Below are 57006 nucleotides of genomic sequence, written 5' to 3' on the forward strand. Positions count from 1 at the left end.
GTAGGCCTCCACCACGGAGCGGGCGATGGGGTGGCTGGAGTGGCTCTCGGCCGCGGCCGCCAGGGCCAGGAGCTCGTCCTCGGAGAAGCCGTTGTGGGGCACCACCCGGGTCACCCGGAACACCCCCTGGGTCAGGGTGCCGGTCTTGTCGAACACCAGGCTGCGCACCGAGCGGAAGCCTTCCAGGTAGTTGGCCCCCTTGAAGAGCACCCCCCGGCGCGACGCCGCGCCGATACCGCCGAAGAACCCCAGGGGGATCGAGATCACCAGCGCGCAGGGGCACGAGATCACCAGGAACACCAGGGCGCGGTAGATCCACTCGGCATAGGTCTCGGGGTGGCCGAACCACCCCGCCAGGGCCGGCACCTGGTACAGGAGCGGCGGGGTCACGGCCAGGAGCACCGCGCCGAGCACCACGGCCGGGGTGTACACCCGGGAGAACTTGGTGATGAACGCCTCGGTGGGGGCCTTGCGGGCCGCGGCGGTCTCCACCAGGTCGAGGATCTTCTTGACGGTGGACTCGCCGAAGGGCTTGGTGACCCGCACGGTGACGACGCCGCTACGGTTCACCATGCCCGAGAGGATCTCATCCCCCTCGCCCACCGAGCGGGGCCGGGACTCGCCGGTGAGGGCCGAGGCGTCCACCGTGGTCCGGCCCTCCTCGATCACACCGTCCAGGGGCACCTTCTCCCCGGGCTTGACCAGGATCCGGTCGCCCACCCGCACCTGCTCGGGCGGCACCCGGACCGTTTCCCCGTTGCGGCGCAGGTTGGCGTAGTCGGCCCGGATCTTCAGGAGCGCCGCGATGGACCGGCGCGAGTGGTTGAGCGCCCGGTCCTCGAAGTACTGGCCCACCTTGAAGAACAGCATCACGGCCACGGCCTCGGGGAACTCCCGGATCGCGAACGCCCCCAGGGTGGCCACGCTCATGAGGAAGCTCTCGCCGAACACGTCGCCCCGGAGCACCCCCCGCACGGCCTGGCGCACCACGTCCTGGCCCGCGATGGCGTAGGCCAGCACGTAGGGAAACAGCACGGCCCAGAACCGGGGGTCGCCCAGGGGAAGATCCGCCGCACCGGGCAGCGCGAACCGTTCCACCGCGAGCGCGAGGACGAAGACGAGGCCCGATGCCGCCACCACCTTGAGGATCGGCGAGACCCCCTGGGGCTCCTCCTCCAGGTGCTCGGCGTCGAGCCGCACCGGCCGGACCTCGGGCTCGATCCGGGTCACCACCTCCAGGGCCCTCTTCTGCAGGGCCGGATCCTCCGCCTCCACCACCAGGGTGGACGAGGCGAAGTGGAGCTCGGCCCGCACCCCTTCGAGCCGGTTCAACTCCCGCTCGATCTTTCCGGCGCACGAGGCGCAGGTGAGCCCCTCGAGACGGTACCGGGCGCCCTGCAGGGGCTCCTTGGGGTCCGGGGGAAGCGTCTGGGCTTCGCACGCCCCCGAGCTGCAGCAGGAGGCCTTTTGGGAAGCCCCTTTCTTCTCGGATCGAACCGCGGACTCGGCCATGGTCATCCCTCCTTCACGTGGCGCAGCCCCTCGGCGAACAGGGTACGCACGTGGTCGTCGTCGAGCCGGTAGTACACGAGCCTGCCCTCCCGCCGGGGTCGCACCAGGCGGTGGGCCCGGAGGATCCGGAGCTGGTGGCTCACGGCGCTCTGGCTCACGTCGAACAACTCGGCCAGGTCGCACACGCATAGCTCCCGCACCGAAAGGGCCAGGAGAATCCGCACCCGGGTCGGGTCGCCCAGCACTTTGAACGTCTCGGCCAGGGCCTCCACCGGCGCCCCGCCGACGGCCTTCCGGGCCTCCGCCACCGCCTCGGGGTGGACCAGGGTCTCGCTGCAGGTCTCCATGGCATCCCTCCGATCGAATGAACGATTGCTCATATATAAAGAAGTTAAAGAGAGGATGCAAGCCCTGGTTGAACGCAACTCGGTACTACGCCACCTGCCTTGCCGGCTCCACCGGGGCAGGGGGGCGCTCCCCCTCCGGGGAGAGGACCGTGGTGACCGAGATCGCCTCACAGGCGGTGCAGTCCAGGCACCGGATGCACTGGCCCGTGTTGGCGCCCTCGTACACCTTGATCTCCATGGGACACACCTCCAAGCACTTGTCGCAGTGGGTGCACTTGGCCGGCTCCCAACGCAGGCGCACCAGGCTCCACCGGTTGAACAGGCCGTACAAGGCGCCCAGGGGGCAGGTGGTCTGGCAGAACGGTCGCTTGGCGATCACGGACGACACGGTGAAAAAGATCAGGATCGAGATCTTGATCCAGAACAGATCGGTGATCATCCGGCGGATGTCTTCGCTGATGGTGACCCAGGGGATCCCCCCCGTGAGCGTGCCCATCGGGCACAGCTTGGAAAACCAGTTCTCCGAGGTGATCCACGGAATCACGAAGACCAGCATGACCAGCACGCTGTACCGGAACGGGCGCAGGTACTTGGGGATCGAGATCTTCACCGAGGGGAGCTTGTACAGCATCTCCTGGAAGTACCCGAACGGGCACAACGTGCCGCACGGCATCCGCCCCACGAGCCCGCCGACCGCCCCAAGGAACCCGAGCACGTAGTACGGGATCGCCCGGATCACCATGAAGTGTTGGAGCGCCCCGACCGGACAGGAAAACACGGCCGAAGGGCAGGCATAGCAGTTGAGCATGGGCACGCAAAACCCCTTGGCCGCGCCCTGGTAGACCGCCTTCACCCAATACCCCTTGATCCAGCCGTTGGCCCCCAGGCTCGCGCCCAGCTGGAAGTACCGCCGCATCCTCATCATGCCATCCTCCACAGCAAGCCTTGCTCAACCGACCCACTCGCCCCCACCCTTCTTTGACACCGGAACCAGAAGCACCGGCACGGGGGAGCGCAGAACCACCTTGTGCGCCGTGGTTCCCAGAACCATCTCTCCCACGGCGGTGTGGCCGTGGGAGCCCATCACGATGAGGTCCGCCCCGCAGCTGTGCGCCTCCTCCAGCACCACCTCTGCGGGTTGACCCTCGACCACCAGGGCGACCCAGTCCGAATCCCCCTCGGGCTGTCTCTTCGTCTCTTCCCGGCAGACCCGGTCCATGTGCGCTCGGATCTGAGCGGCCGCCTGGTTTCGGAGCCGCTGCCGGATCTCTCCCATCTGCTCCGCGGAGAGGTGAATGCTCAGCAGGGCCTTCGCAGAAGGCCCCAACGGACGAACGGCGTGCACCACCACCAGCCGGGCCCCGAAGCTCTCGGCAAGGCCCGCGGCCTGGCGGAACACCGTGTCGGTACCGGCCTCAAGGTCCACAGCGCAAAGGATGGTCCGAACGGTGGGCAGCATCTCGTTCCTCCTGATCTGCAGGACGTGGGAGTCAATACTCTTCGTAAGGGGGCATCTTCGCCAGCCGGGCCCAGCGACGCAGCTCGTCGTAGTCGACGTCCCTGGCCTCGTCGTACCCCCGGATCTGGGCTCGTTTGAGCACGAGGAGGGTCTCGTCGCCCACCCGCGCCGTGGTCTGCTCGTCGAGGGCCAGGAGGGCCTTCCGAACGCGGTCGGCCCAACGCCGGGGGACCTCTTTCGAAGCACCGAAGGTGCAGTAGGGCGCCAGGCCGCTCTGCCCAAGGATGACGAAGTCGTCGGGGGCGATCCTTCCGTCGGCGGCCATCTCCTCCAGGTCGATCAGGGGGGCGGTTCCCGCGTCGAAAGCGCCGTACAGCACGGAGTAGATGATCTTCTGGTGCTTCCAGCTCCCCCGGGGGATCGCGTAGTACCCCAGGTCCTTCTCCGGGTCCACGCCGGCCTCCAGCATCAAGGCGTACTGGGCGAGAAAACCGAACGGCGCCCACTGGGGGCCGAACACGAGCCGTTTGCCCCGGAGATCATTCAGGCTCCGGAGCCCGGAGTCCTTTCGGGCGATGATCACCCCCCGGGTCTTTGCGCCGAACGAGCCCCTCCGCTCCACAGCGATCGGCCGCACGCCGTACCGCTCCCGCAAGGTGATGTAGAGAAGGGAGTTCGTGTGGGTGAACTCGAACTCCCCCCGCGCGAACGCCTCTTCCACGTCGTAGGTGTTGAGGTACACGGGCTCGAACCGGGCGCCCGTGGCCTCCGAGAGGTATGCGGTCAGCGGGGCGAACCGCTCTCGGGTCTCCTCCACCGAGTTACAGATCATGTAACCGATCCGGAAGGTCTGGGAGGCGGAGCGCCCACCCACGGCGAGCAACGCCAGGCCGGCGAGAGCCCCCACAGCGGCCAGGAACACGACGGGACGGCGAGAGTCTCCCTTCACGGCTGCGGCTTCTCCTTGGATTCCAGCAAGGGCCGGGGTTCGACAAGCACCCTCCCCACCCCCTCTGAGTCTGCTCCGTCGAAGATGCGCTCCGGAATGGTCGCCGCTTCGGCCGCGGCCCAGCGATTGCCCGTGGCGTCCACGTCGGTGGTCTGGAGCTCACCCAGCTTGATGTCGTACTCCCGATCGTCGAAGAAATTTCCCTTGATTACCGGTCGGTTCACCGCCTCCCGGAAAAAGATCCCGGTGAGGTTTCCCTTGAACACGTTGTCTCGAAACACGGGAGAGGCCTTCCAGAGCCGCGCTCCGATCCGGTTGTGTTCGAACCGGTTCCGCCGGAGGGTCACGGGCCCCCCTTTGAACCGGACGCCGCCGTAGTTGCCGCGGAACACACATCCCTCCACGAGCGCAGGCGTGTTGTGGAGGTGAAGCCCCCACGGCCCCCTGGTGAACACCGCGTACCGGAACTCAGCGGAACGGGCCTCGCGTACGTCGATCATGTTCTCGAGCTCGTTCTCGCGCTCTCGAACCGAGATGAACCATACGGGCCGATCCGAGGTGCCCTCTACCCGGATACGCCCCTCCACCAGGATCCACGCCGCACCCGGTTCGATCTCCGCCGGTTCCGGCAGGTCGAAGAAGACGCGGGTGCCAGGTCGCACGATCAGGGTGGCCCCAGCCGGAACCACCACCGGCCCGGTGATCCGGAGGGCCCCCGACCAGACGAGCTGCCCGGCCGAGAGGGTCTGGGCCCCCACGGCCCGCGCCTCGGGGGGCACGGCCGGGCCCTCCCAGGCCCAGCCTCCTGTCGCCCCGATCAGGACGAGGAGCAGGACCCCCGGCGCCCAGCAGACGCCCCCCCGTCTCACGGCGTGCCCTCCCGGGGCAGGGTCCGCACCCTCAGCACCTGCATCTCGCCGCCGGCTAGTGTGACCACCACCCCGCCGCCCTCTGCAGGGGCGATGCCTGTGACCGCGTCGGGGCCGAACTCCCAAGCGTCGCGCTCGAACCCGGTCTGGGCGTCCAACAGGTAAAGCCTTCCGGCCCGGGTAGCCACGGCCACGAGACCGGGGCCGGCCGCCACGGGCCCGGCCACCACGGGGGCTCCGAGGCTCCGGCTCCAGAGCTCCCGGCCGGGCTCGCCCGCCATCGCCTGGATCCCATCCGACGGAGCCACCCGCAACCGCACGGCGTCGAGAACCAAATCGGCGCGCTGGCCGGTCGCTGCAGGCGGGTCGCCTCCGGGGTTCTCGGGCACGGCGGCAGCGGGCTCCCACCAGGGCCACTGCCTCGGCCCGGCCAGGCCGGCCTCGCCCGGCGCCTCCACCAGCTGGGCGTCCGGGCGATCCGCGGCAGAGCCCACCTCGCACGGCGGGGATCCACCCCAGTCGCTGGCCTCCACCTGGACCGTGCCGGTGAAAAAGTCGCCCAGCCGGAAGGGGTGATCGTTGGCTCGGAACGCGTTGCTCCGAAACACCGACCCCCGATCGCCTTCGAACAGAAACAGGCCGTTTCGGTTGTGATGGAACCGGTTGAGCTCCACCCGGTTCTGGCTCAGGCGCTGGTTCAGGCCTTTGCCGGGGTGGCCGTAGAAGAGTGAGTGCTCCACCGTGAGCACGTCCTGGCCCAGGCGGGTGCCGTCGATGTTTCGCCGCAGCACCGAGTCGGAGATCCGCCCCCGGGAGAAGTGCACGTGAAGCCCCCGGCTGCTTCCCTCCACCACGGTGTAGCGCAGGTCGATCTCCCCGAAGTCCACCCGCACGGCCCCCCACAACCCCGGCTCGGCCGGCTGGGCGTCCGAGGTGAACACCACGGGGGCCTCGGCGGTACCCCGGGCGACCAGCGCCCCTTGAACCCTCAGGACGGCGTCTCCCCACCCGTCTCCGTCGTCGTCCCGGAACGCGAACCGGACCACGGTGCCGGGCTCGATCATCAGGCGGGTCCCCCGGGGAATGATCACGTCATCGGTCACCCTCACCTGGCCCTGCCACACCACCGTCTCTTCGGTGGGCAGGGATGGAGAGACGGCGCACCCGGTCACCAGGACCAAAAGGGCGGCCGCCAGAGAGAGGGCGGCTGGAGCAGCCGCTCCCCCGACAGATCTCGAGGCCGTCGTTGTCGACATGGATTCTCCGGAGAGGTACGGATGTCACGGCGCCACGGGGCGCAACACGGCGGGCGTCCGCGGAGGGTACCTCCGCGGACGCAGAAGCGTCGTACCGACTCTTAGGAGATGGCTATGGGGATGGGTGGGAGGGGTCTAGCGAAGAGCACCGGAATCCCGCGGGACGAGGGCGGGGGAGCCGGGCGGGGGGCGAGAACAAGGGGAAGGGTCACCGAGATTCCCGGAAGGCCCGGCGCGCAACAGGAGCAGCTCGCAAAGGAGCACTCCCCCTTGGACTGCGCCTTCTCGGAAAACAGACACGTCCGGGCACACCCGGGGCGCACCGTCGGGACCTGGGCCGACCAGGCGCAGGTGGGGATCGTGGCCGCCTGCAGGGCAAACACGACCAGGACGAAGACCAAGGCCACGTGGGCCTGACAGGAATCTCGAAGCAGACGCATCCCGGCACCGGATTGAGTGTGCTTCTTACTTTAGACAGAGCCCCTATGCCCGGTCAAGGGAACGGCCGACCCCGGGTCCGCAGCCATACCGTGACCCGGGTGCCCCGGCCTCGGATGCTCTCCACCTGAATCCGACCGCCGTGCTGCTCCACGATCTGGTGCACCACGGCCAGCCCAAGGCCCGTGCCCGTGGGCCGGGTGGTGTAGAAGGGGTCGAACATGTGCTCTCGCTCCTCCGGCGTGAGTCCCCGGCCGGTGTCGTCCACGGCCACGGCCGCCTCGTCCCCTTCCTCCCACGCCGCGACCGACACCTCTCCCCCCGGCGGGGTGGCAGCGAGCGCGTTCTGGACGAGGTTCAGAAGCACCTGGGTCAGCAGGTCTGGGTCGGCGCGCACCGTGAGCTCGGCGGGCACGTCCACTCGAAGCGCGATCCCGGCCTGGGCCGCCTCGGCCTCGGCCAGGGCTCGCACCCGCTCGACCACGGATGCCACGCCCACGTCCCGGGGCTCCGGCTCCCGGGGCCGCGCGAACTGCAGGAGCGCCGAGATCAGCCGGTCGAGCCGATCGATCTCCTCCACCATGACGCGGGCGTACCCGGCCGATTGCTCGTCGTCCCCGCTGCGGGCCCCGAAGTACTGGGCGAACCCCCTCAGGGTGCCCAGGGGGTTTCGGATCTCGTGGGCCAGCCCCGCGGCCATCCGGCCCAAGGCGGCAAGTCGACGGGAGCGTTCGAGCTGCTCCTCCGCGGCCCGCAGCTCGCGTACGTCCCGGATCAGGAGCACCGTACCCGCCCGCCGTCCATGACGATCGGTCAGGGGGGCCGCGCTCACCCGCACCGGCACCACGGCGCCGTCGGCGGCCCGGCACTCGGCCGGCCGCTCCGACACGCCCTCCTCTGAGCCGATCCAGGTCTCCAGGGCCTCGCAGGCCCCGGAGCCCACGAGCTCACGGAGCGCCCGGCCTCGAGCCTCCTTCTCGCTGGTTCCGAACAGCTCTTCGGCCCGCCGGTTCAGGCCGACCACCCGCCCCTGGCGGTCCAGGGTGACCAGGGCGTCGGGAAGGCTCTGGATCACGTCCCGGGTGTGGCTCTCCAGGTCCGCCAGGGCCGCGCGCACCCCTCGGACCCGGTGGGAGAGGAGCACCAGGTACAGACCGGCCGCACCGGCCACCAGGAGCACGCCGCCCAGGATCAGGCCCTGGCGCAGGTCCTGGGCGCGGGCCTCGGCAAACTCCCGGGTGTGAAGCCCCACGAAGATCGCCTGCCGGCAGGCCGGCGCGTCGGCGACGACCCGGCCCCGACCGGCCGGCCCCATGGAGCACCAGCGTTCCCAGCGCCGACGCATGGGCGCCGCCCCCTGGCCCGCCAGGGGCTCGAACGGCCGGGCCACCTCGAAGATCTCCTCGCCGGACCGGCTGGACACGAGACGACTCACCGGGCCCGTGGCCTCCAGCACTTCCCGCACCCTCTGCAGGGGGGCCGGGCCGCCGTCGGGGAGGTCCCCGGCCGAGGCGACCACTCGACCCTGCTCGTCCACCAGCCACACGTAGGCCACCAAGGGGCTGCGGGCCGTCTCCTCCACGAGCACCCGGACCGGGCTCTGGGACGCGTCCGTCGTGCGGAGCGACGTGCGCGCCCCGGCCTCCATGGCCCGGATCAGGGTCAGACCCTCCTGGGCCAGGAACCGCTCCATGAGGTGGCGCTCTCGGTCCAGGTTGCGCGCCGTGGCCACGGCCAGCAGCACCCCCAGAATGGCCGTGGCGGCCAGCAGGGACGCGGCCGGAAACCCCGGCTCGTCCGCTCCGGGCACCCGGGCTCGTCGGGCGAAGACCATGGGCGTCACTCCGAGACTCGAACGGTAAGGCGATCGGGCCCACTCTACCACCGCCGGCAACCGACCCGAAACCGGCCCCCCCGGGCTTTGGCGCGGTTCGAGAGCCGCCTGGCCGCCTAGCGGGCCGAAGGCCCGAAGTTACATGGAAGCCCCCTTCGGCCGCTGCGCGACCCTACAACGGGGAAGGGTAACTAGCGTTGGTCGAGGCCGTTGCTGGCGGCGGGCATGGGGCCTGCTTCCGGCCGCGCGCGAAGCCGGGTATTGAGATTCGCCGCGCAGGCATGGGGCACCGGCGGTGGCTTCATGAGCGTTCGGCGGGGCACGAACGAATTCACGGTGCGAGCGTTGGAGGCGCTGCGCGGCGAGCCAAGGAGCCGCGCGCGGCTCTCCAGCAGCCCCCATGCCCCCCGACCCGATGTCGAGACGAGCTTTCGACCGACGACCAACGACCAACGACCGAACTTACTGGGAAGAACCCGAAGCACACTCGTGTTCCCTTTTCTAAAGCCCTCGCCCACGGCCTCCGATAGGGACGATGCAACGGTTCCGTCTCGGGTTCCCACGGAGGAGATCCGCCGATGTCGCTGAAGACGAAGCTCTCGCTGGTGGTCGCCGTCCTCGTGACCGTGCCCGTGGTGGGGGGAGGAATCACTGCGTACCAGATCGCCCGCACCCAGGCCTTGGAACAGATGCGCACCGAGGTGGACAACCTCGCCCAGGCGGCGCTCCTCTTATGTGAAGGCTATTACAAGGCCACCGGCGCCAAGGAGCCCGGCCCGGAGCTGCGCAAGGCCCTTTTGGGACTTCGGGTTGGGGAGACCGGGTACCCTTTTGCCGTCCGGTCGGACGGCACCACCGTGCTCCACCCCAAGCTCGAGGGCAAGAACGTCAAGGACGCCAAGGACGCCCGGGGCAAGCCGTTCATCCGGGACATGCTCTCGATGCGGGACGGTTGGGTGGAGTACTGGTGGCAGAACCCCGGCGAGCCCCGCGCCCGGAAGAAGATCGCCCGGGTGCTCTACTTCGAGCCCTGGGACTGGGTGATCGGGGTGGGAAGCTATGAGGACGAGTTCCTGACCATCCCCTGGGCCATCCGGGACGTGACGGTGGGTGCCTCGGCCGTGGCGATCGGGATCGCGGTGCTGGTGGGGTTCTGGTTCGCCCGCGGCGTGGGCAACGCGGCCGGCCAGCTGGGGCAGGCGTTCGAACGCCTGGCCCACGGGGACCTGGGCGCGTCCGTGGAGATCCACCGCTCGGACGAGCTGGGGGTTCTGGCCCGGGCGTACGGCGAGATGCGGGGCGGGCTCGTCGACCTGATCCGGCGGGTGTCCGAGGCGGCCGGGAGGGTGGCCGGGGAGGCCCAGCAGATCTCGGCCTCCAGCCAGCAGGTGGCGGGCGGCGCCGACCAGCAGAGCCACAAGGCCTCCGAGGTGGCGGCCGCCGTGGAGGAGATCTCGGCAACGGTGCTGGAGGTCAGCCAGAACGCCCAGGAGGTGGCCCGAAACGCCCAGCACATGTCCGACGTGGCCCGGGAGGGAGAAGAGATCCTCTCCGAGAGCCTCGCCCGCATGGACGGCATCGCCCGCATGGTGGAGGGCCTGGCGGCCCGCATCGAGGAACTGGGCGGCAAGACCGAGAGCATCGGCCACGTGATCCGGGTGATCGACGACATCGCGGACCAGACCAACCTGCTGGCCCTGAACGCCGCGATCGAGGCGGCCCGGGCCGGCGAGCACGGCCGGGGGTTCGCCGTGGTGGCCGACGAGGTGCGGAAGTTGGCCGAGAAGACCACCAAGGCCACCAAGGAGGTGGAGGCCACGATCCGCTCGACCCAGGAGGAGAGCCGCCAGGCCGTGGAGGCCACGGCCGAGGGCCGGGCCCAGGCCGCCCAAGCGCACGAGGTGTTCGACCGGGCCGGCGAGGCGTTCCGAGCGATCCTGGACCGGGTGAACCAGGTGAGCCAGATGATCGGGCAGATCGCCGTGGCCGCCGAGCAGCAGTCCGCGGCCATCGAGCAGATCTCCAACAACGTGGAGGGGATCGCCACCGTGAGCCGGGACGTGGCCGGCCAGACCGGGGAGCTGGCCCACGCCGCCCAGGGTCTGGCCGCCGAGGCCCACGGCCTCGAGCGGGCCGTGGGGCGGTTCCGGCTCGGGGAGGAGGAGGGCTAACCTCCCAAAACCCGGACCGCCGTGGCCTTGAACGACGCCACGGCCTCGTCGCCCACGGTGAGCCCCAGGCGCTGCCACGACGACCGGGTCACCACGGCCACCAGGCGGGCCCCGCAGTCCAGGGTGACCCACACCTCGCCGTCGGCTACCCGGGCCTCCACCACAGTGCCCCGCAGCCGGTTCCGTGCCGAGGTCGGCGGAATCTCCCGGGAGAGCACGATCTCCCGGGGGTCCACCTCGATGACCCGGGCATCGGCCGGCAACGGCTCCACCACCACGCGCAAGGGCCCGGCCACGAACACGTCGCCCCCGTGCCGTTCCGGCTGGCCCCGGAACACGTTGTCGGGGCCGCCGGGTCGTAACACCCCTCCCTCGGCCCGCCACACCTCGGCGCCCAACCGCCGGGCCTGGGCCGGGTCGTGGGTGGCCAGGACCACCGTGGTGCCCCTCTGCCGGCGCCAGGCGTCCACCACCGCTTCGATGCGCTCGCGGCTCTCGGCGTCCAGGTGGTTTAGTGGCTCGTCCAGCAGGAGCACCCGGGGCTCCAGGGCCAGCACCCGCGCCAGGGCCAACCGCTGGGCCTCTCCCCCGCTCAGCCGGGTGGCCCTCCGGTCGGCCAGGGGCGCGAGCCCCACCTGCTCCAGGGCGGCCGAGAGCCTGGGGGCCACCTCCGGTCCGCGGACGCCCCGGGCCCGCAGGGCCCAGGCCACGTTGGCCGCCACCGAGCGGTCGAACAAGTAGGGCGCCTGGGGCAGGTACCCCACGCCGGCGGGCGGTCTTCCGCCGGGGGAGACCTCGGATCCGAAAAACCAAAGCCGGCCCCCCGAGGCGGGACGGAGAAACGCCAACACCTCCAGCAGCGAGGTCTTGCCCGACCCGTTGGCCCCCACCAGCGCCACCAGGCCGCCGGCCGGCACCTCGAACCGCTCCAGCCGCAGCACCTCTCGCCCCCCTCGGGCGATCCGCAGCCCCTCGGCCCGGTACGCGGTCATGCCGACCTCCGGCGCAGGGCGAACAACGCCGCGTTCACCCCCAGGGCCACGGACAGGAGCACGATGCCCAGGGCCAGGCCCAGCTCGAACTCCCCCTTGCTCGTTTCCAGCGCGATCGCCGTGGTCATGGTGCGGGTGTACCCCCGGATGTTTCCGCCCAGCATCATGGCCACCCCCACCTCACCCACCGCCCGTCCGAACCCGGCCACCAGGGCGGCCAGCACGCCCAGACGGGCCTCCCACAGGGCCATGCGGCCGGTGGCCCAGGGCCCCGCGCCCAAGGCCCGGCAGGTCTGGAGGAACCGGGGGTCCAGCCCCTCGACCGCGGAGACGACCAGGTTCGTCATCAGGGGCAGCACCAAGAGGAACTCGCCCAGCACGATGCCGGGCGGGGTGTAGAGGAGGCCCAACCACCCCAGGGGGCCCTGCCTGCCGATCAGGCCGTACACGAGGAGCCCCACCACCACGGTGGGCAGAGCCATGAGGGTGTTCAGGACCAGCAGGAGGGGTTGGCGTCCCGGGAACCGGCCCAAGGCCACCGCAACCCCGGCCGGCACCGCCGCGGCCGCGGCCAGCGCAGAGGCCGCCCCCGAGACCCATACGCTCGTGCCCACGGCCGCCCACACGTCGGGATCCAGGCCCGTGAGCAGGCCCCAGGCATGGGACAGGGCGAGAACCAGGTAGTCCATCCCCTCCTCGGGCGCCGGGCCGGGGAGCCCGGCCGTGCGAGAACCGTAAGCACGAAAAACCCTCCCCGCGAACGGACGGGGAGGGCGCACACGTTCATCGCACCGGTCGGCCCGTCTCCTTTCCGAACGCGGGAGGCCGGGGCGTTTCCACCCCGACCCGTCGGCGAACCGGCCGTGGGCCCCCGGGGGAACCGGTAGGCCGAGTCGCTCGGAGACACAGGGGCAGTCTAGGCCACGGTGGGACGACCCGTCAACGGGCGTACTGCGACGGGCCCGCCGAAGGAGGAACCCCCCTTCGGCCCTGGGGGGCCCTAACAACGACTTTCGGTGGTCCGGGGCCATTGCCGGCGGCGGGGCACGGGTTTCAGGAACCGGAATTCAGCGGACAGGAGACAGGAAATCCCGAAAAGCAGCTTGAGTTCTCGGGGGGATCCTCTCGGGGGATCGAAGAGCCTTCTTCCTGTCCACCGACTTCTGAATGCTGGCCCCTGAAACCCCATGCCCTCCGAGCTTTGGTGCGGCTCAAAGGCCGCCTAGCCGCCTAGCGGGCCGAAGGCCCCAGACCGTTGACCGTTGACCGTTGACCGTTGACCGTAGACCGACGACCGAAGTTACATGGAAGGCCCTCTCACCAAGAAACGTCGTCTAGGGGCGGAAGGGGAACGATCTCGTCCTCCGACTCCAGCCGGGCCAGCACGGTGTGCAGGTCGTACTTGCCCACCCGGATCCGGCCGTCCACTAGGGGCCGCACCGGCGGGGCGAACCCGCACCGCACGTGGAGGTCGAGCCGGGGCATCTCGCCGGGCTCGCTCAGGCAGAACATGCCGGGCCGCTTCAGCAGGTCCTGGTACACACCGTAGATCAGGAGATGGCTCAGGCCCCGGCCCCGGGCCGGGGGCACCACGAAGATCAGGGTGTCGTCCAGCACCGACGGGTCCCCGCTGTGGGCCACGGCATAGAACCCAAGCTCCCGGTCCGGCCGGGAGTCCTCCGCCACGGCCAGCCCGGCCACGAACCGCTCCGGGTCGAACCGGCGGGCAAAGGCCGGCTCCCCAGCGGCCGAGGCGATCCGCTCGGGATCATCCGGCCCGATCGGTGTGAGCACGTAGTCCTGCCTGCGAAACCGGACCCTGCGTTCCCCGCCGTCCACTGGCGCCTCCCATCCTTCCACAGCCGACACTCCGGCAAGTCCCCTGCCCCTCCGGCACGGGGCCAATCGTTTTGAATGCAACTTGGCAACAGGCCCTTCGGGGCCGGGCAGCGGGGAAGGGTAACGTTCCGTGATCCGGGGGCCTTGGCGGCGGGGGGCGTGGGGCCTGCTGTTCAGGAGCCGGGGTCCGGAGGACAGAGGGCAGAAGCGTAAGGCGCCTCCCCCGATGCGCGAAGCTCTACAGAAAGTGGGGTGGGAGGCTTTCCTCGCGGCCTACCGGAGCTGAATTCTGACAGCTGGTATGGCCGCGCGCGGCTCTCCAGCAGCCCCCATGCCCCCGAGCTTTGGTGCGGTTCGAGAGCCGCCCAGCGGGCCGAAGGCCCCAACTCAACGGCGGCGCATGGCCCGTTGGATCTCCCGCTGGGCGTCGGCGCGCTTGAGGTCCTCGCGCTTGTCGTAGTGTTTCTTGCCCCGGCCCAGCCCCAGCTCCACCTTGGCGTGGCCGCCCCGGAAGTACACCCGCAGGGGCACCAGGGTGTACCCCTTCTGTCGCACCTTCCCGTGGAGGCGACGGATCTCGTACTTGTGCAGGAGGAGCTTCTTGTCCCGGTCGGGGTCCTGCTCCTCCCGCCGGCCGTGGGGGTAGGGGGAGATGTGGAGCCCCGAGATCCACGCCTCGCCGTCCTGCACCCAGGCGTAGGCGTCGGTGAGGTTGGCCTTGCCCTCCCGCAGGCTCTTGACCTCGCACCCCCGCAGAACGAGCCCGGCCTCGAAGGTTTCCTCGATGTGGTAGTCGCGCCGGGCCTTCTTGTTGGTGCACACCACCTTGACGCCCTCGGACCTCTTGGCCACCTCACCCCCTCCGCACGATCCGGGGCATGGCGGTCTTGCGCCCGCCCCACCGGGACGCAACCAGGGCGCCCGCCATGGCCACGAGCCCGAGGATGGCCGCGCCTGCATCGGGCCCGATGCCGAACCGGGGCCCCAGGGCGTTCCCCGCCACCGCCCCCGCCACCAGCACCAGCACCGGCACCAGGTACACCCAGAACGAGGCCTTCACCACGGCCGCCTCGGGCACGGCCACCGTCACCCGGTCGCCCGGGGAAACGCCCAGGGGGTCCTGAACCCACACCCGGGCCTCCCGGCCACCCCCCAGGTGCGCGCACGCCCCCCGGGCGGCGCACCCCTCGCAGGCGCTGCCCCGCTGGGTCTCCACCAGGGCCCGGCCGGGCCGGACCTCCAACACCTTTCCGGTCTCTTCGATCATGGAAGCTCCTGCCAACAGGCTTCGGGCTTTCGGCCGCTGGCGGCTGGGCAGCTAGGCGGCTGGGCGGCTCACGGGCCCCGCCGCCGCCGAGGCTTCGGGAGGCGTGGGGTCTGCCAGCCTCACTGGGGAATCCAGTCCCGGTCCGGGCCGATCCGCAGGAGCACCGCCACCAGGAGCTGGATCGCGTGGTCCAGGTCGGAGAGGCTCAGGACCTCGGAGGGGGTGTGCATGTACCGCAGCGGCACCTCCACCAGGGCCGTGGCCACCCCGGCGCGGGTGAGCTGCATCACGTTGGCGTCGGTGCCCGTGGCCCGGGGTGCCGCCTCGAACTGGACCGGGATCCCCTCGGCCCGGGCCGTATCCACGAGCAGCTCGAACAGGCGGGGGTTGATGTTGGCGCCCCGGGACAGCACCGGCCCCTTGCCCACCTGCACGTCGCCCACCGCCTTCTTGTCCACCCCCGGGTGGTCCGTGGCGAAGGTCACCTCCACACAGATGCCCACGTCCGGGTCGATGCCGAAGGCGCTGGTGCGGGCGCCCCGGAGCCCCACCTCCTCCTGGACGGTGGACACCCCGTACACCGTGCAGCCCAGGTCGGGCTTGCGCTCGGCCAGCCGGCGCAGGGTCTCGGCCACGACGAAGCTGCCCATCTTGTCGTCGAGGCCCCGGCTGGCCACCCGGTCTCCCCCCAGCCGCTCCAGCTCGAATGCGAAGGTGACGGGGTCGCCCACGGCCACCCGGGCCTCGGCCTCGTCCCGGCCGGCCGCCCCGATGTCGATGCACAGGTCCTTGATCTTGGCCACCTTGCTGCGCTCGTCGTGCTCCAGCAGGTGGATGGGCTTGCGGCCGACCACCCCGGTCACGGCGCCCTCGCGGCCGTGCACCCGCACCCTCTGTCCCGGCAGGAGATGGGCGTCCACGCCCCCGATGGGCGCGAAGTACAGGAACCCCTGGTCGTCGATGTACCGGACCATCAGCCCGATCTCGTCCACGTGGCCGGCCAGCATCACCCGCGGCCGGTCCGGCCCCCGGAGCACGCCCCAGGAGCTGCCCATCACGTCGGTGTGCAGCTCGTCCACGTGGGGCTCCACGTGGGCCCGCCACACCCGCTGGGCGGGCTGCTCGAACCCTGAGGGGCTCGGCGCGTCGGTCAACCGCTTCAAGAAATCGAACACCGCGTCTTCCATGTGTGACTCCTTCGGAGATGCTAGGAGGCTGGAAGGCTAGAAGGTTGGGGGCCTCCCACGCCCCTAAGGGGTTCCATTGCTTTCCAGCTTTCCAGCTTTCTAGCCTACTAGCTCCGATAGTCCGCGTTGATCCGCACGTACTCGGCGCTCAGGTCGCAGGTGGTCACGGCGGCCTCGCCGGCCCCCTCGTCCAGGGTGATCCGGATCTCGAACTCCCGGCCCGTCATGGCCCGGTGGGCCTCGGCCTCGGCCTCGAGGCCCAAGCCCAGGCCGTCGCGAACGATCTCCACCCCGCCCACGGCGATGTGGAACGGGCCGCCCCCGTAGGCCCCCGAGCGGCCCAGGGCCGCGGCGATCCGGCCCCAGTTGGGGTCCTCGCCGTGGATCGCGGTCTTCACCAGGGGGCTCTCGGCCACGGTGCGGGCGATCCGGAGGGCCGAGGCCTCGTCGGCCGCGCCCACGACCCGCACCTCCACCACCTTGGTGGCGCCCTCGCCGTCGGCTACGATCATGCGGGCCAGGTCCCGGCACACCCCCTCCACCGCCTCGGCCAGGGCGTCGAGCCCCCCCGGGGCATCGGCCGGCGCCACCCCGGCCGCTCCGCCCGCCAGAAGCAGCACGGTGTCGTTGGTGGAGGTGTCCCCGTCCACCGTGATCCGGTTGAAGGTCCGGTCCACGGCCTGCACGAGCACCTGCCGGAGGAGGGGGGGCTCCACGGCCGCGTCCGTGGCCAGGAACGCCAGCATGGTCCCCATGTCGGGCCGGATCATGCCCGCGCCCTTGGCCACGCCCACCAGGCACACCTCCCGGCCTTCCACCCGGAACGACCGGGCCGAGATCTTGGGGAACCGGTCGGTGGTGAGGATGGAGCGGGCGAACGGATCCGGGTCCTCGGCCAGGGACGCGCGCAGGGCCGGGATGGCCTTCTCCATGCGGTCCACCGGCAGGCGGGCACCGATCACCCCCGTGGAGCACATGAGGACCTCCTCCGGGGCCACCCCGAGCTCCCGGGCCGCGGCCGCAGTCAGACGGCGGGCGTCGGCCAGCCCGGCCTCGCCGGTGCACGCGTTGGCGTTGCCCGCGTTCACCAGCACGGCCCGGGTGGTCCCCCGGACGACCCGCTCCCGGCACAGCACGACCGGGGCGGCCACCACCCGGTTACGGGTGAAGACCCCGGCCGCAGAGGCCGGGGTCTCGCACCACAGGAGCCCCATGTCCAGCCGGCCGGGCCCTTTGATCCCGGCCCTGACCGCGCCGAACCGAAATCCCCTGGGGATCATGCCGCCCCCGCCTGGGCCGACACGGCCCCGCAGCACTTCTTGTACTTCTTGCCGCTGCCGCACGGGCAGGGGTCGTTCCGACCCACCCGCGGCCCCTCGCGTCGCACCGGCCCTTTGGGCTGCGCCGGCCGGGAGCCGTGGCTCAGGACCATGCGGGCCGGCCGGGACGGCTGCTCCAGCTCCTGGGCCTCCTCCTCGCGCACCACCTGGATCAGGAACAGCTTTTGGAGCACGTCCTCCTCGATGCGATCCCGCATCGACATGAACAGCTCGTACCCCTCCTTCTTGTACACGACCAGGGGGTTCTCCTGGGCATAGCCCCGCAGGCCCACCCCCTCCTTCAGGTGGTCCATGCTCAGGAGGTGGTCCTTCCAGTGGGCGTCGATGGACTGGAGCAGGATGTACTTCTGGAGCCGGGCCGCCATGTCGGGCCCGAACTCCTCGAGCTTCTGCTCGTAGCGTTGGATCACCCGCTCCACCACGAAGCCGGAGAGCTGGTCCCCCATCTCCCGCAGCTCCTCGTCGGAGGGCTCGAGCTGGATGTGGAACTGCTTGAACAGGAGCTCCCGCAGCCCCTGCAGGTCCCACTTCTCGGGGGGCTCGTCGGCCGGGCACCGGTCGGCCACGAGCCCCTCGGCCACGGCCTCGGCCATCTCCTTGATCTCGTCGGTCAGGTCCTCGGCCCCCAGGACCTCCCGGCGCCACCGGTAGATGGCCTCCCGCTGCTTGTTCATGACGTCGTCGTACTCGAGGAGGTGCTTGCGGATGTCGAAGTTGTGGGCCTCGACCTTCTTCTGGGCGTTCTCGATGGCCTTGGTGATCCAGGGGTGCTGGATGTCCTCGCCCTCCTGGAGCCCCAGCTTGGTCAGCAGCCCCGAGATCCGCTCCGACCCGAAGATCCGCATCAGGTCGTCCTCGAGGCTCACGTAGAACCGGCTCGACCCCGGGTCCCCCTGCCGGCCGGCCCGGCCCCGCAGCTGGTTGTCGATCCGGCGGCTCTCGTGGCGCTCGGTGCCGATGATGTGCAGCCCCCCCAGGGCGATCACCTCCTCCTTTTCGCGGGCGCAGATCTCCTTGTACTTCTCCAGCGCGGCCTCGTACCCCTCGGGGTCCTCGCTGGGATCGGCCTCGGCCCGGGCCAGGAACACGGGGTTGCCGCCGAGCATGATGTCGGTGCCCCGGCCCGCCATGTTCGTGGAGATGGTCACCGCGCCCTTGCGGCCGGCCTGGGCCACGATCTCGGCCTCTTTCTCGTGGTACTTGGCGTTGAGCACGTGGTGGGGCACCCCCCGGCGCTTGAGCATGCGCGAGAGCTTTTCCGAGTCCTCGATGGAGATCGTGCCCACCAGCACCGGCTGGCCCCGGCGGTGGCACTCCTCGATCTCGGCCACCACGGCCTCGAACTTCTCCTTCTTGGTGCGGTAGACCACGTCGCCGTGGTCCTGGCGGATCATCGGCTTGTTGGTGGGGATCACCACCACGTCCAGGTCGTAGATCTCCCGGAACTCCACGGCCTCGGTGTCGGCGGTGCCGGTCATGCCGGCCAGCTTCTCGTACATACGGAAGTAGTTCTGGAACGTGACCGTGGCCAGGGTCTGGTTCTCGCTCTCGATCTTCACCCCCTCCTTGGCCTCGATGGCCTGGTGGAGGCCGTCGCTCCAGCGCCGGCCGGGCATGAGGCGGCCGGTGAACTCGTCCACGATGATGACCTTGCCGTCCTTGACCACGTAGTCCACGTCGCGCTTGAACATCACGTGGGCCCGGAGGGCCTGGTTCACGTGGTGAAGGGTCTCGATCTCCCGGGGATCGTAGAGGTTCTCGATTCCCAGGAGCTTCTCCACCTTGGTGACGCCCTGCTCGGTCAGGATCACCTGCTTGAGCTTCTCGTCCACCGTGTAGTCCCCGTCGCTCCCGTCCTCCTCGTGGGCCTTGCGCAGGTGGGGGATGATCTTGTCGATCACGTAGTACTTCTCGGTGGAGTCCTCGGACGGACCCGAGATGATCAGCGGGGTGCGGGCCTCGTCGATCAAGATCGAGTCCACCTCGTCCACGATGGCGTAGTGGAACTCGCGCTGCACGTAGTCCTCGAGCCGGAACTTCATGTTGTCGCGCAGGTAGTCGAACCCGAACTCGTTGTTGGTGCCGTAGGTGATGTCGGCCCCGTAGGCCTCCCTGCGTTCGGCGTCGTTGAGGCCGTGGACGATGATGCCCACGCTCATCCCCAGGAACCGGTACACCTCGCCCATCCACTCGGCGTCGCGGCGGGCCAGGTAGTCGTTCACCGTGACCACGTGGACCCCGCGGCCGGTCAGGGCGTTCAGGTACACGGGCAGGGTGGCCACCAGGGTCTTCCCCTCACCGGTCTTCATCTCGGCGATCTTGCCCTCGTGGAGCACGACGCCGCCGATCAGCTGCACGTCGAAATGGCGCATGCCCAGCACCCGCCGCGCCGCCTCGCGCACCGTGGCAAACGCCTCGGGCAGCAGGTCGTCCAGGGGCTCGCCAGCTTCGAGGCGCTCCTTGAACCGGGGGGTCATGGCCTTGAGCTCGTCGTCGCTGAGGGCCTGGAATCGGGGCTCAAGCTCGTTGATCCGCTCCACCGTGGGGCGGATGCGCTTGAGCTCCCGGTCGTTCTTGCTTCCGAAGATCTTGGTCAGTACGGTTTGGAACATGATCTGGCTCCGGCCGCCGCCGGGGGCGGCGGGGGTGGGGGTCGTTGGGATCCTCTCGGGGGACGGCCACGGCGGAGGGGAAGGGTCGGCCGGCGGCCCGGAGCCGGAGGCCCGAGGCCCCCGGGCTCCGCCGGACCGGTCATGCTAACACCCGGCTGGGGGTGAGTCAAAAGCGCTCCTGGCAGGAAAACCGCCTCAGGGCCCCGATTCTTCGGGCTGCAGGGCCGACAGCAGCTCCTCCACCTCGTCCACGGAACCTGGATCGAGAACGACCGGTTCGGCCGGGGGATTCGCCTCCTGCACCTCCCCCCCGAACGCGAGGGCCCGGAGGGCCTGTCGGCCCAGGCGCAGGGCATCGCCGAACCCCCCGGCGTGGGCGGCGATCCGGTCGATCCACGGGAGAGGAACGAGATCCGGGCCGCCCACCGCGGCCAGGCGGTGGAACAGAAACGCCCGCAGGTCCTCCTGGGACGGTCGGGGCACGGGCACGATCTCGGCAGGGGGGCCTGCGGACCCGTCGCCCACCCACAGGGGCAGCGCCAGGGGCTGGCCGGCCACCCGGAGCGCCGCGAGCGCCTCCAGCTCGGCCAAGGCCCCCGCGTCGGGCCGGCCCTCCACGGCCACCAGCACCGCGCCCCGTTCGACGAACCGCTCCAGCACGGCCTCGTACACGACCCGGGCCGCCTCGTCCGCCGTGGCAGGCGGCTCCGCGCCCATCGCCTCCACGGCCGAGGCCAGGAAGTCAGGGCTCGGCGCCACCCACAGCACGGGGATCCCCCGTCCCAGGGCCTCGTCCGCGATCCGGGCGAGCAAGGTGTCCCGCCCGGAACCCTCGGGCCCCACGAGCACCACCCCGCGGCCGCACCCCAGGGCCTCGGCCGCCCGCGACCGCGCGGCCTCCCGCTCCGGGGTCTCCCAGAACAGCCCCCCGTCCGCGGCCGCAGCGAACGGATCGCGCCGGAGTCCGAGCCCTTGCCACACGGCCTATCCCCCCTCCCGGGCCCGGAGGCTCCGAAGCCTGCGAAGGCGGCTCGCCACGTCCCGGAACCCGGGCGCCTCGGCCTCGGCCTTCTCGAAGTGGCGCAGGGCCCCTTCCAGGTCGCCCTCCTCCTCGGAGAGGTCGGCCAGCTCGTAGAGGATGGCCGCCCGGTCCTCGGGCGAGTTCGACGGCACGGCCAGGGCCATCTTCAGGGCCGAGCGGGCGTCCGCCCGGTTCCCCTGCTCCCGGTACAGGGCCGCCATGGCGGCGTAGGCCTCCCGGGCCTTCTCCGGGGAGCGGGCCGCGATGCGGAACTCCTCCAGGGCCTCGTTCACCAACCCCATCTCCCGGTACGCCGTGCCCAGGTCGTAGTGGGTCTCGTAGTCCCCCTCCTCGAGCTTCTCGGCGATGCCCGCCTTGAACTCGCTCACGATGTCGTCGAGCTCCGAGACCTCGAAGTCCTCGAACCCCTCGAACCGCAGCCCCCCCTCCCCCAGCACCTCGGCCTGCAGGTCCACGAACTCGTCCCCCCCCGGCGGGGTCCACCCCAGGGACTCCAACCGGGCCAGCAGGTGGGGCGAGTCGGGGAACCGTTCCCGAAGCCGGACCAGAACCTCCACCGCCTCGTCCCGCCGGCCCTGGGCCTCCAGAAACTCCGCCTCGGCCAGCCCTTCCCGCAGATCGTCCGACGCGGCCTCCGTGGCCTCCCGGGCGCCCCGGCGCACCACCCGCTCGCCCTCCTCCCCCTGAACGAACTCGATGGCGGAGGCGTCGATCTCGATCTCCACGTCCTGGGGCCCCGAGGGCAAGGCACCGGGCTTCAGGTACTGAATCGCGTTTCGGGCCTCCGGGTTGTCCGGATCCACCTCGAGCACGGCCTGGTAGGCCCGCAGGGCCTCGTTCTGACGGCGCTCCTGGAGCAGCAGCTCCGCGATGTGGAGCTGCTCGCGCACCCACCCCTCCCGATCGCCACGCCGCTCGTACACGTCGCGGAGCTTCTGGCGCAGGTCGATCCGGCCGGGAGCCCGCTCCACCAGGGACCGGAGCTTGGCCTCGGCCTGCTCGTCCATGCCGTACTTCAGATAGAGCTCCGCCTCCAGCACCTCGTCCGCGAGGGGGTCCGGGCCCTCGGCTCCGACCAGCCCCTCCACCGGCTCCGGCGCCCCCTCCCACACCGGCTCCGGCGCCTCGGTCGGCGCCGCCTCGAGGACCTCGCCCAGGGCCAGGCGGGCCTCGGCGTCTTCGGGGGCGATCTCCAGGACCTTCCGGTAGTAGAACGCCTCCTTGTCCTCGAGGCCCCGCCGGCCGTACACCTTGGCCATGGCCCGGTACGCCTGGGCCAGCTCGGCCCGGTCCCCCCTCGCCCGGGCGATGGCCGCCAACTGCTCGAGCAGGAACAGATCCTCGGGGTCCTCCTCGTACAGCCCCAGGGCCACCTTCCGGGCCTCCACCAGCTGACCGAGCACCAGGTAGGCTCGAAGCGCCAGGAGCCGCAGGTCCCGGTCGCCCGGCTCGGCCCTCAGCCCCTCCCGGATCACCTCCAGGGCCCGCTCCTCCTCACCCAGGTCCACCAGGAGCTCGGCGAGCCTCCGGGCCACCACCGGCGATTTTCCCGAACGCTCGTAGAACCCCTCCAGGATCTGGAGGAGCTTGCGGTTTCGGCCCTCGCCCCGGAGCTGGAGCGCCAGCTTTCCGACCTCCTCCTCGAAGGCCTCGGTCCGGCCCTCGTCCAGGTACATCTCCGCCAGGTGCACCTTGATGGCCGTGTTGTCCGGGGCCATCTGCTCCATGCGCGACAGCAGCTCCTGGGCCTCGGCGCTGAGGTTCTGGGCCCGCAGGATCTCCACCGCCTTCTTGAACGAGGCCAGCGCGTCCCCCACCAGGCCCTGCTTGGTGTAGAGCTCCCCCATGGCCCGCCACAGGGCCGGGTTCTGGGGATCGTGACGCACCGCCTGCTTGTAGACCGCGATCGCCTTCAGGTAGAACCCCTGGTCGGCGTACGCCTCGGCCACCCGCTCGCTCTCCTCCACCACCTCCTGGCGCTTGCCCATCCGGCCGTACAGCTCCACCAGCCGGAGGCGGGCCCGCATGTCGCGGGGATCGAGGGCGAGCAGCTTGCGATACTCGGCCGCCGCCTTCTCGTACTGCCCCTTCTGGATGTACCGGAGGGCGTTTCGGGCGACCTTGTCGCGGTCGATGGCCATGGGAGCGGCTACCCCTCCACCCGGGCCCGGTAGGCGTCGGCCCCGAGCAGCACCGACCGATCGAAGTCCGGGGAGAGCCTCACCCGGATCATCCAGCCCACCCCGTAAGGGTCCTCGTTGATGCGCTCGGGCGCGTCCTCCAGCTCGGCGTTGACCTCCATCACCTCCCCCTCGACCGGGCTGTACAGCTCGGAAACGGACTTGGTGGACTCCACGGTCCCGAACACCTCACCCACCGAGAGGGTGCGGCCCGTCTCCGGCAACTCCACGTACACCACGTCGCCCAACTCCTTCTGGGCGAAGTCCGTGATGCCCACCGTGGCCACGTCGCCGTCGATCCGGGCCCAGGTGTGCTCCGGGTGATACAGCAGTTCGGCCGGCAAGTGCATGGTCGCTCCTTTCATGTAACTTCGGTCGTCGGTCCACGGTCAACGGTCGTCGGTCTGGGGCCTTCGGCCCGCTGGGCAACCGAGCGGCCGGGCGGCTCTCGAGCCGCGCCAAAGCTCGGGGCATGGGGCCTGGAGGAACGGCCTCCCGCCTCACGGGCCGAGGCCCCTAAGATTTCTCTAGTTTCCGGTCTCTAGTTTCTGCCCCCAGCCCCGTGCAGGGCCCGAACGGGCTTCGAGGGTACCGGGGGGGGCGACGACCTTGGGGGGAGACCGTGAACGAATGTACGCGGCGGGCCGGATGGGGGCAAGATCAGCCGGTCCGGAGGTGGGCCACGAGTCCCCGAAGCCCCAACAGATAGCTCTCGGCGCCGAACCCCATGACGACCCCGGCGGCCCGATCGGCCAGGAGGGACCGGTGCCGGAAGGGCTCGCGCGCGTACACGTTGGAGAGGTGCACCTCGACGAAGGGGACGGCCACGGCCAACAGGGCGTCGCGCAGCGCCACGCTGGTGTGGGTGTAGGCGGCCGGATTGATCAGGATCCCGTCTGCCCACCCGCGGGCCTGCTGGATCCGATCCACCAGGGCGCCCTCGTGGTTCGACTGGAAGCACTCCAAAGCCACCCCCAGCTCACCGGCCAGGCTCCGGAGCCGGGTCTCGATCGCGTCGAGGGTGTCGGCGCCGTAGGTGCCGGGCTCCCGGGTCCCCAGCAGGTTCAGGTTGGGCCCGTGGATCACGAGGACGTTCACACGAACTCCTCCCGAAGGGCCCGGGCCCACTCCCCCGCGTGGAAGCGAACCTTGCCCGGGGGCACGCCCTGGGCCGTGAGGAGGGCCACCACATAACCCTCCCCCAGAGCCGTGAGGGTCCACACCTCGCCGTCGGCTTCGAGCACCATGCTCCTCAGCCCCGGCCCCACGCTCTCGGCCCGGGCCGCCGCGGACCACAGCTCGGCCAGCTCCGCGGCAACGGTCTCGAAGTCGGCCTCTCCCCACGCGGCCACCTCGATCCCGGAGCTCTCCATCACCACGGCGGCCCGCACCCCGCCGAGCCGCCCGCACAGGTCCTGCAAGGCCCTGTCCAGATCAGACACCCAACACCCTCCGCCAGGCCCGCACGCGTTCCAGCCATTCGGCCAACCGGCCCGCCGCCCCGCTCGGTGGGGGCTCCTCCGCCGTGCCCAGCAGCTGCCGGAGGCGTTCCCGGGCCTCCACGTCGTCCGGATCCCGGGCCAACACCTCCCGGTAGATCGCCACCGCCCCCTCCACGTCCCCCTGGCGCGCGTGGATCTCGGCCAGGGTCTTCGAGGCCATGGGGGGGGTCTCGTCTTCAGGGGCTGCCTGGGCCTCGGTCGCGTCGGGCCCCAACTCCCGGGCCACCGCCTCCCTCAGGCGCCCCAGGCCCGCTGGGAGCTCCCCGAGCCCCCCCAGCACGGCCTGCGCCTCGCCGACCCGCCCCAGCATCCCCAGGAACCGGGCCTCCTGGATCCGGAACACCGCCCCCTCCCGCCCCCGAAGCTCCTCCAGCGCCTCCTCGGGGGGAAGGGCCTCGATCCACAGGGGGGCCAGGGGTTCACGGCCCTCCTCGCGAAACCGGCTCAGGCGCCCGGGAAGTTCCATCACGGCTACGGAACCGTTACGTCGTGGGTGGCCTGGGTCCCGTCCTCGGCCGTCACGGTGATCGTGAACGAGTCCCCCGAAGCGGCCCCAGCCGGCACCGTCCAAGTGAACGAGGCGGTCCCGTCTCCCGAGGTGGTCAGCGACGACGGGTCCACCGTGCCGTCGGTCGCCGAAACCGTGAGATCCAGAGCTTCGATCGGGTAGTGGGCTGGCGAGGCGCTGTCCGTCACCTGAACCGTGAAACTCAACGTGTCCCCGGCGTTGCCTTCGTCCGGGCCGATGACGTTGACCAGCGTGGGGGCCACCCAAGCCAATGAGTACCCTGCCGCATCCCCCACCGTCCGGCCGGCCGTCTCGGCGTAGACCCACACCGGATCGTTCACGAGGCTCCCCGGGTAGGTCATGGTCGCCGTGGCTTTCCCATCGGTGGTCGAGGTGAGCGAAGCGAGCGTCCCCCCCCCAACCTGGTTGCCCACCACGTAGGAGATCCCCGTTTCGGTCGCCGCCAGCGTCGAGAACAGGTCCAGCACGGTGGAGGAGGCGACACTCTCGACCACGTAGCCACCTTTGGCCGCGCCGGAGAGCAGGATCAGGGTGTCCCCCGCGTCCACGCCCGCTGCCGAAAAGTCGGCCGAGGAGTCTTCAAAGCCGTCCGTCCCCCCCTGGGTCTTGCCGGTGCTCCCGCTGGCCTTGTCGTTGTAGACCTGCCCGAAGTACACGGCCGTGCCGTCGGCCACGGCATTGCCGTACTGATCGGAGACGAGGGCGAAGTACTCATGGGACAGCGTCCCGTCCCCGTTGTCCTGAATGTTGTTGGAGCGGCCCAGGGTGACGCTGAACGGGGGGCCGCCCAACACCGTGATTCTTGGAGAGGTCGCGGTGAGCGTTCCCACCGTGACCTTGATGCGCACCGTGCCCGGCACCGTGCCGCTTCGGAAGTCCGCCGAGACCCGCCCGTTCGTGGTGCTCAGGGTCGCCGAGCTCCCCAGGGCGGCTCCCGCGATCTCCTCGCCGCCGTTGGGCCCCTCCACGATCTCGACCGTCACGTTGTTCGGCGTATCGGTGATCGGGTTCCCCCCCTCGTCCACCACGGTGATGTTGAGCGTGGCCACCTCGTCCTCGCCCACCCCGGCCACGCTCACCGTTTCCTGGCTGAGGCTGAGCAGGATGTTGGCTGGATCCCCGCTGGAGGTGAATCCCACCTCCACGTCTTCGGTCGCCAGCAGCCCGTCCGCCGAGGCCGACACGGTCGCGGTGCCGTTTCTGTCGGCGGTCAGGTTCACCGTCCCCTCCCCGTTCACCAACGCCACCGACGACACCGGCGACGTGGGGTCATCGGTCCACAACACGCCCAGTGTCGTGTTCACGTTCACCGTCAGGTCCACCGGGTTCCCCTGGGCGTCCTTCGCCGTGATCGTCAACACGGACGGCGTCGCACCGTCGGGGGGGATCCGGCTCAGACTCGGAGTGATCTCGAGCGAGGCCACCGGTCCCGGTTTGAGCGTGAGCGACGCGCTCTGGGACACCCCGCCCGCGCCCGCCGTGATCACCACGGGGCCTGCTGCCGCCCCCGCCACGTACGACACGGCCACCCCGCCGTTCACCGTGGTGTACGGTCCCGCCGGCGAGAACGAGCCCGACGTCGCGGTCAGCGTCACTGCGGTGCCGTCGGCCACCGGCTGCCCCAGCGTGTTCAGCACCTGGACATCCACCGTGGTCGAAGAAGCTTCGTCGGCCGTGAGAGAAGTGCTCCCCAGTTCGAGGGACACCGACTTCACGACCTCATCCGATAGAGCCAGATCCACCCCGGCGGTGGCCGTACCCACCTGCACCGACACCCGGGCCGTGCCATCCCCAGCTCCCACGGGGGCCGTGTAGGTCACCGAGAACTCACCGTCACTCGTCTCGGCGGAGTAGGAGGACAACATGCCCTCCGGGTTGCCCGACGCGTCCGCCGAAACGTCCAACACGGCCGGGGTCCCATCGGCCACGCGATGGTTGTCGGCATCCAACACCACGACCCGCAACGTGCTCGTCTGGATCCCGTCCGCGACCAGGCTCGTGGGGCTCGCCAGGATCAGGATCTCGTCCGCCGGTCCCGGCACGAGCGCCACGGCCGCAGTGTCGGTCGCCCCCCCTGCGGTGGCCCGGACGGTGGCGGTGCCCAATAGGGTCCCCGCCTTCAGGTACACTACCGCCCGCCCGAGGCCATCGGTTTCTGCGCTCGATACCGCCGTGCCGCCGGCATCGATCAACGTGCCCAGATCCGTAGAAAACGACACCGTGGTGCCCGCCGCCACCGGGTTGCCCTGACCGTCCGTCACCTGGGCGGTCAGAGTCACCAGGGAAGAGCCGTCGGCCACCAGGGTGGAAGCCGAGGCGGTCAAAGCCACGGCTCCCACCGGCACGTCGATCAGGGTCACGTCGGCGGAAGCGGTCACCTCGTTGGGGGTCTTGGCCGTGATGCGCGCCGTGCCCGCCGTGGTCCCCGCCGTGTAAGAGAAGGTCCCCACCCCATCGGTCACCGTGACCTGGGCCGGAGACACCAGGCCCAGGTCCGGATCCGCGTTGCCGGACGTGTCCGTCACCGTGAGATTCACCGTGGTGTCCACCGGGTTCCCGTACGCGTCTCGAACCTCCACGGTTCCCTGGGCCTGACTCGTACCGTCCGCCGTCAGGTTCGCCGGGAGCACCCGAACCGAGATCCCGCTCGCATCCGGTGCCGCCGCCACCACCGTCACGGACGTCCGGTCGAACCCGCCGATCTCCGCGCTCGCAGCCGAGACCCAGACCGTCCCCGCCACGGTGGGCACCCGGAGGTACGCCCTCGCCTTGCCCGACAGGTCCGTGGCGGTGGTCAGCGAGGTACTCCCCCCGGTGCTCTCACACCCGTCCAGGAAAAGGGCTCCGCCATCCGTGGTGAAGGTCACCGCCTCGCCCCGGATCGCCGAACCGCTCACGTCGTTCGCCGCCAACGTGAACAGGGCGCACTCGCCGGCGCCGAACTCGGTGCCCGAGGCCGTCAACACATACGAACCCAGCTCCGCTGGGGGTGCCGTGGTGAACTCAATTTGCAGGTCCGCTGCCTCCACGTCATCCGCAGCATCCGCGGTGTCGTTGTCGGCCTTCGCGCTCACGGTGGCGGTGCCCGCCGAGGTCGGGGCCACCAGGGTTACCATGGCCACCCCGTTGACCAACGGCGCCGTGGTCGTCTGGTCCCCGTTGGTGCCCTCGAACGTGCCGAGGTCCACGGAGAAGACGACAGACCCTGTGGCGCTCGGGTTCCCGTACGAGTCCTTAGCAGTGGCGGTGAGCTGCACCGTGCTCGCACCGTCCGCCGTGGCCGTGGAGACGTCGGCAGACAACGTCAGGGATGCCACCGGTCCCGGCTCGACGGTCACGGTCACGCTCCGGGTGAGCCCCTCGGCCGTGGCCCGAACCCGGGCCGACCCCGCCTCGGTCGCCGTGAGAACCACCGACGCCGTTCCGTCCGAGCCGGTCATCTTCGTGGCCGAGGCGGTCCCCCCGTCCAGCGCCCCCAGGTCCGTGGAGAAGGACACCTCCACCCCCTCGAGGGGGTCGCCGGCCGCGTCCTTCACCGTGGCCGTGATCGTGGCACCGGTCGCGTCCCCTGCGGTGAATCGATCCACGGACGCCGACGCGGCCACGCTGGGTTGCCCCGAGGTGGTTCCCGTTGGGCTCGTGCCCCCTCCCGTCGTCGCGGCCGGCGCGGAGGGGGCCGGCGGCGGCCCCCCGCTGTCCTGGGAGCCGCATCCGGCCAACAGCAGGAGGGACGCCACGAGGGCGAAGAAGAAAGTTGGACCGAAAGAGCGCTGCACGCGCATGGACGTTCCTCCGCGGAGATCCCAGGATCTCCCCTGGTGCCTACTGGGCGGTGAGCTCTTCCACGATGGGGTTGATGAACCGCACGGTGATCGATCCGCGTGCGTGCACGTCGTCGTCGTTCAGCACGTCCTTGGCGTACACATCCACGTAGACGGTCCATTGGCGAACCGCCTCTCGTTCGGTGGGGTCCGTCTCGAACAGGATCGCATCCCGGAGGCCGTTCAGCTTCATCTCCACCGGCACCAAGGTCACGTTCACGTCGGCGGTGGCGTCGGCGGGCACCTCTACGCTGGGAAACTCGGACCGCGTGGGCGCGTAACTGTGAGATCGTCCGTATTTGTCCACATAGGTCAGATCCACCCGGTAGACCAGCAAGGGCCGGCCCTCCTCCACCCCGGGGCGGGTTTCGTTCCGAAGGGTGATCGTGCCCGTGTCGTTGGAGAGCCGTGCCTCCACGTTGGCGATGGGCTCGTTGGGGATCCCGTCCCCTTCCCCTTCGTCGTCCGTTCCCAGCTCCCCGTCCTTGCCGGAGTCGTCGGTCTTTTCCACGGCCGCGAACACCGGCGCGGTGCTCCCGGAGGAGTCCACCACCCTCTCCACGGTCAACAGGTTTGCGGCCTGGAAGTCGTCGGCGCTTCCGCACCCTCCGAGGCCGAGGGCGACCACGGCCAGCACGACCAGGGCTGTGTGTAGGGTTCGCATCGTGGACTTCTCCCGAGTTCCGGTCACGGGCGGGTCACCGTGTACGTTCCGGAAAACACCGCCCGGAGCGTGCCGTTCTGGTTGGCGTAGGTCACATTGGTCACGAACGGGACGTCCAGCGACGTGAGCGTTCCGGACAAAGTGAACGGGTTGGGGAACGCCAGCTCCAGCGTGTCGATGGGAGTCAGGGCCTCGATGCGCTGGGGGATCGTCACCCCGAACGCGGTCAGCAGGCTCGAAGCGGTCACCGCCTCGAAGAACTCCCCGCCGGTCTCATCGGCAAAGGTCTGCAGATCGGCCTTGCCGATGTCGCTGAGGTCTCCCCCCAGTCCCACCGTGAACACCACCAGGTCCCTCTCCTTCGCCAACTGGAGCCCCTGGTAGCGGGTGCTGGTGGAGTCCTGCATCCAAACGTCGGGCCCCCCGGACACGGCGTCCACCGTGTCATCCCCGTCGGTCAGCAGCACCACGGCCCGCCGGCCGGGCCGCGTGCCCACGGCCCGCACCGCCTCGATCAGGGCCCCTCCCAGATTGGTGGCGCCGCTGGCCGTGAACCCGTCGATGGTCTCCTCGAGGACGGTCTGGTCGCTGGTCAACTGTTGCAAGATCCGGGCTTCGTCGTCGAAGTCCACGATCGCCACCTGGTCGTCGGCCGCCATCAGACCCACGAACAGCTTGGCCGCCTCCTTGGCCACCTGCATCCGGGTCTGGCCGGTCTCGGTGCCAGACCCCATGGAGCCGCTGGAGTCGATCACCAGGGCCACGACGCTCGCGTCCGACGAGGCCAGGGAGACCGTCACGTCGTCTCGGTCGATCGGGCGTGGAGCCGTGCCGGGGTTCAGGATGATTGCGAAGTTCTCGGGCCCGAGGTCGAACAATGGGTCCCCGTTCTGGTCCTCGACCCGGGCGAACACCCGGACCTCGCCCGTTCCGGCGTCGTACTCCACGCTGGTCGCCAGGTCCACGCCGGTGATGCTCGACTCGTCCACCACCGGAACCGACACCTCCGGGGCGGCCGGGCCGGGCTGGGCCGGGCCGGGGTTGTACTCCTCGACCCCGCAGGCCGCGACCGCGGCGAGAAGCAGGGGGAGGAGCGGTCGGAGGAAACGCCTTGGGATGGTCATGGCTCGTGTACCGTCTCCGCGAGCAGGTCGGCGAGCAGGTCGGCAGGCACCCGGTGCCCCCACTCGGCCCGGCCGACGGCCCGCAGCAGCACCCACCGGGGCTCGCCGCCCCGGCTCTTCTTGTCGTGGCGAAGGGCCGTACGGATCGTTTCGACCGAAATCCCTTCGGGCCTTAACCTGTACCCCCACGCCCGCAGGTGCGCCCGGATCCGCTCCGCCTCGGGGCCCGCCAGCAGCCCAAGCCGCTCGGAGAGACGGGCCGCAAACCCGAGGCCCATGGCCACGGCCTCTCCGTGGGTGTAGGTCCCATACCCTGCCGCCGCTTCCACAGCGTGGCCGAAAGTGTGCCCCAGGTTGAGGACGGCCCGCTCCCCGGCTTCGCGCTCGTCCGCCTCGACCACCCGGGCCTTGAGGGCCACGGCCCGGGCCACCGCCTCCTCCAGGACCTCGGCGTCCTCCACCAGGTGCGGCCCGGCGGTCTCGAGGAGCTCGAACAACGCCGGGTCGCCGATGAGCCCCGCCTTCACCACCTCGGCCAGGCCCGACAGGATCTCCCGGCGGGGCAAGGTGGAGAGAAGGATCGGGTCGGCCACCACGAGCCGGGGCTGGTGGAACGCTCCGATCAGGTTCTTGCCCCGGGGGTGGTCGATACCGGTCTTTCCCCCCACGCTCGAGTCCACCATGGCGAGGAGCGTGGTTGGGATCTGGACGAATCCGACGCCCCGGAGAACGGTGGCGGCCGCGAATCCGGCCACGTCCCCCACCACGCCCCCCCCGACGGCCACGACCAGGTCCTGCCGCTCGACCCCGGCGGCCAGAAGGGCGTCCCACAGGGCGGCCACGGTCTCCAAGTTCTTGTGCCCCTCGCCCGGCTCCATGGCAAACCGGCCGAGGACCGTCGCCCCCGCTCCCACGAGCGCCCGCTCGGCCGCCTCGGCCCACAGCCCCTCGACCGTGCGGTCGGTCACCAGGAAGATCCGTCGCCCCCCCAACGCCCCCCGGGCCGGCTCCAGGTCGGCCAGGCGATCCAGCAGGCTCGACCCCACCAGGACCGGGTAAGCCCTCTCCCCCAGCCCCACCCGCAGGGTTCTCACGGCCCCATCTCCTGGCGCACCCGTTGCCACACCTCTTCGACCACCTCGGGAAGCGACCGCCCCTCGGTCTCCACCTGGATCGCCACGGCGTCGTACAGGCCCGCCCGTCGGGCCAGGAGCTCCCGGGCCCGGCCCAGCGGATCCGGGCCACCCAGCAGCGGGCGCGGGGTGGAGCTCGCCGCGGCCCGGGCCACCGCCTCGTCGGCGCTCACCCGCAGGTTGATCACCAGGTGTTCCTGCAAAAGCCTCTGGTTCTCCTTCCGCAGCAGCACCCCGCCGCCGGTGGCGATCACCCGCCGGTCCTCCCCGAGCACCCGGGCCAGGGCCTCGGCCTCCCACCGCCGAAACCCCTCTTCCCCCTCCCCGGAGAAGATCTCCGGGATCGAGCGGCCCGCGGCCCGCTCGATCTCGGCGTCCAGGTCCACGAACCCCCACCCCAGGCGCTCCGCCACCCGGCGCCCCACGGCCGACTTGCCCGCGGCCATGAAACCGGTCAGGACGATGTTTCGACCCACCGCCGATTGATCCGGTCGAGGTAGGATTCCAGTGCCCCTTTGAGATCGGCCACGCTGTCCCCCCCGAACTTCTCGACGAGCGCCCGAGCCAACTCGAAGGCCAGCACGGCCTCGCCCACCACGCTCGCCGCTGCCACGGCGCACACGTCGCTGCGCTCGGTCGAGGCCTCGTGGGGGCGGCCGGTGACCAGGTCCACCGTGCGCAACGGCCGCATCAGGGTGGGGATCGGCTTCATGGCCGCCCGCACCCACACCTCCTCACCGTTGGTGATGCCCCCTTCGATCCCTCCCGCCCGGTTCGTCGGCCGCCGCACCCCACCCCGCCGGCCGTCCCCCGGCCCGCCCGGCAGGATCTCGTCGTGGACCCGACTGCCGGGGAGCCGGGCGCCCTCGAACCCGATGCCCACCTCGAACCCCTTGATCGCCGGGATGGCGAGAAACGCGGCTGCGAGCCGGGCGTCCAGCCGGCCCTCGGGCACCACGTGGGTCCCCAGCCCCACCGGGACGCCGGTGGCGAACACGACGAACGTGCCCCCCAGGGTGTCTCCGGCGGCCCGGGCCTGGTCCACGGCTCGGCAGGCGGCCTCGTCGGCGTGCGGGTCCGGCATCCGGATCCGAGCCGTCTCCGCCCGGGCATGGAGTTCGGGGAAGGGGTCTTCCCACGCCGCCTCCACCGACCCCACCGAGGTGACGAACGACCCGACCCGGATCCCGACCTCGGCGAGGAGGGCCTTGGCGACCCCACCGGCCGCCACCCGGGCCGCGGTCTCCCGGGCGCTGGCGCGTTCCAGCACGTTGCGGGCGTCGTCCAGGTCGTGCTTGAGCGCGCCGGGCAGGTCGGCGTGGCCCGGCCGCACCCGGGTCACCGGCGGGACCGCACCCCGGTGCTCCGGGGAAGGGCTCATGCCCTGCTGCCAGTTTCTCCAGTCCCGGTTCCGCACGGCGAGCACCACCGGGGCTCCGGTGGTCTCTCCCCAGCGCACGCCGGCCAGGATCTCCACCCGGTCGGCCTCGATCTTCATGCGGCCGCCCCGGCCGTAGCCACCCTGGCGGCGGGCCAGGTCCCGGTCGATCTCGGACGGATCCAAGGGCAGGCCCGCCGGCACCCCCTCCACCACCGCGATCAGGACCGGCCCGTGGGACTCCCCGGCCGTCCGGTAGCGCATCCCCATCACGGATTCTGGGCCGCCGTCTCCAGGGCCGGCGGGTTCACGATCTTCGGGGTGATGAAGATGATCAGCTCGGTCTTGTCCATGCGGTTGTTCTTGCTCTTGAACATCCACCCCACGAACGGCAGCTTCGACAGCCACGGGATCCCCGACTCCACGTTGGACTGCCGGTTCGTGATGATGCCCCCGATCACCGTGGTCTCGCCGTCCTTTACCAGGACCTCGGTGGTGGCCGCCCGGGTCTCCTTGCCCGGGGTCCGGGAGTCCACCGCCTGGAACGTGGCGGAGGGATCCTCTTTGGACAGGTCGATCTTCATGATGATGGACCGGTCGGCCGTGACGTGGGGGGTCACGTTGAGCCGCAGCTTGTACTCGATGGACTGGGTCTCGATCTTCTCCTCGGTGGCCGTGGTGAACGGGATCTCCACACCCTGGCTGATCTCGGCCGTCTTGTTGTCGAGGGTGGTCACCCTGGGCGACGAGATCACCCGGCCCTTGCCCGAGGTCTCGATGGCCGAGAGCCGAAGATCCAGGGAGAACACGTCGTTCACGTGGCCCAGGGTGAGGGCCAACGCCCCGCCCGGCCCGCCAGCCCCGCCGGCGCTCGGGAAGTTCACCGCGAAGTTGCCCACACCCGTGTCTCCGGAGATCCCGATCGAGTGGGGGAACGCCCAGTCCGTTGCCGCGCCCGTGCGGGGGCTCGCCTCGAACCGCCCCCCCCACTGGATCCCCAGGTCCTTCGCGAAGGTGGACGACACCTCCACGATCCGGGCCTCGATCAACACCTGGGGGGTCTGGGTGTCGAGCCGGCGCACGAGCTCCCGGGCCTCCTCGAGCCGCTCGGCCACGTCCTTGATCAGGATGGAGTTGGTCCGCTCGTCCACCGAGACCGAGCCCCGATCCGACAGCACGGCCTTGACCTTGTCCGACAGCTCCTGGGCCGAGGCGTAGTTCACCGCCACGATGTCCGTGACCAGCGGGGCCTGCTCCTTCTCCGCCTTTTCCTGCTCGAGCCTCCGGGCCCGCTCCTGGGCGAGCCGCTCGGCCGGGGCGATCCGGATCACGTTGCCCTCGCGCACCTTGTCGAGCCCCCGGGTCTTCAGAATCACGTCCAAGGCCTGGTCCCAGGGCACGTCCACCAGCCGCACCGTTACCTTACCCTGCACGTCGTCCCCGGCCACCAGGTTCAGCCCGCTCACCTCCCCGATCAGCCGCAGCACGTTGCGGATGTCGGCGTCCACGAAGTCCATCGAGAGCCGCCGGCCCGTGTAGATCGGCCCTCCTCCCTCCGCCTCTTCGCCGGCCGGCGCCTCCTCGGCCCCGGCGGGTTCGCCCTCCACGAGCACGATCTGGTCCTCTTCCCGCCGCACCGCAGCCACCCCGGTCTCGGGCGGCGCGGTCGAGCCCCCCGCCACCAGGACGGTCAGGTGGGTTGCGTCCCGCTCGATCCGGAACGGGGCGGGTTTTCGCAGATCCACCACCAGCCGGGTATCGCTGCCCCTGGGATAGGCGGCCACCAGCTTGACGGCGCCGGGAAACGCCGAGGTGTCGAGGGCCCGCCTGAACCGTTTGGGCAGGGTGGTGGCCGGGATGTCCACCACGATCCGCTCCGGCCCGGCCTCCACCACCCGGTGGGGCGCCGGCTTCGTGAACGCCAGCTCGATCCGGCTCCAGTCGGCGTCCTGGCGGAAGCCCAGGTCGCTCACCCTGCCGCCCCCGGCCAGGCTCTCCCACCGGGCTTCGGTAGCGGCGGGCCGGGCCTCCTCGGCCTTCTGGGCGGCGGGAGCGCGAGCCGCCTTCGGCTCGGGCTTCGGGGCCTCGGCGGGCTCGCCCAGCTTCAGCACGAACCCTTCCGACACCTTCTCGAGCCGGTACCCCTTCAACACCGAGGGGTCCTTCGCCTCCACCACCGCCCGGACCCGCCCCTCCTGGCGGCCCAGGCGCACCCTCACCACCGGGCCCTCCAGGTCCTTGGTGACCTGGGCCGCGGGGAGGGACACGCCCTCGGCGTCGATCACGAGCCTTCGGCCGTCCGAGAGCAGGAAGGCGGCCAGGTTCGTGGGTTCTTGGCCGAACCGGAACCGCAGGCCCTGGTTCCCGGCCAGCGGCTCCACCACCTCCTGGCGCATCTCGCCCCCGGAGGGCATCGCGGTCCGGGACTCCGTGGCTCGCAACCGCACCACCAGGTCGAGCCCGCCAGGGACCGGCTCGGCCACGGCCTCCACCGGCCCGGTTGGCCGCACCGTGATCTCCGCAGCCCCCTCCGGCAGGGCCCGGGCCTCCAGGGCCTCGATCACGCCGTCGCCCACGTCCACCCTGGGGGCCACCCCCTCTAGGGTCACCCCGTCGAGCCGCAGCGAAACCTGGGGAGGCGCGTCGGACACGCGCAGCCGGTGGGCCGGGGTGCCGTCCGCCTCCAGATGGATCCGGTCGCCCGTGTCCTGAGGGGAGATCGACAGGCCGGTGATGCGCACCCGTTGCGCCTCGGCCGCCGGGGCTACCGGGGCCGGGGGTTCGGCGCTCGTACGGGGCTGCGGTGCGGCGCACGCCGCCAACGTGGCCCCCAGGGCCGCCCCCCACACCGTCTTCCAGGCGCTCGGGCGCCGTATCGATTGGCTCATGGCCTCACCTCATCCTCGGGAGTGTGTAGCCGCAGGTCCACGGTCCGGGCCTGCACCTCTCCCAGCAGGTCCACCACCCGTTCCTCCACCACCACCCGATCCGGGTGGATCGCCACGATCTTCCCGCCCCGGTCACCCACCAGGGTCCCCACCCGCACCACGTACCCCTTGCCGTCGGGCGCTTCGACCAGGGCCCTTGCCGACTCCCCCGGTCCCCACACGATGCCGGCCACCCGGAGCTCCTCCACCGCGAACCGCTGCAGGGGCGTCTTGGGCACGAACACGTCGGGGGACTTCTTCTCCTTTTTCTTGGGCTCGATCCGGATGAACGGCTGGAACGGATCCCGCAGCCCCTCGGGGTCGTACACGAACGTGGGGGCTCCTTCGGCCGCCGAGGGGGTCGCCGCCTTCTGGGCCTTGGGCGCGGGCTTGCGCACGGGCGGCGCCTTGGCCGGAGCCGGGCTGGGCGGGGGCTCCCCGCCGCAGGCCCACAGCCCCGCGGCCAGCACCACCCCCCACCAGGCCGCACGCACCCGCCGGGGGATCACCGCTTCCCTCCCTTCCTCTTCTTTCGTTTCTTGTCCGCCGCGCCCTTCTCACCGGGCTCCAGAAACTTGTAGGTCACCGCCCGGCAGCTCACGGTGAGCTTCACCCCGCCGGCCTCCGGCTTGGGGTTTCCGAACTCGCTGGACACGATCGTGACGATCCGGGGAAGGCGTCCCACCTTGTCGAAGAACACCGCCACGTCGTGGTAGCGCCCAAGCACCTGCATCTCCAGGGGCACCTCGGCGTAGAAGTCCTTGGGCTGGCTCCCCCCCGGCTTGAACAACAGGAACTCGAGCCCCGAGTCCTTGCCCAGATCGCTGATGGTCTGGAGCAGGTCCGGGATCTCCTCCCGGTTGGGGAGCTTCTGGAGGGCCTCGGCCAGCTTCTCGTCCAGGTGCCGCACCTCTTCCTTCACCCGGGGGAGGTTGTCGGCGATGGCCTGGTTCTCACGGAGCTCCCGGCCGAGGCGCTCGTACCGATCCTCCAGGCCCCGGAGCTCCTGGAGCCGGGGCTGGAACCCCACGAAGTAGTAGCCCAGCCCCACGAACACGGTGAACCCCACCCACAGCAGGGCCTTTCGGCTCGCCGGCCACTTCAGATAGGTGTCGACCACGGCCGCCATGGCTCACCCCGCCTTCGGGTACACGATGGTCGTCTGGATCGTGAAGGACTTCAGATTCACCCCTCCCTTGTTCACCTGACGGGTCACCTCGAGCCGCACCCCGCGGAACAGCGGGCTGCGTTCCAAGGCGGTCATGAACCGCGCGATGGTCTGGTTGTCGATGGCGTACCCCTCGAGGGTCATCGCCCCCCCGCTGTCCCGGAGCCTCTCGAGCCACATCTTCTGGGGGATCAACCGGGCGATCTCATAGAGCACCCGCGAGGGGCCCCGCTGGCGCTCTTCCAGGCGGGCGATGACCTCCAGCTTCTCCTCCAGGTCCCGCTTCTTCTTCCGAAACTCCTTGACCTCCCCGATCACCTTCTGGAGCCGGGTGATCTCGGCCTTCCGGGCGGCGATGCGCTGCCGGGCCTCGGCGATGTCGGACCGGATCATGGAGTCGACCGTCACGATGGCCCCCACCAACGCGACCACGAGAACCGCCACCATCACGGCGTGGCGCCGGAGCACCTCCCTGCGCCGTTCGGCGCGGACCGGGAGCAGGTTGATGCGGATCATCGCTCGTCGATCCTCCGCAGTGCGAGCCCCGTGGCCACGGCTGCCACCGGCCCCACCTCTTCGAGATAGTCCGGGTCGAACCCCTTCTCGGACCAGCGGAGCCCCCGAAACGGGTTCAGGATCTCCACCGACACCCCCACCCGTTCCTCCACGGCGGCGGCCAAGCCTGGGACCCGGCAGGACCCCCCGCACAGGAACAGCCCGTCGATCTCTTCCTCGGCCGAGGTGGCGCTGAAGAAATCCAGGGACCGCTGGATCTCCAACACAAGATTCTCGGTGGTGAGCCGCAGCACCTCCAGGGCGTCCTGGGGCCCCAGGGTTCCCACGTGGCCGCCGAGCTTCAGCACCTCGGCCTCCTCATAGCTCACCCCGAGCTCCTTCTGGATCTCCTCCGTGAAGTTGGCGCCGCCCATGGTGATGTCTCGGGTGAAGGTGCTCACCCCGTTGCGCAACACGTTGATGTTCATGATGCTCGCGCCCACGTCCACGAGCACCACTGTCTTGTCCAGGTGCTCGGGATAGCTCACCTCGAAGATGTTCTCGAGGGCGAACGCATCCACGTCCACCACCTGGGGGGTGAGCCCGGCCTCGGTGATCACCGCGGCGTAGTCGTTGATGATGTCCTTTTTCACCGCCACGAGGAGGACCTCCATCTGGCCTTCCTCCTCAAGGGCCGGCCCGAGGATCTGAAAATCGACGTTCACTTCTTCGATCTCGAACGGAATGTACTGTTCCGCCTCCCACTGGATCTGATCCTCCAGTTCCTCCTCCGTCATGAGGGGAAGTTGGATCTTTTTCACGATCAGAGAGTGGCCGGAGACCGAAGTGGCGACGTTCTTGTTCTTGATTTTGAGATGGGAGAACAGGTTGCGGATCGATTCCACCACGACGGCCGAGTCCATGATCACGCCGTCGACGATGGCTTCGGGAGGGAGTTGGGCCACGCCCAGGTTGGTCAGGTCGTATCCGCCCTTATGGTGCCGGAGCTCCACCGCCTTGACGAAGTGACTTCCGATGTCCAGGCCCACCAGGTTCTTGGGTTTCCACAGTGCCATCCGGAGCTCCTGGCAAAGGCGGGCGGCGGCCTCCGCGGCCCTGGGCAGGCCGCAGGGAACTCGGAAAAAGTCCCGCCGGATCGTATCGGAGGGGTCTCACTGTGTCAAGGTTCCCCCACTTTCGGCTCGCCAAACACAGAAACCCATCGGATAGACCGTTCTCGCACTTGAGGGGGGACGAGTTCTTTTTCTGAGCCCATCCCCCGTTCGAGTCCGGGTTCCGGAACCGTGCCGACGAAACCCATACGGTAACGACCACCGGCCTTCCAAGTAACGTCCGCTAGGACGCTGGGAGGCTAGGACGCTAGGACGCATGAAAACCTACTTGATTCCAGAGTGTTCCAAGTATGACCCCGCCTCTTTGGCGCCACCTCACGGTCTCTGGGGGCATCGGTTCCAGGGGCCAGAATTCAGAAGTCGGTGGACAAGGAGAAGGCTCTTCGGTGCCCCGAGAGAGTCCCCCCGGGAACCCAAACTGCTTTTCGGGATTTCCTGTCTCCTGTCCGCTGAATTCCGGTTCCTGAAACCCATGCCCCACCGCGGAAACTGTGCGGGGATCGGTTCGAGTCACTTCCTCGCAAACAGGCCGCCTCGCGGTCTACTGGAGCTGACAACCGTCACGGCCCGGGGAAACGGAGTGCAAGCAAGAACCTGACCACCCGCCCCGCGTCCGGGAAACGAGGATCTCGCCGAACGGCGCGGTCATACCAAGTCGCGTTCAAATCTATTGCCCCCCTGCCCAGAGGGGCAAGGGTCCTGTCGGAGAGCCGGGCGCGGCCCCTTCGCTCGCCGCGCAGTGCCTCCGGCGTCTGGACTGCGAAAGGGTTCGGATTCCAACTGGTTGTCATGAAGCCAGCTCCCCCGCCCCATGCCTGCGCGGCGAATCTCAATGCCTGGCTTCGCGCCCGGCCGGAGGCAGGTCCCTTGCCCCGCCCCCGGCTGGGTATCCTATGGATGGCAACTTGGTATCAATGGGCAACGGCAGGCCACCGAAGGGGCGGCCTGCCGTTGTGGGGTTGGGAGGGGGCTCTGCCGGCCCGCGCTACGGTTGCGGCTCGTCCTTCGGCTCGCCGTTCTCGGGCTCGTCCTCCCGCTCGACCACCCGGGCCACGGCCGCCACGGTCTCGCCGGGCTCCATGTCGATCAGCTTCACGCCCTGGGTGTTGCGGCCGATCACCGGGATGCCGCCCACCCCGGTGCGGATGATCTTTCCGGAGCTCGCGATCAGGAACACCTGGTCCCCGTCCTCCACGGCCAGGACCCCCACCACCGGCCCGTTGCGCTCGGTGGTCTTGATGGTGATGATCCCCTTGCCGGCCCGGCTCTGGCGCCGGTACTCCTCCAAGGCGGTGCGCTTGCCGAACCCCTTCTCGGTCACGGTGAGAAGGGTGGTGCCCGGCCGCACCACGTCCACCGCCACCAGCTCGTCGCCGGGGCCGAGCTCGATCCCCTTCACCCCGCGGCTGGTGCGGCCCGTGGGCCGGATCTCCTCCTCCGAGAACCGGATGGCCAGACCGTTCCGGGTGCTCAGCACGATCTCCTGGTTGCCGTCGGTGAGCCGGGTGGCGATGAGGTCGTCGCCCCCGTCGAGGGTGATCGCCTGGATCCCCCGGGTCCTCCACGGCTTGGAGAACGCCCGGAGGTCCGTCTTCTTCACCAGGCCCCGTCGGGTCACCATGAGCACGTACCAGCCCTCCTGGAACTCCCGCACCGGCAGGAACGCCGAGATCGTCTCGCCCTTCTCGATGGGCAGCAGGTTCACGACGGCCTTGCCCCGGGCCGCAGCGCCCGCCTGGGGGATCTCGTGGACCTTGAGCCAGTACACCTTGCCCCGGTTGCTGAAGAACAGGATGTAGGAGTGGGTCGAGGCCACGAACAGGTGCTCGACGAAGTCCTCCTCCCGGGTCGTCATGCCCATCCGGCCCTTGCCGCCCCGGCGCTGGCTCCGGTACAGCGACACCGGGTTGCGCTTGATGTAGCCGGCGTGGGAGATGGTGACCACCATCTCCTCCTCGGCGATCAGGTCCTCGATGGTGATCTCCTCGGTCCGGGCCACGATCTCGGTGCGCCGTTCGTCCCCGTACTTGGCCCGGATCTCCTCGAACTCGGCCACCAGGATCTCGAGCACCTTCCGGTCGTCGGCCAGGATCCCCTCCAGCTCCTCGATCAGGCGCAGGGTCTCCCGGTACTCCTCCAAAATCTTGTCGCGCTCCAGCCCGGTCAGGCGGTGCAGCCGCAGGTCCAGGATCGCCTTGGCCTGCTCCTCGCTGAGGCCGAACCGCTCCATCAGCCCGGCCCGGGCCTCGGCCGGCGAGGCGCTGCCCCGGATCAGGGCGATCACGGCGTCGAGGTTGTCGAGCGCGATCTTGAACCCCTCGAGCACGTGGGCCCGGGCCCGGGCCTTGCGCAGCCGGAAATGGGTCCGGCGGATCGTCACCTCCCGCCGGTGGTCGATGTAGTGCTGAAGGGCCTCCTTGATGGTAAGCACCCGGGGCTGGCGGTCCACGATGGCCAGTAGGTTGATCCCGAAGGGGATCTCCATGCGGGTCATCTTGTACAGCCGGTTCAGCACGATCCGGGCGTCCTCGCCCCGCTTCAGCTCCACCACGACCCGGATCCCGTCCCGGTCCGACTCGTCCCGCAGGTCCGAGATGCCGTCGATCTTCTTGTCGCGCACCAGGCCGGCGATCTCCTCGATGAGCTTCGCCTTGTTCACCGTGTAAGGCAGCTCGGTGACCACGATCGCCTCCCGACCCGTGCGGGGGTGGCGCTCGATCAGGGCCCGGGCCCGGAGCCGGATCGTGCCCCGGCCGGTCCGATAGGCCTCATGGATCCCTTTCGTACCGTAGATGAACGCCCCGGTGGGGAAGTCCGGGCCGGGCAGGGCCCCCATCAGCTCCTCGATCGTGGCCCCGGGGTTCCGGGCCAGCAGCACGAGGGCGTTGCACAGCTCGGTCAGGTTGTGGGGGGGCACGTTGGTGCTCATCCCCACGGCGATGCCGGAGCTGCCGTTGGCCAGCAAGTTGGGGATGCGCGACGGAAGGACCAGGGGCTCCTCCAGAGAACCGTCGTAGTTGGGCCCGAAGTCCACCGTCTCCATGTCGATGTCGGCCAGCATCTCCCCGGCCAGCCGGGTGAGTCGGACCTCGGTGTACCGCATGGCCGCCGGCGCGTCGCCGTCGATCGAGCCGAAGTTGCCCTGCCCGTCCACCAGCGGGTAGCGCAGGCTGAAGTCCTGGGCCATGCGCACCAGCGTGTCGTACACCGCGGCGTCGCCGTGGGGGTGGTACTTACCGATCACGTCGCCCACCACCCGGGCCGACTTCTTGAACGGCTTGTCCCAGCGGTTCCCCAGGTCGTGCATGGCGAACAGGACCCGGCGGTGAACCGGCTTGAGCCCGTCGCGCACGTCGGGCAGGGCCCGGCCCACGATCACGCTCATGGCGTAATCGAGGTACGAGCGCTTCATCTCCTCTTCGATGGGGATCGGAATGCGCACACTCGGATTCTGCATGGGGTTCTCCAGGGGATGTCAGGAGGCGGGGACCGGCGATGGGCTCCCGGCGGGGCCCCTCCGGCGCGGGGTCACCACCCGTCCTCCACGGCCTCGAAGGCGTTCTCGAACACCTCCACCGTGGGGCTCGGGCCGTCCCAGCGCACGGCCACCACGTCGAAGCGCATCGGCGCCCCCTCGAGCCGCCGCTCCTTCGCGAAGTACTGGGCGAGGCGGGTGAGCTTGCGGCGCTTGCGCCGGTCCACGGCCTCGTGGGGGGCTCCGTAGGCCTGGCCGGCCCGGGTCTTCACCTCGAGGAACACCAGGGTCCGGCCGTGCAGGGCCACGCAGTCGATCTCGCCCAGGGGGCACCGGTAGTTGCGCTCGAGGATCCGGTACCCCCGGCGGCGAAGCACCTCCACCGCCAGATCCTCCCCGGCCTGGCCGAGTCGGCGGGTCCTCCGCGCGCTCACGACGTCCCGAACAGGCCCTGCTGGACCGGCAGGGCCCCGGCGAGCTCCCGGACCCCCCGGAAGGTGAGCCGGTGGGCCGGGCTGGGCCCCAGCCGGGCCAGGGCCTCGCGGTGGGCCGCGGTGGGGTAGCCCTTGTGGTCCTCGAACCCGTATCCCGGGTACCGCCGGCCCAGCTCCGCCATGAGGGCGTCCCGGTGCTCCTTGGCGATCACCGAGGCGGCCGCGATGGCGAGGCTGCGGCCGTCGCCCCCCACCAGGGTTCGCTGGGGCAGATCGAGGGGCAGGGGGTGGACCCCGTCCACCAGGAGGAGGTCGGGTTCCAGCCCCAGGTCCGCCACGGCCCGGCACATGGCCCGGAGCGAGGCCCGGAGGATGTTCGTCCGGTCGATCTCCTCCGGCGTGGCCTCGCCGACTCCCACGGCAACGGCTGCCTCGCGGATCCTGGGCACCAGCTCGGCCCGGGCCGCCGGCCGCAGCTTCTTGGAGTCGTCCAGGCCTGGGATCCGCACCCCCGGGGGGAGCACCACGGCCGCGGCCACCACCGGCCCGGCGAGCGGGCCGCGGCCCACCTCGTCCACGCCGCACACCCGCCGGGCCCCGGAGGCGTACGCCTCCCGGTCGGGTGTTCCCAGGGGCTCGCGGACCCGGCCCAACCCGGGGCTCCCGTCCCTAGTGGGTGCGCAGTTCCTTGAGCCGCGCCGCCTTGCCCCGCAGGGCCCGCAGGTAGTAGAGCTTGGCCCGACGCACCTTGCTGCGGGAGACCACGTCGATCTTCTCGATCAGGGGGCTGTGGACCGGGAAGGTCCGCTCCACGCCGACCCCGAAGCTCACCTTGCGCACCGTGATCGTCGAGCGGACCCCCCCGCCCTTCTTGGCGATCAGCACCCCCTCGAACACCTGCGTGCGCACCTTCTGCCCCTCCCGGATCCGGTAGTGGACACGCAGCTTGTCGCCGGGGCGCAGGTAGGGGACGTCCATCCGCATCTGCTCGCGTTCCAGCATGTCGATCACGTTCATGGCTGACTCCTTGTTACTTCGGGCCTCCGGCCCGCGTGAAGGCTGGAAAGCTGGAAAGCTGGGAGGTTGAAACGCTCCCAGCAACTTCGGTCGTCGGTCTACGGTCAACGGTCTGGGGTCTTCGGCCCGCCGGGCGGCTAGGCGGCCCGGCGGCTCCCGGGCCTCGACACCAAAGCCTCGGGGGCATGGGGCCTGCTGGAGCGCCCGCCCAACGGCCCGAGATCCCCGGAATTTCTCTAGTTTCTAGTCTCTAGTGTCTAGTCTCTAGCCTACGTCGATCCCTCGCGCATCCCGAACAGCCGGTCCACCACGATCGAGGCGGCGGAGCGCACCGAAAGGTGGTTGTACCCCGTGCCCGCGTCCACCGGCTCGAGCACGTCGTCGCACGCCTCGTACGCCTCGGGGGCCAGGCCCCATCCGGTCCCGAACACCACCAGTCCCCCCGCACCCGGCTCGGCCAACCGCTGACGGGCCGCCGCGAACCCGACCCGCCCCCCCTCCCGGCGGGCCGAGGTGGCGAGCACCCAGGGCCGGCCGCCCCACCGCTCCGCCAGGTCGGCCACGGCCTCGCCCAGGCCGCTCACCAGCCGGACCCCTTCCAGGGCCCGGCGCCGCCAGGGGTTGGTCCGGCCCCCAGCCCCCTGCACCCAGTGGCGGAGCAACCGCTCCAGCAGCTCGGTCTGGGCCCGAAGGGGGGTGACCACGTACAGCCCCGCCAGCCCGTAGGTGGCGGCCAGCCGGGCCAGGTCGTGCACGTCCAGCGGCGTCACGGCCGTGGCCACCACCCCACCGGTGCGGTCGAGCACGGGGTGGTGCACCAGGGCCAGGGCCGCGCTAGCCCTCGTCAACGGTCTCTCCCCGCAGGACCCTCCGGGCCAGTTCCCGCTCCTCGCCCGAGAGGTCGGCCCGCTCCAGGAGGTCCGGCCGGCGCCGCGCCGTGCGGATCACCGCCTGCCGCCGCCGCCACGCGGCGATCTCGCCGTGGTGGCCCGAAAGCAGCACGTCGGGCACCCTCAGCCCCCGGAACTCCCTGGGCCGGGTGTACTGGGGATACTCCAGCAGGCCGGCCGACAGGCTCTCGTCCTCGGGCGAGGCGGCATCCCCCAGCACGCCGGGGATCAACCGGGCCGTGGCCTCGATCACGACCCAGGCCGCGGCCTCCCCCCCCATCAACACGTAGTCCCCCACCGACACCTCGTCGTCGCAAAAGGCCCGGATCCGCTCGTCGAACCCCTCGTACCGGCCGCAGACCAGGGTCAGGCTGCCGGCGCCGGCGAACTCCCGGGCCACCTCCTGGCAGAACGGCCGGCCCTGGGGCGTGAGCAGGACCACCCGGGTGTCCGCGTCGGCCCGGCGCACATGCTCGATGGCGTCCACCACCGGCCCGGGCTTCATGACCATGCCCGCGCCGCCGCCGAAGGGGTAGTCGTCGGTGACCCGGTGGCGGCCCTCGCCGAACGGCCTGAGATCCACCAGGTCCACCCGGACACGGCCCTCTGTCACGGCCCGTCCCAGGATCCCCTCATCCAGGGGGCCGCGGAAGAACCCCGGAAACAGGGTGACGACGTGGACGGTCAGTCCCAGAGGCCCTCCGGCACCCGCACCACGATCCGCCCCGCCTCGGGGGCGATCTCCAGGACCCATTGTCTGACCACCGGGAGCATCCATTCCCGCCCTTGCCCGCTCCGGATCACCAGCACGTCGTGGGCGCCCGAGTCGAACACGTCGACCACCGTGCCCAGGATCCGGCCCTGTTCGTCCGCCACCTCGCAGCCCGGCAGGTCGGCATGGTAGTACTCGCCCTCATCCAGGGGGGGCAGCTCGGCCCGGTCCACGTACAGCACCGCGTGGGTCAACTCCCGCGCGGCCTCGGGGGTGTCGTACCCCTCGAACTTGACGAGCACGAACCGGCCGTGGAGCCGGTGGTGCTCCACCCGGATCGGCTCCGGCCCCCGGCCCCGATCCACGTAGAAGCGGGTGTATCCCTGGAGGCCCCGGGGCAGGTTTCCCCGGGGGTCGACCCGCACCTCGCCCCGCACCCCGTGGGGCCGGCCGATCCGGCCGACGGCGACGTGGCGGACCCGGGTCACGGCAGCCGCACCGGGAACTTACGAGCCCGAGGCCTCCGGCCGCTTGGCGTGGGCCTTGGCCCACACGCCGGTCTTGCGCAGCAGGCTCACCACGGTGTCGGAGGCCTTGGCCCCGTTCTCCAGCCAGTACAGGACCCGGTCCTCCTTCACCTCGATGGTGGCGGGATCGGTCAGGGGGTTGTAGGTGCCCAGCACCTCCAGGAACCGCCCGTCCCGGGGGGCCTCGGAAGGCGCCGCCACGATCCGGTAGAAGGGGCGCTTCTTGGCGCCGTGGCGAGCCAGTCGGATGCGTACAGCCATGGGTTTCACTCCTCACGAGGTTCGATCACGGCCGGGCCCATGGGCCCGGCCCCGTCACGCTCTCACACCGGAAGGCGGGGCATCCAGCCGCCCCGCCTCTTTTTCTTCTTGCCCCCGCCCTTGCGGCCCACCCCGAGCACGCCCATCCGCTTCATCATCTTCCGGGCGTCCTGGTAGCGACGGATCAGGCGGTTCACATCCTCGACCCGGGTGCCGCTGCCCCGGGCAATCCGGCGGCGGCGGCTCGCATTCAGGATCTCGGGCCGGCGACGCTCCTCCGGGGTCATGCTGTCCACGATCGCGATCACCCGCACGAGCTCCCGCTCGTCCACCCGCAGGTTCTTCACCTGCCCCATTCCGGGCACCATCTTGAGCAGGTCCTCCAGGCTGCCCAGCTTGCGCAGCATGCGCAGCTGGTCCCGGAAGTCCTCCAGGGTGAAGCGGTTGGACCGGAGCTTCTCCTCCAGCTCCTTTGCCGAGTCCTCGTCGATGGCCTGCTCGGCCTTCTCGATGAGGCTCATCACGTCGCCCATGCCCAGGATGCGCGACGCCATCCGCTCGGGGTGGAACACCTCGAGGGCGTCGAGCTTCTCGCCCACGCCCACCAGCTTGATGGGCCGCTGGGTGACGGCCTGGATCGACAGGGCCGCTCCCCCGCGGGCGTCGCCGTCCGCCTTGGTCAGGACCACCCCCGTGATGCCCACGGCCTCGTCGAACGCCTTGGCCACGTTCACCGCGTCCTGGCCGGTCATGGCGTCGGCCACGAGCAGGATCTCCCGGGGATCCAGGAGCTCCTTGAGCCGGCGGAGCTCGTCCATGAGCTCCTCGTCCACGTGGAGCCGCCCCGCGGTGTCCACGATGACCGTGTCGTACCCGCCCTTGCGGGCCTCCTCCAGGGCGGCCCGACAGATCTCCACCGGATCCTGATCGGGGCGCGAGGGGTACACGGCCACGCCCACGTCCGACGCCACCTTCTGGAGCTGGTCGATGGCCGCGGGCCGGTACACGTCGGCCGGCACCAGATAGGGATCCCGGCCCGCCCGGCGCTTCAGGTGGAGCGCCAGCTTGCCGGCCGTGGTCGTCTTGCCCGAGCCCTGGAGCCCCACCAGCATCACCGGCACCGGGGGCTTTCCGGCCACGTCCAAGGGGGCCACGTGCTCGCCCATCATCCGGACGAGCTCGTCGTGGACGATCTTGATCACCGTCTGGGCCGGGGTGAGGCTCCGCATCACCTCCTGGCCCTGGGCGCGTTCCCGCACCGCCTCCACGAACCGGCGCACCACCCGGTAGTGCACGTCGGCTTCCAGGAGCGCGAGGCGTACCTCTCTCAGCGCCGCCTGGATGTCCTTCTCGCCCAGGCGACCCTTGCCCCGCAACGAACGGAACACGCCGCTCAGTTTTTCGGACAGCGAATCGAACATGCGCAGAAGCCCCGGCCCGAGCGCACAACTCGAGCGTCCCCCGGATTTTTCGGAAACGGGAACTATAGGGAAGGCGTCAAGAAGGTGTCAAGGAGAAACGCCCGCAGCCAGGAACCGATCCCCGGGCTCCAGGCCCACACGGCTCTCCACCACCACGGCCGACGAGGTCTTGTCCTCCACCCCGATCACCACGGCCCGGGCCAGGGGGCTGCGCAGGTCCACCATCCCCTGGGCGCTCCGCCTGGCCTCGCTCGCCGGGAACTCCACCACGAGACCCCGCTCGACCCCATGGATCCGCCCCCGGTCCAGAAAGATCAGGTCCTGCTCCCCGTACACGCTGCGGTCGGGCTCTCCCCGCAGGACCACCCCCTCCAACCCCCGGGTGGTGGGCACCGCCGCCACCTCCACCGCGGGCGGCCGGTAGGCCATGACCCCCGCCCCGTTCTCCACGGCGTCGTACCCCTCCACGATCCTGGCGACGGCCCGGCCTCCGCCGGACGAGACCACCTCCAGATGCGCCAGGATCCGGACATATCGGCCCATCGGCTCGCCGTTGCTGGGGTGGAGCACCTCCTGACGGTCGTCGAACGCGGTGAGCCGGGTGCCCGGTGCGGGTGCCCGCCCGGAGGCCCAGGCGATCTCGATCTCCTCACCGGGGGCGTAGACCACCTTCCGCTGGGAGCGGGTGTCCACGGTGCCCAGCCGGGGCAGGGGGTGGGACGAGATGAAGTCCTGGGTGCGGGCCCGGGCGAACCGGTACACGGGCCGGGCGGCTCCCTCCGCCCCCGCGGCCGGGGTGCCCCGCTGCGGGGCCGGCGCCCCGGCGGCCTCGGCCATCGTCCCAGCCCCTTGGGCGGGCGTGAGCCGTTCCACCGGCAACCGGACGATTCGGGGCTCCGGCCGGGCCGGCCGGCCAGCGGACCGGTCGAACCGGATCTCTTCGCCCGGGAAGATCCAATGGGGGTTGCGGATGTGGGGGTTCATGGCCCACAGCTCGGGCCACAGGGACGGATCGTTCCACTGCCGCCCCGAGAGGTCCCACAGGGTGTCCCCGGGCGCCACCCGATAGGAGGGCTCGGCCGCGCCCACGGTCAGGGCTGTGCACACCCACACCGCCGCCGCACAAACGATCCGTGCCTTCACGGTCAGTCCTCCTCGCCCTGAAGCCGCCTTCGCGCCTCGCGGGCCGCGTCCGCCTGGGGGTACCGCTCCACCACCCGGGTCCAGAACACCCGGGCCTTGTCCGCCTCGCCCAGCCGGTCGTAGGCCAGCCCGATCTTCAGCAGGGCGTCGGGCGCCTTGGGCTCGTGGCCGTAGCGGTCCACCACCTTCTGGAACTCCACGATCGCCTGCTCGTACTGGCCCTGGGAGTAGTAACACTCGCCGATCCAGTACTGGGCGTTGTCCGCGTACTCGTGGTCCGGGTAGCGCTGAACGAACTCCTCGAAGTCCAGGATGGCCGCGCCGTAGCGTCCCTCGCGGTACGCGTTGAACGCCCGGCGGTACAGGTCGGCCGGCGCGGACAGGTCGGTGCGGGGCTCGGGCGCGGCCTGGGGCGGCTCGAGCTTCACCACCTTGAGCCGGGGCTCGGGCGCGGCGACCGGTTTCTTTTCGGCCACCCGCTCCAACGACTCAAGCCGGGCCTCCTGGGCATCGAGCCGCTCCCGCAGCCCCAGGAGGACCCGATTCATCTCGTCGAGCCGCAGCTCCAGCCGGGCCCTTCCTTGCTCCAGCTCCCGGACCCGGGCCTCCCAGGCCGGCGGCTGCTCCTTGGGCGGCGCGGCGGCGCACGCCCCCAGCCCGAGCACCACGACCGTTGCAGCAACAGACTTCGTAGCGGTGTTCACGGGTTCCCGACCTCCCGATCGAGGGTGATCCCATCGGCCCCGGCGTGGCCGGCGGCGCACCGGGACGCGCATACCATACCACCGGCCTTCTCGTCCACCAAGAACGCGGGGTTTGACAACGGCGTTTGTTTGTTATTACGCTTCACAAGCGACCGACGATCTTCGAGCCTGGATGATTCACGAGCGTTCGTCGCGAAGCCGGCGATGGTGCTTTCCGGTCGGGACGATGCCGAGGTGCGAGCAGGCTCCGGACCCCCTGGAATCGGGGCCTCGGCAGAAGAGCTCACGGATCATCCGGGCCGCCCCCAGCGGGGAAGGAGCGGGATCCATGCAAAGCCCCAAGGTTCCCGAAGCCACCATCAAGCGGCTCTCGATCTACATGCGGGTGCTCAAGGATCTGGAACGGAAGGGGGTCGAGGTAATCTCCAGCGCCGAGCTGGCCGATATATGTGGGGTCAACGCGGCCCAGATCCGCAAGGACCTGACCTATTTCGGGGAGTTCGGGGTGAGGGGGGTGGGCTACTACGTGAAGGAGCTCCACTTCGACATCCGAAAGGTGCTGGGCCTGAACCAGAAGCGCAACATCGCGCTGATCGGCGTGGGCAACCTGGGCCGGGCGCTGGCGAGCTACCGAAGCTTCACCGAGCACGGGTACGTGTTCGTGGCCGCCTTCGACGTGGACCCGAAAAAGGTGGGCACGTTCCTGCCCACCGGGGTGCCCATCGAGCATCTGGACGAGCTGCCCCGGGTGGCCCGCGAGAAGCACATCGAGATCGCGATCGTCACCACCCCGGCCGAGGCGGCACAGGATGCCGCCGATGCGGCGGTGCGGGCCGGCATCAAGGGGATCCTGAACTTCGCGCCGGTCCAGATCAGCGTGCCGGAGCACGTGAAGGTGAAAAAGGTTGACCTGACCACGGAGTTCGATAACTTGGTGTATCACCTGTCATCCGGAGCGTAGGGACGGACACGATGGCCGACTGGATCCTGGAAAACCCCGAGAACGTTTCCGAAGCCGACATCGTGGTCGGCATCCCCAGCTACAACGAGGCCGATGCGATCGCGTTTCCCACCCAGCAAGCGTCCTTGGGCCTGCAGGAGTACTTCAAGGGCTACCGCACGGTGATCGTCAACTGCGACAACGCGAGCACCGACAACACCAAGGACGCGTTCTTCAACGCCCCCTGCGAGGTGCCGCGGATCTACGTGTCCACCCCGCCGGGGGTAAAGGGCAAGGGCAACAACTTCCGGAACCTGTTCCGGTTGGTGACGGAGCTGGGCGCCCAGGCCGTGGTGGTGGTGGACGCAGACCTCAAGAGCATCACCCCCAGGTGGATCAAGGCCCTGGGCGATCCGCTCCTGGACGACTTCGGGTTCGTGGCGCCCCTGTACCTGCGCCACAAGTACGACGGCACCATCACGAACAACATCGCCTACCCTCTCACCCGGTGCCTCTACGGTCGGCGGGTGCGCCAACCCATCGGCGGCGACTTCGGGTTCTCGGGGGAGCTGGCCCGATTCTACCTGGAGCACGAGACCTGGAACGACGACGTGGCCCAGTTCGGCATCGATATCTGGATGACCACCCTGGCCATGTACTTCCGCAAACCCATCACCCAAGCGTTCCTGGGCCGGCCCAAGATCCACCGGCCCAAGGATCCGGCGGCGAGCCTGGGGCCCATGTTTCGCCAGGTGGTGGGGACCATCTTCCACCTGATGGAGCCGTTCGCCCCGTTCTGGCGCGAGGTTCGCCGCAGCCGCCCCACGGCGATCTTCGGCTTCGGGCTGGGCGAGACGGAGCAGCCGCCGCCGGTCAACGTGAACGTGGACGCCCTGTACGAGAAGTTCCGGGACGGAGCCGATCGCTACGACGCCGCGTGGAAGGAGGCCCTCGCGCCGGCCACCTACGCCAAGCTCGCCGAGGTGCGGCAGCTCGAGCCCGCCCACTTCGAGTTCCCGATCCCCCTGTGGGCCCACGTGCTCTACGACATGGCGGTGGCCCACCGCGACCGGGTGCTGCCGCGGGAGGAGCTGCTGGACTCCCTGGCGCCCCTGTACTTCGGCCGCACCCTTTCGTTCGTGCGGTCCACCGAGGGGATGGCGCTCCGGCAGGCCGAGGAGTACGTGGAGGACCAGTGCCTGGTGTTCGAGGACGCCAAGCCGTACCTGGTCGAGCGCTGGGGCGCCTGACCCGCATCCGTCGGAAAGGAGGAGGACGTGGCCCGGATCCTGATCGTGGACGACGAGGAACACATCCGCACCCTCTACACGTTGGAGCTGGAGGACGAGGGGCACGAGGTGTACGCCCTGGAGAGCGGGCGGAACATCGTGGAGCACGTGGAGTCGTTCCGCCCGGACGTGGTGATCCTGGACATCAAGATGGTGGACGTCAGCGGCCTGGACGTGCTCCAGGAGATCCGCAACCGGTTCTACGACCTGCCGGTGATCCTGTGCTCCGCCTACGGCTCGTACAAGGGGGACATCAAGAGCGTGGCCGCCGACTACTACGTGGTGAAGTCGTCCGACCTGACGGAGCTCAAGCGGAAGATCGAGCAGGCCCTCGAGGCGAGGATCCCCCAGGACTGACCCTTCCCGGCGCCCGGCGCGCACAGGCCGGCCCCCGGGGGCCGGCTTTTTTGCTGCGCCACCCTCACCCCAGCGGACATCCCCATGGTCAAGTACATCGCGGTGGCGGGCAACATGGGCAGCGGCAAGTCCAGCCTGGTGGAGTTCCTGTGCCGCCGGTACCCAGAGATCCGTCCGTTCTACGAGCGCAACGCCGAGAACCCCTACCTGGCCGACTTCTACCGGGACATGGACCGGTGGGCGTTCCACTCCCAGGTGTACTTCCTCACCCTCAAGTTCCGGGTACACCAGGAGCTGGACGCCTGCCCCCAGACCGTGATCCAGGACCGCACCATCTACGAGGACGCCGAGATCTTCGCCGAGAACCTCCACCGACGGGGCCACCTGACCGGCCGGGACTACCGGGCCTACCGCCTGCTGTACGAGACCATCCGCGCCAGCCTCAACCCGCCGGACCTGCTGATCTACCTGAAGTCGAGCATGTCCACGATCCGGCGACGCATCCGTCGCCGGGGTCGGGACTACGAGCAGGCCGTGGACCCGGCCTACCTCCGGGACCTCAACCGCCTGTACCGGTCCTGGATCCGACGCTACGACCTCTCGCCGGTCCTGGTGATCGACGCGGACCGTCTGGACTTCATCCACGATCTGGTGGACCGGCTGGAGGTGCTGGAGACGATCGAGCGGTACCTGTAGTACCACGTTGCGCTCAAATCCACTGGACCCCTGGGCCGAGGGACCTGCCGGAGAGCCGGGTGCGGCTCCTCAGCTCGCCGCGCAGCGCCTCTGACGCTCGGACCCCGAAATGATTCGGATTCCACCGAGTTGCCATGAGACCAGCTCTTCGGTTTCGTGCCTGCGCGGCGAGCCTTAGTGCCCGGCTTCGCGCACGGCCGGAGGCAGGTCCCTTTCTCCGCCCCGACGAGAACTCTCGGTTTGAACGCAACTCGGTATAGCCCCGCTCCAGCGCTTGACAGTTTTTTCACCCATCGTCTAGCGTTGCCCGCTACGGAGAGGAGCCGGATGCCCCGACTCGTTCTCGCTTCCGCCTCGCCCCGCCGCCGCGAGCTCCTGGCCGCGGCGGGGATCGACGCGGCCGTGTTTCCCACGGGGGTGGACGAGACCCTGCCCCCCGACACTCCCCTGGAGGAGGGCCTCCGGAAGGTGGCCCTGCGCAAGGCCCGGGCGGCCCGGGACGAGTTCCCGGCCGACTGGATCCTCGCGGCCGACACGGCGGTGGTTCTCGACCGGCGGGTGCTCGGAAAGCCGGCGGACCGGGAAGAGGCCGCCGCCATGCTCCGGGCGCTCTCGGGCCGGAGCCACCGGGTGATCACGGCCGTGGCCCTGCTGGGCCCCGGGGGAGCCGGGGCCGCTCGGACCTGCACCACCCGCGTGTGGTTCCGGCCCTTGGACGAGGAGCAGATCGCGTGGTACACGGCCCTGCCGGAGCCCTACGACAAGGCCGGGGCCTACGCGATCCAGGGCAGCGCGGCAGGGTTCGTGGAACGGATCGAGGGCTCGTACACGAACGTGGTGGGGCTGCCCCTGGCGGAGACCCTGGAGATGCTCGGAGGGACGGGCCTCCTCCCCTGGGAGGCCCCTCGGGCCCCTGCGGGGCCGTCTAGAGACTAGAGACTAGAAAAAGCAAGGGCTTCGGACCGTTGGGCGGGCGCTCCGGCAGGCCCCACGCCCCCGAGGCTTTGGTGTCGAGGCCCGGGAGCCGCCGGGCCGCCCAGCCGCCCAGCGGACCGAAGGCCCGAAAAGGTGATGGAGATGGACCACACAACCGAGATCGCCGAGCGGTACCGGGCCGTCCTGGAGCGGGTGCGGCGGGCGGCCGAGGCAGCCGGCCGCGACCCCCACGGGATCGTGCTGGTGGCCGTGTCCAAGAGGATGGGCCCGGAGCGGATCGAGGCGGCGTACCGGGCCGGGGCCCGGGACTTCGGGGAGAACTACGTCCAGGAGGCCCTGTCCAAGGTGGACCGCTTGCCCCCGGACGCCCGATGGCACATGATCGGCCACCTCCAGTCCAACAAGGCCCGTCGGGCGGTGGAGACGTTCGACTGGATCCACTCGCTGGATCGCCCGTCCCTGGGGGACGCGCTCGAGAAGGCGGCCGCGGCCCGCAACCGCACGGTGGACGTGCTGATCCAGGTGAACGTGGGCGGCGAGGCCACCAAGTCGGGCACCGACGCCGAAGGGGCCCAGGCTCTGCTCGGCCGGGCGGGCCACTGGCCCCACCTGAGGATCCGGGGGCTCATGACGATCCCCCCCTACCGGCCCGACCCCGAGGAGGTGCGGCCGTACTTCCGGGCCCTGCGCGAGCTGCGGGACCGCCTCCAGGCCGGGGCGCCCCCGGGGGTGCGGCTGGAGCACCTGAGCATGGGGATGAGCCACGACTTCCCGGTGGCCATCGAGGAGGGCGCCACCATGGTGCGCGTGGGAACGGCGATCTTCGGGGAGCGGGGGTGAGCCCAGCGGGCCGAAGTTCCTGGGAAGTTCCGGTAGGCGACGAAGCGGCCCGTTAGCGAAACAGGAACTTCTTGCACCCCCGCCCCAGAGTTTCGGCGGCGGGGCATGGGGTCTGTTTCCGGCCGCGCGCGAAGCCGGGCATGAGATTCGCCGCGCAGGCACGGGGCAGCAACAATGGTTTCATGGCCGTGCGGCCGGGGACGAACGGTTTCGCGGTGCGAGCGTTGGAGGCGCTGCGCGGCGAGCTAAGGAGCCGCACGCGGCTCTCCAACAGACCCCATGCCCCCCGACCGTGAGGTGATACCAACGATTGGAAATCAGGTAGGTTTCCAAGCATTCTAGCCTCCTAGCTTTCTAGCGTCCTAGCGGAAGTTACTGGGAAGAGCCTTTCAGCCTTCTAGCGGGCCGACGGCCCGAATCAAAACCGAAAAGGACGTAGCCATGTCAGCACTGCCACGCATCGCAGTGGTCGGGGTCGGCAACATGGGCGAGGCCCTGGTCAGGGGGCTCCTGAACGCCGGGGCCGTCCCGCCGGAGCACCTGGTGGGAGCCGAGAGGGTCGAGGCCCGCGCGAACGAGGTGTCCCAGCGATACGAGATCCGGGTCGAGGCGGACCCGGCCCGGGCGTGCGACGGCGCGGGGATCGTGGTGCTGGCGGTGAAACCCCAGGACCTGGCCCCGGCCCTGGAAGGGATCCGATCGGCCGGCGGCTCTCCCCTGGTGGTGAGCGTGTGCGCCGGCGTCACCCTGGCCCGCCTGGAGCGAGATCTGCCGGAGGGGACCCCGGTGGTCCGGGTCATGCCGAACACCCCGGCCCTGGTCGGGTGCGGCGCCAGCGTATACTGTGCAAACCGGTTCGTCACGTCGGAGCACCGCCGGTGGGTGGAGACGCTCCTGGGAGCGGTCGGCACCGTGCATGCGGTGGACAAGGAGGAGCTCCTCGACACCGTGACCGGCCTGAGCGGCAGCGGGCCGGCGTACGTGTTCGCGGTGATCGAGGCCCTGGCCGACGGCGGCGTGCTGATGGGGCTTCCCCGGCCGCTGGCGCGCCACCTGGCCGTGCAGACCGTGCTGGGGGCCGCCAGGCTGGCCCTGGAGAGCCCGGAGCACCCGGCGGAGCTGCGGGACCGGGTCACCTCCCCCGGGGGCACGACCGCCGCGGGGCTGCGGGAGCTCGAGGCCCGGGGGCTTCGCTCCGCCCTGATCGAGGCGGTGGCCGCGGCCACGGAGCGTTGCCGGGAGCTAGGCTAGTGTCGTGTTTCCGAAATTTCATGGTTTTCCCAGGGGGTGGGGCTGGGGGCCCCTGCTTCGCTGAACGGCCTCGCAGGGGCCGTCGCGTTTCGTCGGAGCCCCCAGCCCCACCGCCGCAATCCGCATACTTTTTTTGCGAAACGGAACACTAGGCTCCTGAGGCCGGGGCTCGACGCTACTCACGGAGGCGACACATGTTCGTGCTGGGCAACTTTCTCCTGGGGCTCGCCCGGGTGCTGGACCTGGTGCTCAACCTCTACTTCTGGGTGGTCCTGATCCGGGCCCTGCTGTCCTGGGTGAACCCGGACCCCTACAACCCGATCGTGCGGTTCCTCCACCGGGCCACGGACCCCGTGCTCTACTGGGTGCGCCGGAGGCTGCCGGTGGTGTTCGGGGGCATGGACTTCTCCCCCCTGATCGTGATCCTGGCCATCTACTTCCTGCGGCTCTTCCTGGTGGGCACGCTGGCCGATCTGGCCCTGCGCCTGCGCTGACGAGGTGTCCCCATGCGCCTGACCCCGGCCGACGTGATGGAACAGACGTTCCGGACCACCTTCCGGGGGTTCGACCCGGTGGAGGTGGACGCCTTCCTCCAGCGGATCGCGGACGAGTTGGAGCACCTTCGGGAGGAGCGGGACCGGCTGGCGCTGGAGCTCGAGGAGGAGAAGAAGGCCCGCCGCACCCTGGAGGAGGCGCTGGCCGCCGCCCGGACCCTGCAGGAGGGGATCCTGACGAAGGCCCGCCAGGAGGCAGAGCTCGTCGAGGCCCAGGCCCGGCAGCGGGCCGACCGGATCCTGGCCGAGGCCAACGAGGAGCTCCTGCGGGTACGGCGCGAGATCGAGACCCTGCGCCAGCGCTGGACCCTGTGGCTCGCCGAGGCCGAGGGTCTGGCCCACACCCTGCTGGCATGGGTGAAGGAGCGCAAGGACCGGCCGCCCCAGGCCC

54 protein-coding genes and 1 riboswitch (2 of these 55 cut by a window edge) are annotated in these 57006 nt (G+C 70.2%); of the genes, 10 read left to right on the plus strand and 44 right to left on the minus strand.

The annotated features are described in order from the left end of the window. The 8 genes from DEFCA_RS0111820 to DEFCA_RS0111860 form a co-directional block, all read right to left on the minus strand. Positions 1–1512: the 5' portion of a heavy metal translocating P-type ATPase gene (locus DEFCA_RS0111820; protein WP_025323227.1), read on the minus strand. 771 nt of this gene lie to the left of the window's left edge; only the first 1512 of its 2283 coding nucleotides appear in the window; its start codon is at positions 1510–1512; the stop codon falls past the left edge of the window. Positions 1513–1514: 2 nt separating this feature from the next. Then, positions 1515–1859, minus strand: a complete 345-nt coding sequence (locus DEFCA_RS0111825; RefSeq protein WP_025323228.1) for an ArsR/SmtB family transcription factor — start codon at positions 1857–1859, stop codon at positions 1515–1517. 85 nt (positions 1860–1944) lie between these two features. Beyond that, the gene (locus tag DEFCA_RS0111830) at positions 1945–2784 is read right to left on the minus strand and encodes a 4Fe-4S binding protein (RefSeq protein WP_025323229.1); all 840 of its coding nucleotides are present in this window, start codon (positions 2782–2784) and stop codon (positions 1945–1947) included. A gap of 24 nt (positions 2785–2808) precedes the next feature. Next, the gene (locus DEFCA_RS0111835) at positions 2809–3318 is read right to left on the minus strand and encodes a universal stress protein (RefSeq protein WP_025323230.1); all 510 of its coding nucleotides are present in this window, start codon (positions 3316–3318) and stop codon (positions 2809–2811) included. A 31-nt stretch (positions 3319–3349) separates the two neighbouring features. Then, the gene (locus tag DEFCA_RS0111840; protein WP_025323231.1) at positions 3350–4267 is read right to left on the minus strand and encodes a phosphate/phosphite/phosphonate ABC transporter substrate-binding protein; all 918 of its coding nucleotides are present in this window, start codon (positions 4265–4267) and stop codon (positions 3350–3352) included. Next, positions 4264–5136, minus strand: a complete 873-nt coding sequence (locus DEFCA_RS0111845; protein ID WP_025323232.1) for a NosD domain-containing protein — start codon at positions 5134–5136, stop codon at positions 4264–4266. The genes DEFCA_RS0111840 and DEFCA_RS0111845 overlap by 4 nt, the downstream gene beginning before the upstream one ends. After that, positions 5133–6392: an outer membrane protein assembly factor BamB family protein gene (locus tag DEFCA_RS0111850; protein ID WP_084319143.1), complete on the minus strand. Its 1260-nt coding sequence runs from the start codon at positions 6390–6392 to the stop codon at positions 5133–5135. Before DEFCA_RS0111850 ends, DEFCA_RS0111845 begins: the two co-directional genes overlap by 4 nt. Positions 6393–6885: 493 nt before the next feature. Beyond that, positions 6886–8664 (minus strand): two-component system sensor histidine kinase NtrB, encoded by a 1779-nt coding sequence (locus DEFCA_RS0111860; RefSeq protein WP_025323235.1) that lies wholly within the window; start codon positions 8662–8664, stop codon positions 6886–6888. A 578-nt stretch (positions 8665–9242) separates the two neighbouring features. On the opposite strand from DEFCA_RS0111860, the gene DEFCA_RS24240 reads away from it, so the two are divergent. Continuing rightward, positions 9243–10835 carry a methyl-accepting chemotaxis protein gene (locus tag DEFCA_RS24240; RefSeq protein WP_025323236.1) on the plus strand — a complete coding sequence of 531 codons (1593 nt, stop codon included), beginning with the start codon at positions 9243–9245 and terminating at the stop codon, positions 10833–10835. Here DEFCA_RS24240 and DEFCA_RS0111870 read toward each other — a convergent pair. From DEFCA_RS0111870 to ybgF, 36 genes are all read right to left on the minus strand, one after another. Next, positions 10832–11827, minus strand: a complete 996-nt coding sequence (locus DEFCA_RS0111870) for an ABC transporter ATP-binding protein (RefSeq protein WP_025323237.1) — start codon at positions 11825–11827, stop codon at positions 10832–10834. The genes DEFCA_RS24240 and DEFCA_RS0111870 overlap by 4 nt on opposite strands. Then, entirely contained in the window at positions 11824–12516 is a 693-nt protein-coding gene (locus DEFCA_RS0111875; protein ID WP_025323238.1) for an ABC transporter permease, read from the minus strand. The genes DEFCA_RS0111870 and DEFCA_RS0111875 overlap by 4 nt, the downstream gene beginning before the upstream one ends. Before the next feature lie 113 nt (positions 12517–12629). Next, positions 12630–12732, minus strand: a riboswitch (molybdenum cofactor riboswitch). Positions 12733–13144: 412 nt separating this feature from the next. After that, complete coding sequence (locus DEFCA_RS0111880) at positions 13145–13687, minus strand: hypothetical protein (protein ID WP_169709565.1); 543 nt, start codon at positions 13685–13687, stop codon at positions 13145–13147. Positions 13688–14053: 366 nt separating this feature from the next. Next, positions 14054–14518, minus strand: coding sequence for an SsrA-binding protein SmpB (smpB, locus tag DEFCA_RS0111885; protein ID WP_025323240.1), 465 nt, complete (start codon positions 14516–14518; stop codon positions 14054–14056). 1 nt (position 14519) lies between these two features. Further along, positions 14520–14933: a SoxR reducing system RseC family protein gene (locus DEFCA_RS0111890; protein WP_025323241.1), complete on the minus strand. Its 414-nt coding sequence runs from the start codon at positions 14931–14933 to the stop codon at positions 14520–14522. A 119-nt stretch (positions 14934–15052) separates the two neighbouring features. Continuing rightward, positions 15053–16120 (minus strand): M42 family metallopeptidase, encoded by a 1068-nt coding sequence (locus DEFCA_RS0111895; protein WP_025323242.1) that lies wholly within the window; start codon positions 16118–16120, stop codon positions 15053–15055. A 107-nt stretch (positions 16121–16227) separates the two neighbouring features. After that, positions 16228–17400, minus strand: a complete 1173-nt coding sequence (gene argJ, locus DEFCA_RS0111900) for a bifunctional glutamate N-acetyltransferase/amino-acid acetyltransferase ArgJ (RefSeq protein WP_025323243.1) — start codon at positions 17398–17400, stop codon at positions 16228–16230. Next, the gene (gene secA / locus DEFCA_RS0111905) at positions 17397–20072 is read right to left on the minus strand and encodes a preprotein translocase subunit SecA (RefSeq protein WP_025323244.1); all 2676 of its coding nucleotides are present in this window, start codon (positions 20070–20072) and stop codon (positions 17397–17399) included. The genes argJ and secA overlap by 4 nt, the downstream gene beginning before the upstream one ends. Before the next feature lie 195 nt (positions 20073–20267). Next, positions 20268–21053: a hypothetical protein gene (locus DEFCA_RS0111910; RefSeq protein WP_025323245.1), complete on the minus strand. Its 786-nt coding sequence runs from the start codon at positions 21051–21053 to the stop codon at positions 20268–20270. A gap of 3 nt (positions 21054–21056) precedes the next feature. Next, a complete protein-coding gene (locus DEFCA_RS0111915) occupies positions 21057–23255 on the minus strand; it encodes a tetratricopeptide repeat protein (RefSeq protein ID WP_025323246.1) in 2199 nt (732 codons plus the stop codon). Between the two features lie 8 nt (positions 23256–23263). Then, positions 23264–23644, minus strand: a complete 381-nt coding sequence (gene gcvH / locus DEFCA_RS0111920) for a glycine cleavage system protein GcvH (protein ID WP_025323247.1) — start codon at positions 23642–23644, stop codon at positions 23264–23266. Between the two features lie 310 nt (positions 23645–23954). Then, a complete protein-coding gene (gene aroQ / locus DEFCA_RS0111925) occupies positions 23955–24392 on the minus strand; it encodes a type II 3-dehydroquinate dehydratase (protein ID WP_025323248.1) in 438 nt (145 codons plus the stop codon). Beyond that, positions 24389–24736: a roadblock/LC7 domain-containing protein gene (locus DEFCA_RS0111930; protein WP_025323249.1), complete on the minus strand. Its 348-nt coding sequence runs from the start codon at positions 24734–24736 to the stop codon at positions 24389–24391. Before DEFCA_RS0111930 ends, aroQ begins: the two co-directional genes overlap by 4 nt. After that, positions 24729–25262: a tetratricopeptide repeat protein gene (locus tag DEFCA_RS24245; RefSeq protein ID WP_025323250.1), complete on the minus strand. Its 534-nt coding sequence runs from the start codon at positions 25260–25262 to the stop codon at positions 24729–24731. Before DEFCA_RS24245 ends, DEFCA_RS0111930 begins: the two co-directional genes overlap by 8 nt. Before the next feature lie 5 nt (positions 25263–25267). Next, the gene (locus tag DEFCA_RS0111940) at positions 25268–29107 is read right to left on the minus strand and encodes a beta strand repeat-containing protein (protein WP_084319147.1); all 3840 of its coding nucleotides are present in this window, start codon (positions 29105–29107) and stop codon (positions 25268–25270) included. A 40-nt stretch (positions 29108–29147) separates the two neighbouring features. Then, the gene (locus DEFCA_RS0111945) at positions 29148–29810 is read right to left on the minus strand and encodes a hypothetical protein (protein ID WP_025323252.1); all 663 of its coding nucleotides are present in this window, start codon (positions 29808–29810) and stop codon (positions 29148–29150) included. A gap of 23 nt (positions 29811–29833) precedes the next feature. Next, a complete protein-coding gene (locus DEFCA_RS0111950) occupies positions 29834–30934 on the minus strand; it encodes a vWA domain-containing protein (protein WP_025323253.1) in 1101 nt (366 codons plus the stop codon). Next, a complete protein-coding gene (gene aroB, locus DEFCA_RS0111955; RefSeq protein ID WP_025323254.1) occupies positions 30931–32028 on the minus strand; it encodes a 3-dehydroquinate synthase in 1098 nt (365 codons plus the stop codon). The genes DEFCA_RS0111950 and aroB overlap by 4 nt, the downstream gene beginning before the upstream one ends. Beyond that, positions 32025–32543 (minus strand): shikimate kinase, encoded by a 519-nt coding sequence (locus DEFCA_RS0111960; protein ID WP_025323255.1) that lies wholly within the window; start codon positions 32541–32543, stop codon positions 32025–32027. Before DEFCA_RS0111960 ends, aroB begins: the two co-directional genes overlap by 4 nt. Then, complete coding sequence (gene aroC / locus DEFCA_RS0111965; RefSeq protein WP_025323256.1) at positions 32522–33709, minus strand: chorismate synthase; 1188 nt, start codon at positions 33707–33709, stop codon at positions 32522–32524. Before aroC ends, DEFCA_RS0111960 begins: the two co-directional genes overlap by 22 nt. Before the next feature lie 5 nt (positions 33710–33714). Beyond that, positions 33715–36333 (minus strand): type IV pilus secretin PilQ, encoded by a 2619-nt coding sequence (pilQ, locus tag DEFCA_RS0111970; protein WP_084319149.1) that lies wholly within the window; start codon positions 36331–36333, stop codon positions 33715–33717. After that, positions 36330–36881 carry a pilus assembly protein PilP gene (locus DEFCA_RS0111975; protein WP_025323258.1) on the minus strand — a complete coding sequence of 184 codons (552 nt, stop codon included), beginning with the start codon at positions 36879–36881 and terminating at the stop codon, positions 36330–36332. Before DEFCA_RS0111975 ends, pilQ begins: the two co-directional genes overlap by 4 nt. Then, the gene (locus DEFCA_RS0111980; protein ID WP_025323259.1) at positions 36878–37501 is read right to left on the minus strand and encodes a type IV pilus inner membrane component PilO; all 624 of its coding nucleotides are present in this window, start codon (positions 37499–37501) and stop codon (positions 36878–36880) included. Before DEFCA_RS0111980 ends, DEFCA_RS0111975 begins: the two co-directional genes overlap by 4 nt. A gap of 3 nt (positions 37502–37504) precedes the next feature. After that, positions 37505–38056 carry a PilN domain-containing protein gene (locus DEFCA_RS0111985; protein ID WP_025323260.1) on the minus strand — a complete coding sequence of 184 codons (552 nt, stop codon included), beginning with the start codon at positions 38054–38056 and terminating at the stop codon, positions 37505–37507. After that, positions 38053–39111, minus strand: a complete 1059-nt coding sequence (pilM, locus tag DEFCA_RS0111990; protein WP_169709566.1) for a type IV pilus assembly protein PilM — start codon at positions 39109–39111, stop codon at positions 38053–38055. The genes DEFCA_RS0111985 and pilM overlap by 4 nt, the downstream gene beginning before the upstream one ends. Positions 39112–40153: 1042 nt before the next feature. Beyond that, on the minus strand, positions 40154–42625 hold the full coding sequence (gene gyrA, locus DEFCA_RS0111995; protein WP_025323262.1) for a DNA gyrase subunit A: 2472 nt from the start codon (positions 42623–42625) through the stop codon (positions 40154–40156). Positions 42626–42696: 71 nt separating this feature from the next. After that, positions 42697–43077 carry a YraN family protein gene (locus DEFCA_RS0112000; RefSeq protein ID WP_025323263.1) on the minus strand — a complete coding sequence of 127 codons (381 nt, stop codon included), beginning with the start codon at positions 43075–43077 and terminating at the stop codon, positions 42697–42699. Beyond that, positions 43074–43730 carry a ribonuclease HII gene (locus DEFCA_RS0112010; RefSeq protein WP_025323264.1) on the minus strand — a complete coding sequence of 219 codons (657 nt, stop codon included), beginning with the start codon at positions 43728–43730 and terminating at the stop codon, positions 43074–43076. Before DEFCA_RS0112010 ends, DEFCA_RS0112000 begins: the two co-directional genes overlap by 4 nt. Before the next feature lie 16 nt (positions 43731–43746). After that, entirely contained in the window at positions 43747–44094 is a 348-nt protein-coding gene (gene rplS / locus DEFCA_RS0112015) for a 50S ribosomal protein L19 (protein WP_025323265.1), read from the minus strand. A gap of 269 nt (positions 44095–44363) precedes the next feature. Next, a complete protein-coding gene (locus DEFCA_RS0112020) occupies positions 44364–44942 on the minus strand; it encodes an RNA methyltransferase (protein ID WP_025323266.1) in 579 nt (192 codons plus the stop codon). Then, positions 44929–45672: a tRNA (guanosine(37)-N1)-methyltransferase TrmD gene (gene trmD, locus DEFCA_RS0112025; protein ID WP_025323267.1), complete on the minus strand. Its 744-nt coding sequence runs from the start codon at positions 45670–45672 to the stop codon at positions 44929–44931. The genes DEFCA_RS0112020 and trmD overlap by 14 nt, the downstream gene beginning before the upstream one ends. Further along, positions 45669–46184, minus strand: a complete 516-nt coding sequence (gene rimM / locus DEFCA_RS0112030) for a ribosome maturation factor RimM (protein WP_025323268.1) — start codon at positions 46182–46184, stop codon at positions 45669–45671. Before rimM ends, trmD begins: the two co-directional genes overlap by 4 nt. 18 nt (positions 46185–46202) lie before the next feature. Further along, positions 46203–46484, minus strand: a complete 282-nt coding sequence (gene rpsP / locus DEFCA_RS0112035; protein ID WP_025323269.1) for a 30S ribosomal protein S16 — start codon at positions 46482–46484, stop codon at positions 46203–46205. Between the two features lie 62 nt (positions 46485–46546). Continuing rightward, entirely contained in the window at positions 46547–47905 is a 1359-nt protein-coding gene (ffh, locus tag DEFCA_RS0112040; RefSeq protein ID WP_025323270.1) for a signal recognition particle protein, read from the minus strand. A gap of 87 nt (positions 47906–47992) precedes the next feature. Next, positions 47993–49048: a LysM peptidoglycan-binding domain-containing protein gene (locus DEFCA_RS19545; protein ID WP_025323271.1), complete on the minus strand. Its 1056-nt coding sequence runs from the start codon at positions 49046–49048 to the stop codon at positions 47993–47995. A gap of 2 nt (positions 49049–49050) precedes the next feature. Next, positions 49051–49752, minus strand: a complete 702-nt coding sequence (ybgF, locus tag DEFCA_RS20755) for a tol-pal system protein YbgF (protein WP_169709567.1) — start codon at positions 49750–49752, stop codon at positions 49051–49053. A gap of 328 nt (positions 49753–50080) precedes the next feature. Here ybgF and DEFCA_RS0112055 point away from each other — a divergent pair, with 328 nt between their 5' ends. The 9 genes from DEFCA_RS0112055 to DEFCA_RS0112095 all read left to right on the plus strand — a co-directional run. Further along, positions 50081–50713, plus strand: a complete 633-nt coding sequence (locus DEFCA_RS0112055) for a redox-sensing transcriptional repressor Rex (protein ID WP_025323273.1) — start codon at positions 50081–50083, stop codon at positions 50711–50713. Between the two features lie 11 nt (positions 50714–50724). After that, entirely contained in the window at positions 50725–51942 is a 1218-nt protein-coding gene (locus tag DEFCA_RS0112060; RefSeq protein ID WP_025323274.1) for a glycosyltransferase family protein, read from the plus strand. Between the two features lie 27 nt (positions 51943–51969). Further along, the gene (locus tag DEFCA_RS0112065) at positions 51970–52338 is read left to right on the plus strand and encodes a response regulator (RefSeq protein ID WP_025323275.1); all 369 of its coding nucleotides are present in this window, start codon (positions 51970–51972) and stop codon (positions 52336–52338) included. Positions 52339–52422: 84 nt separating this feature from the next. After that, the gene (locus DEFCA_RS0112070) at positions 52423–53034 is read left to right on the plus strand and encodes a deoxynucleoside kinase (RefSeq protein ID WP_025323276.1); all 612 of its coding nucleotides are present in this window, start codon (positions 52423–52425) and stop codon (positions 53032–53034) included. 327 nt (positions 53035–53361) lie between these two features. Then, positions 53362–53970: a Maf family protein gene (locus DEFCA_RS0112075; protein WP_025323277.1), complete on the plus strand. Its 609-nt coding sequence runs from the start codon at positions 53362–53364 to the stop codon at positions 53968–53970. Positions 53971–54111: 141 nt separating this feature from the next. Next, on the plus strand, positions 54112–54810 hold the full coding sequence (locus tag DEFCA_RS0112080; protein WP_029734000.1) for a YggS family pyridoxal phosphate-dependent enzyme: 699 nt from the start codon (positions 54112–54114) through the stop codon (positions 54808–54810). 441 nt (positions 54811–55251) lie between these two features. Then, positions 55252–56061 carry a pyrroline-5-carboxylate reductase gene (gene proC, locus DEFCA_RS0112085; RefSeq protein WP_025323279.1) on the plus strand — a complete coding sequence of 270 codons (810 nt, stop codon included), beginning with the start codon at positions 55252–55254 and terminating at the stop codon, positions 56059–56061. Positions 56062–56255: 194 nt separating this feature from the next. Further along, a complete protein-coding gene (locus DEFCA_RS0112090) occupies positions 56256–56555 on the plus strand; it encodes a YggT family protein (protein ID WP_025323280.1) in 300 nt (99 codons plus the stop codon). Between the two features lie 12 nt (positions 56556–56567). Continuing rightward, positions 56568–57006, plus strand: partial view of a DivIVA domain-containing protein gene (locus DEFCA_RS0112095; RefSeq protein WP_025323281.1) — the 5' portion only. The gene runs 59 nt beyond the window's last position; the window shows 439 of its 498 coding nt (coding positions 1–439); its start codon is at positions 56568–56570; the stop codon falls past the right edge of the window.

It is taken from the genome of Deferrisoma camini S3R1, assembly GCF_000526155.1.
GTDB lineage: Bacteria > Desulfobacterota > Deferrisomatia > Deferrisomatales > Deferrisomataceae > Deferrisoma > Deferrisoma camini.

Bases quoted from the DNA above. Each gene is read 5' to 3' on its own strand.
- pilM (WP_169709566.1), bottom strand. From the start codon at position 39,111: ATGGCACTGTGGAAACCCAAGAACCTGGTGGGCCTGGACATCGGAAGT.
- DEFCA_RS24240 (WP_025323236.1), top strand. From the start codon at position 9,243: ATGTCGCTGAAGACGAAGCTCTCGCTGGTGGTCGCCGTCCTCGTGACC.
- DEFCA_RS0111895 (WP_025323242.1), bottom strand. From the start codon at position 16,120: ATGGAAGACGCGGTGTTCGATTTCTTGAAGCGGTTGACCGACGCGCCG.
- DEFCA_RS0112055 (WP_025323273.1), top strand. From the start codon at position 50,081: ATGCAAAGCCCCAAGGTTCCCGAAGCCACCATCAAGCGGCTCTCGATC.
- DEFCA_RS0112060 (WP_025323274.1), top strand. From the start codon at position 50,725: ATGGCCGACTGGATCCTGGAAAACCCCGAGAACGTTTCCGAAGCCGAC.
- ffh (WP_025323270.1), bottom strand. From the start codon at position 47,905: ATGTTCGATTCGCTGTCCGAAAAACTGAGCGGCGTGTTCCGTTCGTTG.
- rpsP (WP_025323269.1), bottom strand. From the start codon at position 46,484: ATGGCTGTACGCATCCGACTGGCTCGCCACGGCGCCAAGAAGCGCCCC.
- DEFCA_RS0112090 (WP_025323280.1), top strand. From the start codon at position 56,256: ATGTTCGTGCTGGGCAACTTTCTCCTGGGGCTCGCCCGGGTGCTGGAC.
- secA (WP_025323244.1), bottom strand. From the start codon at position 20,072: ATGTTCCAAACCGTACTGACCAAGATCTTCGGAAGCAAGAACGACCGG.
- DEFCA_RS0111875 (WP_025323238.1), bottom strand. From the start codon at position 12,516: ATGGACTACCTGGTTCTCGCCCTGTCCCATGCCTGGGGCCTGCTCACG.
- DEFCA_RS0112080 (WP_029734000.1), top strand. From the start codon at position 54,112: ATGGACCACACAACCGAGATCGCCGAGCGGTACCGGGCCGTCCTGGAG.
- DEFCA_RS0111985 (WP_025323260.1), bottom strand. From the start codon at position 38,056: ATGATCCGCATCAACCTGCTCCCGGTCCGCGCCGAACGGCGCAGGGAG.
- DEFCA_RS0111980 (WP_025323259.1), bottom strand. From the start codon at position 37,501: ATGGCGGCCGTGGTCGACACCTATCTGAAGTGGCCGGCGAGCCGAAAG.
- DEFCA_RS0111830 (WP_025323229.1), bottom strand. From the start codon at position 2,784: ATGATGAGGATGCGGCGGTACTTCCAGCTGGGCGCGAGCCTGGGGGCC.
- DEFCA_RS24245 (WP_025323250.1), bottom strand. From the start codon at position 25,262: ATGGAACTTCCCGGGCGCCTGAGCCGGTTTCGCGAGGAGGGCCGTGAA.
- DEFCA_RS0111950 (WP_025323253.1), bottom strand. From the start codon at position 30,934: ATGACCATCCCAAGGCGTTTCCTCCGACCGCTCCTCCCCCTGCTTCTC.
- gcvH (WP_025323247.1), bottom strand. From the start codon at position 23,644: ATGCACTTGCCGGCCGAACTGCTGTATCACCCGGAGCACACCTGGGCC.
- proC (WP_025323279.1), top strand. From the start codon at position 55,252: ATGTCAGCACTGCCACGCATCGCAGTGGTCGGGGTCGGCAACATGGGC.
- DEFCA_RS0111860 (WP_025323235.1), bottom strand. From the start codon at position 8,664: ATGGTCTTCGCCCGACGAGCCCGGGTGCCCGGAGCGGACGAGCCGGGG.
- aroC (WP_025323256.1), bottom strand. From the start codon at position 33,709: ATGCGCTACCGGACGGCCGGGGAGTCCCACGGGCCGGTCCTGATCGCG.
- DEFCA_RS0111940 (WP_084319147.1), bottom strand. From the start codon at position 29,107: ATGCGCGTGCAGCGCTCTTTCGGTCCAACTTTCTTCTTCGCCCTCGTG.
- DEFCA_RS0112070 (WP_025323276.1), top strand. From the start codon at position 52,423: ATGGTCAAGTACATCGCGGTGGCGGGCAACATGGGCAGCGGCAAGTCC.
- DEFCA_RS0111915 (WP_025323246.1), bottom strand. From the start codon at position 23,255: ATGGCCATCGACCGCGACAAGGTCGCCCGAAACGCCCTCCGGTACATC.
- DEFCA_RS0111890 (WP_025323241.1), bottom strand. From the start codon at position 14,933: ATGATCGAAGAGACCGGAAAGGTGTTGGAGGTCCGGCCCGGCCGGGCC.
- DEFCA_RS0112075 (WP_025323277.1), top strand. From the start codon at position 53,362: ATGCCCCGACTCGTTCTCGCTTCCGCCTCGCCCCGCCGCCGCGAGCTC.
- DEFCA_RS0111945 (WP_025323252.1), bottom strand. From the start codon at position 29,810: ATGCGAACCCTACACACAGCCCTGGTCGTGCTGGCCGTGGTCGCCCTC.
- pilQ (WP_084319149.1), bottom strand. From the start codon at position 36,333: ATGAGCCAATCGATACGGCGCCCGAGCGCCTGGAAGACGGTGTGGGGG.
- DEFCA_RS0111850 (WP_084319143.1), bottom strand. From the start codon at position 6,392: ATGTCGACAACGACGGCCTCGAGATCTGTCGGGGGAGCGGCTGCTCCA.
- gyrA (WP_025323262.1), bottom strand. From the start codon at position 42,625: ATGCAGAATCCGAGTGTGCGCATTCCGATCCCCATCGAAGAGGAGATG.
- DEFCA_RS0111825 (WP_025323228.1), bottom strand. From the start codon at position 1,859: ATGGAGACCTGCAGCGAGACCCTGGTCCACCCCGAGGCGGTGGCGGAG.
- argJ (WP_025323243.1), bottom strand. From the start codon at position 17,400: ATGATCCCCAGGGGATTTCGGTTCGGCGCGGTCAGGGCCGGGATCAAA.
- DEFCA_RS0111870 (WP_025323237.1), bottom strand. From the start codon at position 11,827: ATGACCGCGTACCGGGCCGAGGGGCTGCGGATCGCCCGAGGGGGGCGA.
- DEFCA_RS0111835 (WP_025323230.1), bottom strand. From the start codon at position 3,318: ATGCTGCCCACCGTTCGGACCATCCTTTGCGCTGTGGACCTTGAGGCC.
- rplS (WP_025323265.1), bottom strand. From the start codon at position 44,094: ATGAACGTGATCGACATGCTGGAACGCGAGCAGATGCGGATGGACGTC.